56 protein-coding genes, 2 tRNA genes and 1 riboswitch (1 of these 59 only partly in view) are annotated in these 54,861 nt (G+C 62.5%); of the genes, 28 read left to right on the forward strand and 30 right to left on the reverse strand.

Going from position 1 to position 54,861, the window contains the following annotated elements:
• Nucleotides 1-70 precede the first annotated feature (70 nt).
• The 3 genes from ACBR42_RS07695 to ACBR42_RS07705 form a co-directional block, all read right to left on the reverse strand.
• Nucleotides 71-628, reverse strand: coding sequence for a CYTH domain-containing protein (locus ACBR42_RS07695; RefSeq protein ID WP_371207668.1), 558 nt, complete (start codon nucleotides 626-628; stop codon nucleotides 71-73).
• 246 nt (nucleotides 629-874) lie between these two features.
• A tRNA-Arg gene (locus ACBR42_RS07700) sits at nucleotides 875-951 on the reverse strand.
• 57 nt (nucleotides 952-1,008) lie between these two features.
• A complete protein-coding gene (locus ACBR42_RS07705; RefSeq protein WP_371207669.1) occupies nucleotides 1,009-2,106 on the reverse strand; it encodes an alpha/beta fold hydrolase in 1,098 nt (365 codons plus the stop codon).
• Between the two features lie 61 nt (nucleotides 2,107-2,167).
• Here ACBR42_RS07705 and ACBR42_RS07710 point away from each other — a divergent pair, with 61 nt between their 5' ends.
• From ACBR42_RS07710 to ACBR42_RS07725, 4 genes are read left to right on the forward strand one after another with little or no spacing between them, the layout of a single operon-like run.
• A complete protein-coding gene (locus ACBR42_RS07710) occupies nucleotides 2,168-2,383 on the forward strand; it encodes a zinc-finger domain-containing protein (protein WP_102325645.1) in 216 nt (71 codons plus the stop codon).
• 14 nt (nucleotides 2,384-2,397) lie between these two features.
• A complete protein-coding gene (gene polA, locus ACBR42_RS07715; RefSeq protein WP_371207670.1) occupies nucleotides 2,398-5,178 on the forward strand; it encodes a DNA polymerase I in 2,781 nt (926 codons plus the stop codon).
• The gene (locus ACBR42_RS07720; protein ID WP_102325327.1) at nucleotides 5,178-5,807 is read left to right on the forward strand and encodes an SCO family protein; all 630 of its coding nucleotides are present in this window, start codon (nucleotides 5,178-5,180) and stop codon (nucleotides 5,805-5,807) included. The genes polA and ACBR42_RS07720 overlap by 1 nt, the downstream gene beginning before the upstream one ends.
• Before the next feature lie 23 nt (nucleotides 5,808-5,830).
• Complete coding sequence (locus ACBR42_RS07725) at nucleotides 5,831-7,522, forward strand: ABC transporter substrate-binding protein (RefSeq protein WP_371207671.1); 1,692 nt, start codon at nucleotides 5,831-5,833, stop codon at nucleotides 7,520-7,522.
• Nucleotides 7,523-7,598: 76 nt separating this feature from the next.
• Here the strand turns inward: ACBR42_RS07725 and ACBR42_RS07730 are convergent, their stop codons facing one another.
• Nucleotides 7,599-8,045 carry a DUF2501 domain-containing protein gene (locus ACBR42_RS07730; protein ID WP_102325329.1) on the reverse strand — a complete coding sequence of 149 codons (447 nt, stop codon included), beginning with the start codon at nucleotides 8,043-8,045 and terminating at the stop codon, nucleotides 7,599-7,601.
• Nucleotides 8,046-8,430: 385 nt separating this feature from the next.
• Between ACBR42_RS07730 and ACBR42_RS07735 the strand changes: the two genes are divergently transcribed.
• Nucleotides 8,431-10,203, forward strand: a complete 1,773-nt coding sequence (locus tag ACBR42_RS07735; protein WP_371207672.1) for an ABC transporter ATP-binding protein/permease — start codon at nucleotides 8,431-8,433, stop codon at nucleotides 10,201-10,203.
• On the opposite strand, the gene ACBR42_RS07740 is transcribed toward ACBR42_RS07735, so the two are convergent.
• Genes ACBR42_RS07740 through ACBR42_RS07755 form a run of 4 tightly spaced genes read right to left on the reverse strand, consistent with a single transcriptional unit; the run spans nucleotide 10,175 to nucleotide 12,862 of the window.
• Complete coding sequence (locus tag ACBR42_RS07740; RefSeq protein WP_102325647.1) at nucleotides 10,175-11,065, reverse strand: metal ABC transporter solute-binding protein, Zn/Mn family; 891 nt, start codon at nucleotides 11,063-11,065, stop codon at nucleotides 10,175-10,177. The genes ACBR42_RS07735 and ACBR42_RS07740 overlap by 29 nt on opposite strands.
• 2 nt (nucleotides 11,066-11,067) lie before the next feature.
• On the reverse strand, nucleotides 11,068-11,940 hold the full coding sequence (locus ACBR42_RS07745; protein WP_110548196.1) for a metal ABC transporter permease: 873 nt from the start codon (nucleotides 11,938-11,940) through the stop codon (nucleotides 11,068-11,070).
• On the reverse strand, nucleotides 11,937-12,743 hold the full coding sequence (locus ACBR42_RS07750; RefSeq protein WP_371207673.1) for a metal ABC transporter ATP-binding protein: 807 nt from the start codon (nucleotides 12,741-12,743) through the stop codon (nucleotides 11,937-11,939). Before ACBR42_RS07750 ends, ACBR42_RS07745 begins: the two co-directional genes overlap by 4 nt.
• A complete protein-coding gene (locus ACBR42_RS07755; RefSeq protein ID WP_132305160.1) occupies nucleotides 12,662-12,862 on the reverse strand; it encodes a hypothetical protein in 201 nt (66 codons plus the stop codon). The genes ACBR42_RS07750 and ACBR42_RS07755 overlap by 82 nt, the downstream gene beginning before the upstream one ends.
• A 115-nt stretch (nucleotides 12,863-12,977) precedes the next feature.
• Here ACBR42_RS07755 and ACBR42_RS07760 point away from each other — a divergent pair, with 115 nt between their 5' ends.
• Nucleotides 12,978-13,607 (forward strand): LysE family translocator, encoded by a 630-nt coding sequence (locus ACBR42_RS07760; protein WP_132305158.1) that lies wholly within the window; start codon nucleotides 12,978-12,980, stop codon nucleotides 13,605-13,607.
• Nucleotides 13,608-13,715: 108 nt separating this feature from the next.
• Nucleotides 13,716-15,170 (forward strand): class II fumarate hydratase, encoded by a 1,455-nt coding sequence (gene fumC / locus ACBR42_RS07765; protein ID WP_132305156.1) that lies wholly within the window; start codon nucleotides 13,716-13,718, stop codon nucleotides 15,168-15,170.
• Between the two features lie 3 nt (nucleotides 15,171-15,173).
• Here fumC and ACBR42_RS07770 read toward each other — a convergent pair whose 3' ends face one another.
• From ACBR42_RS07770 to ACBR42_RS07780, 3 genes are all read right to left on the reverse strand, one after another.
• Entirely contained in the window at nucleotides 15,174-16,385 is a 1,212-nt protein-coding gene (locus tag ACBR42_RS07770) for an SMP-30/gluconolactonase/LRE family protein (RefSeq protein ID WP_371207674.1), read from the reverse strand.
• A 61-nt stretch (nucleotides 16,386-16,446) separates the two neighbouring features.
• Nucleotides 16,447-16,761 carry an antibiotic biosynthesis monooxygenase gene (locus tag ACBR42_RS07775; protein WP_102325333.1) on the reverse strand — a complete coding sequence of 105 codons (315 nt, stop codon included), beginning with the start codon at nucleotides 16,759-16,761 and terminating at the stop codon, nucleotides 16,447-16,449.
• A gap of 27 nt (nucleotides 16,762-16,788) precedes the next feature.
• On the reverse strand, nucleotides 16,789-17,544 hold the full coding sequence (locus ACBR42_RS07780) for an SDR family oxidoreductase (protein WP_132306202.1): 756 nt from the start codon (nucleotides 17,542-17,544) through the stop codon (nucleotides 16,789-16,791).
• A 302-nt stretch (nucleotides 17,545-17,846) separates the two neighbouring features.
• On the opposite strand from ACBR42_RS07780, the gene ACBR42_RS07785 reads away from it, so the two are divergent.
• Both ACBR42_RS07785 and ACBR42_RS07790 read left to right on the forward strand, forming a co-directional pair.
• Nucleotides 17,847-18,167 (forward strand): hypothetical protein, encoded by a 321-nt coding sequence (locus tag ACBR42_RS07785; RefSeq protein ID WP_371207675.1) that lies wholly within the window; start codon nucleotides 17,847-17,849, stop codon nucleotides 18,165-18,167.
• 574 nt (nucleotides 18,168-18,741) lie between these two features.
• On the forward strand, nucleotides 18,742-19,374 hold the full coding sequence (locus ACBR42_RS07790; RefSeq protein ID WP_110548199.1) for a hypothetical protein: 633 nt from the start codon (nucleotides 18,742-18,744) through the stop codon (nucleotides 19,372-19,374).
• Nucleotides 19,375-19,650: 276 nt separating this feature from the next.
• Here the strand turns inward: ACBR42_RS07790 and ACBR42_RS07795 are convergent, their stop codons facing one another.
• The 3 genes from ACBR42_RS07795 to ACBR42_RS07805 all read right to left on the reverse strand — a co-directional run bounded on the left by ACBR42_RS07795 (nucleotide 19,651) and on the right by ACBR42_RS07805 (nucleotide 20,809).
• Entirely contained in the window at nucleotides 19,651-19,866 is a 216-nt protein-coding gene (locus tag ACBR42_RS07795) for a hypothetical protein (protein ID WP_102325335.1), read from the reverse strand.
• Between the two features lie 102 nt (nucleotides 19,867-19,968).
• Entirely contained in the window at nucleotides 19,969-20,613 is a 645-nt protein-coding gene (gene grxB / locus ACBR42_RS07800; RefSeq protein ID WP_102325336.1) for a glutaredoxin 2, read from the reverse strand.
• A 7-nt stretch (nucleotides 20,614-20,620) separates the two neighbouring features.
• Nucleotides 20,621-20,809, reverse strand: coding sequence for a YqaE/Pmp3 family membrane protein (locus tag ACBR42_RS07805; RefSeq protein ID WP_102325337.1), 189 nt, complete (start codon nucleotides 20,807-20,809; stop codon nucleotides 20,621-20,623).
• Nucleotides 20,810-21,056: 247 nt separating this feature from the next.
• On the opposite strand from ACBR42_RS07805, the gene petA reads away from it, so the two are divergent.
• Entirely contained in the window at nucleotides 21,057-21,692 is a 636-nt protein-coding gene (gene petA, locus ACBR42_RS07810; RefSeq protein WP_102325338.1) for a ubiquinol-cytochrome c reductase iron-sulfur subunit, read from the forward strand.
• A gap of 21 nt (nucleotides 21,693-21,713) precedes the next feature.
• Here petA and ACBR42_RS07815 read toward each other — a convergent pair whose 3' ends face one another.
• The 3 genes from ACBR42_RS07815 to ACBR42_RS07825 form a co-directional block, all read right to left on the reverse strand.
• Nucleotides 21,714-22,835 (reverse strand): L-dopachrome tautomerase-related protein, encoded by a 1,122-nt coding sequence (locus tag ACBR42_RS07815; RefSeq protein ID WP_371207676.1) that lies wholly within the window; start codon nucleotides 22,833-22,835, stop codon nucleotides 21,714-21,716.
• A gap of 98 nt (nucleotides 22,836-22,933) precedes the next feature.
• The gene (locus tag ACBR42_RS07820) at nucleotides 22,934-23,464 is read right to left on the reverse strand and encodes a DUF1269 domain-containing protein (RefSeq protein WP_102325340.1); all 531 of its coding nucleotides are present in this window, start codon (nucleotides 23,462-23,464) and stop codon (nucleotides 22,934-22,936) included.
• Between the two features lie 131 nt (nucleotides 23,465-23,595).
• A complete protein-coding gene (locus tag ACBR42_RS07825; RefSeq protein WP_371207677.1) occupies nucleotides 23,596-24,303 on the reverse strand; it encodes a lytic transglycosylase domain-containing protein in 708 nt (235 codons plus the stop codon).
• Between the two features lie 152 nt (nucleotides 24,304-24,455).
• On the opposite strand from ACBR42_RS07825, the gene ACBR42_RS07830 reads away from it, so the two are divergent.
• From ACBR42_RS07830 to ACBR42_RS07845, 4 genes are all read left to right on the forward strand, one after another.
• Entirely contained in the window at nucleotides 24,456-24,686 is a 231-nt protein-coding gene (locus tag ACBR42_RS07830) for a hypothetical protein (protein ID WP_132305144.1), read from the forward strand.
• Nucleotides 24,683-25,600 (forward strand): TrbG/VirB9 family P-type conjugative transfer protein, encoded by a 918-nt coding sequence (locus ACBR42_RS07835; protein ID WP_282759002.1) that lies wholly within the window; start codon nucleotides 24,683-24,685, stop codon nucleotides 25,598-25,600. Before ACBR42_RS07830 ends, ACBR42_RS07835 begins: the two co-directional genes overlap by 4 nt.
• A complete protein-coding gene (locus tag ACBR42_RS07840) occupies nucleotides 25,600-26,577 on the forward strand; it encodes a TrbI/VirB10 family protein (RefSeq protein ID WP_371207678.1) in 978 nt (325 codons plus the stop codon). Before ACBR42_RS07835 ends, ACBR42_RS07840 begins: the two co-directional genes overlap by 1 nt.
• Nucleotides 26,578-26,802: 225 nt before the next feature.
• On the forward strand, nucleotides 26,803-27,141 hold the full coding sequence (locus ACBR42_RS07845; RefSeq protein WP_102325343.1) for a hypothetical protein: 339 nt from the start codon (nucleotides 26,803-26,805) through the stop codon (nucleotides 27,139-27,141).
• Between the two features lie 18 nt (nucleotides 27,142-27,159).
• Here ACBR42_RS07845 and ACBR42_RS07850 read toward each other — a convergent pair whose 3' ends face one another.
• Nucleotides 27,160-27,369 carry a hypothetical protein gene (locus ACBR42_RS07850; RefSeq protein ID WP_102325344.1) on the reverse strand — a complete coding sequence of 70 codons (210 nt, stop codon included), beginning with the start codon at nucleotides 27,367-27,369 and terminating at the stop codon, nucleotides 27,160-27,162.
• A gap of 165 nt (nucleotides 27,370-27,534) precedes the next feature.
• Here ACBR42_RS07850 and ACBR42_RS07855 point away from each other — a divergent pair, with 165 nt between their 5' ends.
• Nucleotides 27,535-28,380, forward strand: coding sequence for a phosphatase PAP2 family protein (locus ACBR42_RS07855; RefSeq protein WP_102325653.1), 846 nt, complete (start codon nucleotides 27,535-27,537; stop codon nucleotides 28,378-28,380).
• A gap of 89 nt (nucleotides 28,381-28,469) precedes the next feature.
• Here ACBR42_RS07855 and ACBR42_RS07860 read toward each other — a convergent pair whose 3' ends face one another.
• From ACBR42_RS07860 to ACBR42_RS07870, 3 genes are all read right to left on the reverse strand, one after another.
• Nucleotides 28,470-30,464: an AAA family ATPase gene (locus ACBR42_RS07860; RefSeq protein ID WP_102325654.1), complete on the reverse strand. Its 1,995-nt coding sequence runs from the start codon at nucleotides 30,462-30,464 to the stop codon at nucleotides 28,470-28,472.
• 188 nt (nucleotides 30,465-30,652) lie between these two features.
• Nucleotides 30,653-31,648, reverse strand: a complete 996-nt coding sequence (locus ACBR42_RS07865) for a hypothetical protein (RefSeq protein WP_102325345.1) — start codon at nucleotides 31,646-31,648, stop codon at nucleotides 30,653-30,655.
• Nucleotides 31,649-31,939: 291 nt separating this feature from the next.
• Nucleotides 31,940-32,866 carry a formyl transferase gene (locus ACBR42_RS07870; RefSeq protein WP_371207679.1) on the reverse strand — a complete coding sequence of 309 codons (927 nt, stop codon included), beginning with the start codon at nucleotides 32,864-32,866 and terminating at the stop codon, nucleotides 31,940-31,942.
• Between the two features lie 102 nt (nucleotides 32,867-32,968).
• Between ACBR42_RS07870 and panB the strand changes: the two genes are divergently transcribed.
• Nucleotides 32,969-33,799, forward strand: a complete 831-nt coding sequence (gene panB, locus ACBR42_RS07875) for a 3-methyl-2-oxobutanoate hydroxymethyltransferase (protein ID WP_371207680.1) — start codon at nucleotides 32,969-32,971, stop codon at nucleotides 33,797-33,799.
• 39 nt (nucleotides 33,800-33,838) lie between these two features.
• On the opposite strand, the gene ACBR42_RS07880 is transcribed toward panB, so the two are convergent.
• On the reverse strand, nucleotides 33,839-36,199 hold the full coding sequence (locus ACBR42_RS07880) for a TonB-dependent receptor (protein ID WP_132305140.1): 2,361 nt from the start codon (nucleotides 36,197-36,199) through the stop codon (nucleotides 33,839-33,841).
• Nucleotides 36,200-36,370: 171 nt separating this feature from the next.
• On the opposite strand from ACBR42_RS07880, the gene phoU reads away from it, so the two are divergent.
• Together phoU and ACBR42_RS07890 are read left to right on the forward strand one after the other, a co-directional pair.
• Nucleotides 36,371-37,090 (forward strand): phosphate signaling complex protein PhoU, encoded by a 720-nt coding sequence (gene phoU / locus ACBR42_RS07885; protein ID WP_102325349.1) that lies wholly within the window; start codon nucleotides 36,371-36,373, stop codon nucleotides 37,088-37,090.
• The gene (locus ACBR42_RS07890; protein WP_102325350.1) at nucleotides 37,080-37,808 is read left to right on the forward strand and encodes a response regulator; all 729 of its coding nucleotides are present in this window, start codon (nucleotides 37,080-37,082) and stop codon (nucleotides 37,806-37,808) included. The genes phoU and ACBR42_RS07890 overlap by 11 nt, the downstream gene beginning before the upstream one ends.
• Before the next feature lie 18 nt (nucleotides 37,809-37,826).
• On the opposite strand, the gene ACBR42_RS07895 is transcribed toward ACBR42_RS07890, so the two are convergent.
• The 4 genes from ACBR42_RS07895 to ACBR42_RS07910 all read right to left on the reverse strand — a co-directional run bounded on the left by ACBR42_RS07895 (nucleotide 37,827) and on the right by ACBR42_RS07910 (nucleotide 42,184).
• Nucleotides 37,827-38,321, reverse strand: coding sequence for a peptide deformylase (locus ACBR42_RS07895; RefSeq protein ID WP_110548208.1), 495 nt, complete (start codon nucleotides 38,319-38,321; stop codon nucleotides 37,827-37,829).
• Nucleotides 38,322-38,342: 21 nt separating this feature from the next.
• Nucleotides 38,343-38,975 carry a hypothetical protein gene (locus ACBR42_RS07900; protein ID WP_254057983.1) on the reverse strand — a complete coding sequence of 211 codons (633 nt, stop codon included), beginning with the start codon at nucleotides 38,973-38,975 and terminating at the stop codon, nucleotides 38,343-38,345.
• A 235-nt stretch (nucleotides 38,976-39,210) separates the two neighbouring features.
• A complete protein-coding gene (locus ACBR42_RS07905; RefSeq protein WP_371207731.1) occupies nucleotides 39,211-40,785 on the reverse strand; it encodes a carbohydrate porin in 1,575 nt (524 codons plus the stop codon).
• 199 nt (nucleotides 40,786-40,984) lie between these two features.
• A riboswitch (cobalamin riboswitch) is annotated at nucleotides 40,985-41,213 on the reverse strand.
• A gap of 29 nt (nucleotides 41,214-41,242) precedes the next feature.
• Nucleotides 41,243-42,184 (reverse strand): ribokinase, encoded by a 942-nt coding sequence (locus ACBR42_RS07910; RefSeq protein ID WP_102325352.1) that lies wholly within the window; start codon nucleotides 42,182-42,184, stop codon nucleotides 41,243-41,245.
• A 105-nt stretch (nucleotides 42,185-42,289) separates the two neighbouring features.
• Here ACBR42_RS07910 and ACBR42_RS07915 point away from each other — a divergent pair, with 105 nt between their 5' ends.
• Nucleotides 42,290-43,339 (forward strand): redoxin domain-containing protein, encoded by a 1,050-nt coding sequence (locus ACBR42_RS07915; RefSeq protein ID WP_371207681.1) that lies wholly within the window; start codon nucleotides 42,290-42,292, stop codon nucleotides 43,337-43,339.
• Here ACBR42_RS07915 and ACBR42_RS07920 read toward each other — a convergent pair.
• The 3 genes from ACBR42_RS07920 to ACBR42_RS07930 all read right to left on the reverse strand — a co-directional run bounded on the left by ACBR42_RS07920 (nucleotide 43,329) and on the right by ACBR42_RS07930 (nucleotide 47,153).
• Nucleotides 43,329-45,818 carry an EAL domain-containing protein gene (locus ACBR42_RS07920; RefSeq protein WP_371207682.1) on the reverse strand — a complete coding sequence of 830 codons (2,490 nt, stop codon included), beginning with the start codon at nucleotides 45,816-45,818 and terminating at the stop codon, nucleotides 43,329-43,331. The genes ACBR42_RS07915 and ACBR42_RS07920 overlap by 11 nt on opposite strands.
• A gap of 229 nt (nucleotides 45,819-46,047) precedes the next feature.
• Complete coding sequence (locus ACBR42_RS07925) at nucleotides 46,048-46,497, reverse strand: cupin domain-containing protein (RefSeq protein WP_102325355.1); 450 nt, start codon at nucleotides 46,495-46,497, stop codon at nucleotides 46,048-46,050.
• Nucleotides 46,498-47,067: 570 nt separating this feature from the next.
• Nucleotides 47,068-47,153: transfer RNA gene (locus tag ACBR42_RS07930), tRNA-Tyr, on the reverse strand.
• Nucleotides 47,154-47,269: 116 nt separating this feature from the next.
• Between ACBR42_RS07930 and rlmB the strand changes: the two genes are divergently transcribed.
• The 9 genes from rlmB to ACBR42_RS07975 all read left to right on the forward strand — a co-directional run bounded on the left by rlmB (nucleotide 47,270) and on the right by ACBR42_RS07975 (nucleotide 54,424).
• A complete protein-coding gene (rlmB, locus tag ACBR42_RS07935; protein ID WP_102325356.1) occupies nucleotides 47,270-48,097 on the forward strand; it encodes a 23S rRNA (guanosine(2251)-2'-O)-methyltransferase RlmB in 828 nt (275 codons plus the stop codon).
• A gap of 170 nt (nucleotides 48,098-48,267) precedes the next feature.
• Nucleotides 48,268-48,618 (forward strand): RidA family protein, encoded by a 351-nt coding sequence (locus ACBR42_RS07940; RefSeq protein WP_371207683.1) that lies wholly within the window; start codon nucleotides 48,268-48,270, stop codon nucleotides 48,616-48,618.
• A gap of 107 nt (nucleotides 48,619-48,725) precedes the next feature.
• Nucleotides 48,726-49,730, forward strand: coding sequence for an SDR family oxidoreductase (locus ACBR42_RS07945; protein WP_371207684.1), 1,005 nt, complete (start codon nucleotides 48,726-48,728; stop codon nucleotides 49,728-49,730).
• Nucleotides 49,731-49,776: 46 nt separating this feature from the next.
• The gene (locus ACBR42_RS07950; protein WP_257997648.1) at nucleotides 49,777-49,899 is read left to right on the forward strand and encodes a hypothetical protein; all 123 of its coding nucleotides are present in this window, start codon (nucleotides 49,777-49,779) and stop codon (nucleotides 49,897-49,899) included.
• 307 nt (nucleotides 49,900-50,206) lie between these two features.
• On the forward strand, nucleotides 50,207-50,644 hold the full coding sequence (locus ACBR42_RS07955; RefSeq protein ID WP_118962713.1) for a CHRD domain-containing protein: 438 nt from the start codon (nucleotides 50,207-50,209) through the stop codon (nucleotides 50,642-50,644).
• A gap of 130 nt (nucleotides 50,645-50,774) precedes the next feature.
• Complete coding sequence (locus tag ACBR42_RS07960) at nucleotides 50,775-51,296, forward strand: hypothetical protein (RefSeq protein WP_371207685.1); 522 nt, start codon at nucleotides 50,775-50,777, stop codon at nucleotides 51,294-51,296.
• A 58-nt stretch (nucleotides 51,297-51,354) separates the two neighbouring features.
• Complete coding sequence (locus ACBR42_RS07965; RefSeq protein WP_371207686.1) at nucleotides 51,355-52,224, forward strand: aldose 1-epimerase family protein; 870 nt, start codon at nucleotides 51,355-51,357, stop codon at nucleotides 52,222-52,224.
• A gap of 583 nt (nucleotides 52,225-52,807) precedes the next feature.
• Nucleotides 52,808-53,449 (forward strand): 5,6-dimethylbenzimidazole synthase, encoded by a 642-nt coding sequence (gene bluB / locus ACBR42_RS07970; RefSeq protein ID WP_174234092.1) that lies wholly within the window; start codon nucleotides 52,808-52,810, stop codon nucleotides 53,447-53,449.
• A gap of 387 nt (nucleotides 53,450-53,836) precedes the next feature.
• Entirely contained in the window at nucleotides 53,837-54,424 is a 588-nt protein-coding gene (locus ACBR42_RS07975; protein WP_102325360.1) for a DedA family protein, read from the forward strand.
• A 36-nt stretch (nucleotides 54,425-54,460) separates the two neighbouring features.
• Here the strand turns inward: ACBR42_RS07975 and ACBR42_RS07980 are convergent, their stop codons facing one another.
• Nucleotides 54,461-54,861: the 3' portion of a TIGR00645 family protein gene (locus ACBR42_RS07980; protein ID WP_102325660.1), read on the reverse strand. 196 nt of this gene lie beyond the right edge of the window; 401 of the gene's 597 nt are visible here — the last part of the coding sequence; its start codon lies beyond the right edge, outside the window; it ends in the stop codon at nucleotides 54,461-54,463.

The raw sequence follows: 54,861 nt of genomic DNA on the forward strand, positions 1-54,861 counted from the left end.
GCCTCTCTGCGGTACTACCTGCGACACTCGCAGGTAGTACCGCGTCCCTATCTCTTAAATCGTTCATGCTTCATAGCTGAACCAGGCCAGAAGTATTCAGCAAGGCGTCAGTCGCCGGGAGCTTACGTTCCAGTTCTACTTCATGAACCTGTTCCTCTGTTTTGCCTGCGCGGACAGAACCCTCATCAATGGCAATTTCAATGACCGCATCTTCACATTTCATCATGTGGATGGCGCGCTGGATGTTGGAACGGAAAATCGGCACCAGCTTTCCGTCCAGCATCGGTTTCAGTATGGCCGCCGGGGTGACGTCCAGAAGGGTGATGTCCGGTCTGGTTGTCCTGACGGGCCATTCCCATTCATTACGATGGGTTGCCAGGGCGTTATCGCCGCCGGATTTCAGTGTCTGGACATGATGCCTGCCGGAACGTCGCACCCGCAGGGACAGGCCGCTTCTGCTCAGGGTCAGATCCGGCGTGTCATAATAGATCGTAACCAGATGGGTATGGACGACCGGGGCCACATTCTCCAGCAGGGTAACATGCTGCGCGACCAGAGCGTGCGCCTCAGCAGGGAAGTCGAGCTTGAGCTCGATCTCCTGTGGCGTGGAAAGGTGCTGGTCGGTCATGATTTCTCGTTCCCCGGATGAAAGCCGGCCAGGCGCGTTGTTGCCTGCTGGCATGGCAGGAAAACAACTGTCTGAAGCTGGTCCGGGTTCCTGTCAGGCCTGACAGGCGCGTGCGATATCGGGGAAGAAGGAGCGCTCTGTCAGTGCGGTCGAGCAGACCTGCTGGAGGGGGACGCGCGCCGCCGCCTTGAGCAGATTGGCAGACTGTCTGAATGGTCTGCAGTATCTCGTAATTTTTATGGAGAATGGCGGACTCGAAAGGATTCGAACCTTCGACCTTCGCCTTCGGAGGGCGACGCTCTATCCAGCTGAGCTACGAGTCCACTCTCGTCTGCATACATCGGGACCGCGTCGAATGCCACCCCTGAAATCAGTAAAAATCATTGCGGCGCAATCCAGTCCATATACCCCGGCAGTAGCGGCAAGGGTGCCGCACGGCCTTTCTGGTCCGCCATCCATGCCGCCGCCGCCATGTCCCCGCCCGAAGGCAGGAAATCATCGGGATGTCGTATCCAGCCTGTTATGTCAGCCGTTACCTGTTCGGCAGTCCGGCTGCGCAGCAGCAGGTGGTAGCCGCCTGCAATGTAATCGCGCCGGGCGCCAGTTGGCAGATGCCGCCATGCGGCCGCCATGGCGGGGGCGGGGATGATCTGGTCATGGCCGCCATAAATGACCAGAACGGGACCGCGCATGTGGGGCACGGCACGGGCGGCTTCGTGCATGAGGCCGGTGAGGCCGGCCAGCGCGACCGTGCCGGTATCGCGGAGCGTCAGTGGGTCATAATACAGCCGGGCCAGCGCCAGAATGTCATCGGCGGCGGTGACATGGACCGGCAGTTCGCGCCCGCTCAGCCGCCCGTGTGGGGCAAGCGCCGCCATCAGCCGCGTGACGGTGCGGGCCCCGCCATCCATGTCCCACAGCGCCGGGGCCAGCAGGATATAGCCCGCCACCGGCGGCGCATCGGATCGTGCGGCCAGCACGGTGGCGATGGCCCCACCCATGCTTTCCCCCATTACATATAGCGGCACACCGGGATGTTCATGTCCGATGGTGACGACAAGGTCTGCGGCGCTGCGGACCAGTACATCCGTGCCAGCCCACCCGCCGCGCTGTGCCGTCTGGCCAAAACCGGGCAGGTCGGGTGCGATCACGCTCATGCCCGCGGCATTCAGGATGGGGGCCGGGCGTTCCCATGCGTCCCGGCTGTCATTGAAGCCATGCAGGGCCACGATCACGGCACGTTCCGTGCCCTGTGCAGGCCAGATACGCAGGGGCAGTGTGGGACCGCCAGCAATGGCGAACATGCGATCGGCGGGCACAAGGCGGCTCAATGCCGGGTGGTGGGCCGGTGGGGCGGGGGGCGGAGCTTCCCGCGTGGTGCAGGCTGCCAGTAACGCAAAAAGCACTGGATAAAGCAGGCGTGACAGGTGAAAGTTTGAAAGCACGGCAATCCTGCGTATCATCATCAACAAGCGCATGTTCCGCTTCCGGGCGGAAACATGCAAATCCAAGCCGGACAACAGCCCGAGGCCCGCCAGAATGCAAGCCCAGCCCCATGATCCCGTTCCGCACCCCCGTCTGGGTACGGTTGAAACCATTGTTGTCGATTCGCGCACCCTGTCGTGCGATGGGGGACTGGGTGCGCTTGGCCACCCGCGCGTTTTCCTGCGCATTGGTCACCACCAGACATTCTGCCCCTACTGCTCGCGGCTGTTTGTCCTCAATCCCGATGCACCCGCAGGCGCCGAACACTGATCGCATTCTGATACATGTCCAGCGACAAGCAGGTTCACCTGATCCTGGTGGATGGTTCGGGCTTCATTTTCCGCGCCTTCCACGCCCTGCCCCCCATGACCAGCCCGGACGGCACGCCCGTCAATGCGGTGTATGGTTTCACCAACATGCTCTCACGCCTGCTGCGCGAACATGCAGGCACCCATCTGGCGGTCATATTCGATGCGGGACGCCATACGTTCCGCAATGATCTCTATAGTGAATACAAGGCCCACCGCCCCGAACCGCCGGAGGAACTGCGCCCCCAGTTCGCCCTCGTGCGCGCGGCCACGGCGGCCTTCGGCGTCCCCGCCATCGAGGAAGCCGGATGGGAAGCCGATGACCTGATCGCCGCCTACGCCCGCAAGGCGACCGATGAGGGCGGGCAGTGCACCATCTATTCCTCCGACAAGGACCTGATGCAGCTCATCCGCCCCGGCGTGATGATGATGGACCCCATCAAGCAGAAGCCGATCGGGGAAAAGGAAGTGCTGGCCAAGTTTGGCGTCACCCCTGACCGGGTGGCCGAAGTGCAGGCGCTGATTGGCGATCCGGTGGATAACGTCCCTGGCGTGCCCGGCATCGGCCCCAAGACCGCATCGGCCCTGATGGCGGAATATGGCTCGCTCGACGCCATCCTGCTGGGGGCGGAAGGCATGAAGGCGTCCAAGCGACGCGATAACCTGCTGGCCCATGCCGATATGGCCCGCCTGTCGCGTGAGCTTGTCACCCTGCGCGAAGATGCGCCCTGTCCCGAACCGATTTCCGCCCTGACCTGCTGCGATGTGGACATGGAGCGGCTGGGTGCATGGCTGTCCGAAATGGGGTTTTCATCCCTGCTGCAGCGCATGGGGATGAAAGCGCGCCCGCGCGCCCGCCATCCCGCAGCGCAGGGGGCCAGCCCTGTTGCATCCGTGCAGCCGGAAGCAGAACTTCCCCCTGTGCCTGCTGCGGAATACGGCCCGTACGTCACGGTGACGGACCCTGAAATCCTGCGTGAGTGGGTTGAGCAGGCCCGTGCGCATGGTGTCTGCGCGGTGGATACGGAAACCGATGGGCTGGACCCGCTTGTGGCCCGTCTGGTGGGGATATCGCTGGCCGTCCGGCCGGGGCAGGCGTGTTATGTTCCGCTTGGCCATGAAGGCGACCTGATGGACGCGCTGTGCGCAGCGCAGATGCCAGTCGCGCTGGCGCTTGAAATTCTCGCGCCGCTTTTTGCGGATACATCCGTCCTCAAGATCTTCCAGAACGCCAAATTCGACCTGCTGGTGCTGACGCAGGCGGGCAGTGTCCAGCCTGCGCCGGTTGATGACACCATGCTGATTTCCTACGCGCAGTCGGCGGGAAAACATGGGCAGGGGATGGATGAACTCTCCCGCCTCACACTCGATCACACGCCCATCCCGTATGATGAAGTCACGGGTACGGGCCGCAACCGGGTTGTGTTTTCCAAGGTGGATATCGCCCTCGCCACGCCATATGCGGCAGAGGACGCGGATGTGACCCTGCGCCTGTGGCAGGTGCTGCGTCCCCGGCTTCGTCCCGGTCACGCGCTGGCGCTGTATGAGGAAGTGGAGCGTCCTCTCGTGCCGATCCTCGCGGACATGGAACGCGCGGGCGTTGCGGTGGACGCGGATGACCTGCGCGCCATGTCGGTCGAATTCGCCCAGCGCATGGGCGTGATCGAGGCCGAGATCCATACCCTGGCCGGGCGCAGCTTCAATGTCGGCTCCCCCAAGCAGCTTGGGGAAATCCTGTTCGATGAAATGGGGCTGAGTGGCGGCAAGCGCATGAAATCCGGCGCGTGGGGCACCGATTCATCGGTGTTGCAGGATCTGGCGGATCAGGGCCATGACCTGCCCGCGCGGATTCTGGCGTGGCGGCAGCTTGCCAAGCTGAAAAGCACCTATGCCGACGCGCTCCTCAACCAGATCAACCCGGCGACGGGACGGGTGCATACATCCTTCCAGATGGCGGTCACGACAACGGGCCGCCTGTCATCCAACGACCCCAACCTGCAGAACATTCCCATCCGCACGGAAGAAGGGGGGCGCATCCGCCGCGCCTTTGTCGCGGCACCGGGGCATGTGCTGGTATCGGCCGACTATTCCCAGATCGAACTGCGGCTTCTGGCGGACGTGGCCAATATTCCCGCCCTGCGGGAAGCCTTCGCGCTGGGGCAGGACATTCATGCCCGCACGGCATCGGAGGTGTTCGGCATCCCGCTGGAAGGCATGGACCCGCTGACGCGGCGGCGCGCCAAGGCCATCAATTTCGGAATCATCTACGGCATCAGCGCCTTCGGCCTTGGCCGTCAGCTTGGCATTTCGCCGGGGGAGGCACGCGGCTATATCGACGCCTATTTCGCCCGTTATCCCGGCATCCGCGATTACATGGAACGCATGCGGGAGGAAGCGCGGGCGAAGGGATACGTGACGACCCCGTTCGGGCGGCGCTGCTGGGTGCCGGGCATTGCCGATCGCAACGCCGCACGGCGCAACTATGCCGAGCGGCAGGCCATCAACGCCCCGCTGCAGGGGGGGGCTGCGGACATCATCAAGCGGGCCATGGTGCGAATTCCCGACGCCCTTGCCGATACAGGGCTTGACGGACGCATGCTCCTTCAGGTCCATGACGAACTTCTGTTCGAGGTGCGGGCAGAAGACGCCGATCGTCTGTCCGCCCTTGTCAAGCAGGTCATGGAATCCGCAGCGGCCCTGTCTGTACCGCTGGTGGTGGAAACCGGGACCGGAACGAATTGGGCGGATGCACACTGATGATGCGAAATGAACGGGACCGGTTTTTCCTTCTGCTGACACTGGCGATCGTGGCGGTATCCTCGGTCTGCGGGTATGTGGGGTACCGGCTTTTTGACCGCGCGCCGGTGCCGCTCGTCACCTACGGCAATCCGGTTGGCGGCTCGTTCCGGCTGGTCAACGGGGCGGATGGATCGGTGCTGGATACCGATTTCCGTGGCCGGTGGATGCTGGTCTATTTCGGGTACACCCGCTGCCCCGATACGGTCTGCGGCGTCACGGTCAAGGCGATGACCCAGGGGGTCGAGGCGCTGGGGCGTGAGCGCGCACGGCTTGTCGCGCCGATCTTCATCACGCTCGATCCCATGCGCGATACATCCGATGTGCTGCGGACCTACGCGCTGCGTTTCGGTTTCCATCTGACGGTCATGACGGGTTCGCCCAAGATGATCGAGGCGGTGGCCCGCGAATATCACGCCCCCTATGTCCGCCATCCGGGTGAAAACGGGGATTACACCATGGATACCGCAAGCCAGATCGTCATCATGTCCCCCACCGGGCGATATGCGGGCAGCCTGCCCGCAACCGCCACGGCGGAGGAGGTTACCACGCGGATGACCGCGCTTCTGGACGGCAGGGATACTCCCTGAAGCAGTCGGAAACGGGTCAGCGGATGACGGGGACATGGCGGGCCATCGGTCCTGCGATGGTCCTCGGCTTCGGGGTGGTGCTGGCGACCACGCCCGCATGGGCGGGGGATGAGGGCACGCGCGGCAGTCCGCATCGTGGCGGCACACTGCGGCTGACGGCCGTTTCTTCTGCCGGAACGCTGGACCCGCAGATCAATTATTCCAGCCAGTACATGCAGGTGATGAGCGTCGTCTATGACGGTCTGCTGACTTATCCCAAGGTGGAAGGCCCGGCTGGTGGCCAGGCGGTGGCCGACCTTGCGCAATCCCTGCCCGAGCGGCTGGATGGCGGGCGCACATGGGTGTTCACCCTGCGCGATGGCATCCGGTTTTCCGATGGAACCCCGCTTGCGGTGGACGATGTCGCGGCGTCCCTGCGGCGCATCTTCCGCGTGGGTTCGCCCACGGCGGGATCATATTACGGTGGTATCGTAGGCGCGGATGCCTGCCTGCGTGATCCCGCTCACTGCACGCTTGCCGGCGGTGTCGTGACGGATGCCGCAACACGGCGCATTACCATTCACCTGACCGCGCCCGATTCCGAATTCCCGCAGAAGATGGCGTTCGGTCACGCGGTGATCCTGCCCGCCAGCATGCCCCCCCACGATATGGGCAATACCGCGCCGCCGGGCACGGGGCCGTACCGGATCGTCTTCTCCAGCCCCGACCGGGGCATGCGGCTGGAACGTAACCCCTTCTTCCATGAATGGAGCGAGACGGCCCAGCCCGATGGTTACGTGGATGCCATAGCATATGATTACGGCCTGTCGGATGAGGATGCGCTGACCGCCGTCGAGCGGGGGCAGTATGACTGGATGGCGGGTCTCAAGCCGCTGGACCGGCTGGGGGAAATGGGCAGCCGCCATATCGCGCAGGTCCATGTCTATCCGCTATACGGGCTGGTGTTCCTGCCGATGAACGTCAATATCGCGCCTTTTGACAGCATCAAGGCGCGGCAGGCGGTCAATTACGCGCTGGACCGGCGGGCAATGATGATCCTGTATGGCGGTTCGGGCATCGCGGCCCCGCTATGCCGCATGGTGCCACCCGGCCTGTTGCCCGGCGATGGCATGTGCGCGTGGACACGCGGCGCGGACCCCGATCATCCCGCCAGCCAGTGGATGGGACCGGATGTGGAACGCGCCCGCCAGCTTGTGCGCGAAAGCGGGACGCAGGGGCAGGATGTCACCCTGATCGTTCCCGCCACGGCGATGTATATCAGCATGGGCACCTATCTGCGCGACATGCTGCAGGCCATCGGCTACCACGCGCGGCTGCACCCGCTTTCAGCAGCCATGGAATCGGCATATGTGCAGAATACCAGCAACCATGTGCAGATCAGCCTCATGGGGTGGTATGCCGATTATGCCTCTCCCTCCAATTTTCTGGACACGTTATTTGGCTGCGAGAATTTCCATGCGGGTTCGGACAGCTCCATCAACATGTCCGGCCTGTGTGATTCCGGGGTGCAGACGGTGCTGGAACGTATTCGCACCACCCCCGATCAGGCCACGACACAGCAGTTGTGGCAGGAAGTCGATGATCGGATCACCCGGCTTGCGCCCGCCGCACCTATGATCAGCATAAGTTATGTGGATCTCGTATCACCCCGGCTGGGCAATTATTTCTCGACCAGTCTGTATCACATGGCGTTTTCGCGCGTGTGGGTACAGTAAAGACCGGCATGTGCCGAAAATAAAAAACCCTGCCGGCGGACCGGCAGGGCTTGCATTACACTGATACGCGAACGGATCAGAGCATGGACTTGGCGCGGGCTTCCACCTTCGCGCAGGCCTGCTGGCGGATCGTGGTCGATGCGTCCTCAAGCGAGATCGGCTCCGCGCCGCCAACCTTCAGCAGGCCCGTGGACCCATCGGCATAGGACATGTTGCCCTTGCTGTTGGACGGCACGTCGTTCGTCTTTTTGTTGAGTGCCGCCAGCACCGGCCATGCTTCGGCCGAGCTGAGATAGTTGGACTGGATGCAGTAGTTCAGGATACCGCCAAGGTCCGCGGGCTTGGCCGAAGCCACTGCCGAGAACACGGTATCGGCCGACAGGGAGCCGGGCTTGATCTGTTCGACCTGATTGGCGACACCGGCGCCGGTCGGGGGAGAAGTTTCGGCGTTGGCCGCAAGCGGCGCTGCCGCCAGAAGGGTGGCGAAGGCGCCAGCGGACAGGAAGCGGCTGAATGACGTCATGTTCATTCTCCCTAACATTGGGTTTCGTGGCGGAAGGGCGCGCCATTCCGCCATCGGTGAAGCGATATGTCCGGCATACCACGATGCGCCCGTCCCGGCCCCGTGTGGCTGTTATGACAGACATTCGGCTATTCGATATATCCAGCCCCGTACCACCCCGCGCCGGGGGATCATAAACCCCTGTTGCCAGCGGGTAAGTGGCGGCTTTTCCCCATATGGGCAGCAGGCCGGCGCGGGCGGCATGTCCCGTCAACAAGTCGTGATGGACAGATGCGCGCACGAGCAGCAGGCGCAAACCGTCACGGCGGCAAATGGGATTGAGTCCGTCCGTACTTCGTGGGAATGCTGGTATGACTCACGGCCTCACCCACTGCACGGGATCAACATGCAGCATCTGCGCCTTCTCCTGAAAGACGTCTGGTATCTTACCCGTCCCTATTTCGTGTCCGAAGACCGGAAATGGGCCTGGGGCCTGCTGGCGGCGGTACTGACCCTTACCTTTTCCATGGTGGGACTGGACGTGCTCCAGTCCTTTTCGCGCAATGTCTATTATACGGCCCTGCAGCAGCACGATGCGAAAACCTTCCTGCGTGGACTGTTCTGGTATGTCCATAACGAGGAAGGCTTCGTTCTGGGCTTTTTCATCATTACCATTCCGTTGATCCTGTGCAGTATTTACACCACCTACCTTCAGCAGATGCTGGGCCTGCGCTGGCGGCGGTGGCTGACCATGCGCATGACGCGGCAGTGGATGGAAAACCAGACCTATTTCCGCATCGCCATCACCACATCCGGTCTTGAAGCCGGGGCCGACAACCCCGACCAGCGCATACAGGAAGACCTGAACAGCTTCGTCACCGATACGCTTACGCAGTTCATCAGCCTGCTGTCCAATATCGTCACGCTGTTCAGTTACGTGGGGCTGCTGTGGGCGCTGTCGGGTCCGCTGGAACTGTGGGGCATGTCCATACCGGGATATTTCTTCTGGGCGGCGCTGATCTATTCGGTGGTGGCGACGTGGGTTACCCATCTGGCCGGGCACAGGCTGGCGGGGCTGCAGTTCTTCCAGCAGCGCGCGGAAGCCGATTTCCGCTACAGCCTCGTTCATGTTCGCAACAATACCGAAGGGATCGCGCTGTATCGGGGCGAGGCCGAGGAACAGGCCGGGCTGGATCGCTCCTTTTCATCGGTTTACACGAATTTCCTTTCCATCATGCGCCGGACCAAGTGGCTTGGCCTGCTGACGACGGGGCTGGATGTCGTATCGGGCAACTTTGCCCTGCTGATCGGTTCCATCCGCTATTTCGCGGGGAAGATGAGCTTCGGCACGCTCATGCAGCTTGTCATGGCGTTTTCACGCGTGCAGGGCGCGCTGGGCTGGCTGGCCAATTCCTATGCCGCCCTGACGACATGGCATGCGGAGGTCGCCCGTCTGGCCACGTTCCAGCGTGTCATGGACCGGGCGCAGGCCATGCGCAATGACGTGCGCGTGCATCCGGCCCCCGCCGGTGGCGATATGGCGGTTAGCGGACTGGACGTGTTCCGCCCCGATGGCGTGGCGTTGCTGCAGGATGTGAACTTTACGCTGGCCCATGGCCAGATGACGGTGGTGACCGGCCCGTCAGGCACCGGCAAATCGACGCTGTTCCGCGTGCTGGCGGGGATCTGGCCTTTCGCCCGTGGTGATGTCACGCGGCCCGATACGCCCATGATGTTCGTGCCGCAGCGGCCTTACGTGCCAACCGGCACGCTGCACCGCGCCGTGACATACCCTGCCGGGGTGGAAAACCATCCCGTGGCCGATGTGATCGAGGCCCTGCAACTGGTCGGTCTGGGCGCGCTGGTCCCCCGCATGGAAATGGAGGAGGCCTGGGGCCAGACCCTGTCCCCCGGTGAACTCCAGCGCCTTGCCTTCGCGCGGATCCTGCTGGCGCGACCGGGCTGGGTGTTCCTTGATGAATCGACTTCCAACCTCGATAGCGTGGCGGAAGGCGAACTTTATGGCCTGCTGCGACAGGTCTGCCCCGACATGACGGTCATTTCCATCACGCACCGGCAGTCGGTGGTGGACATGCATGTCCATACCATCGACCTGTCGCCCTTCGCGATTCAGCCGCCGGCGGAAGGGATCAGCGCGGACGCATCGCCGCAACCATGAGATCGGTATTGTGGCGCATCATGGTGATGTAGTCAGGTGCCGGGCCACCGGGCGGGGACAGGGCTTCCGCATACAGTTCGCCGCCCGGCTGCGCGCCGGTTGCCCGCGCCACCTGCTGCACAAGGCGGGGGTCGGTGGCGTTTTCCATGAAATAGGTGGTGATACCTGTCTGGTGGATCTGGCGGATCAGTGTGGCGACATCCCCGGCGGAGGCTTCGGTCTCGGTCGAGAGGCCCTGCGGGGCCATGAAGGTGACGCCATAGGCGCGCCCGTAATAGCCAAAGGCGTCATGGCTGGTCAGGACACGCCGGCGGTCCGCGGGTATGGCGGATATCCGGCTGCGGATATCCTGATCCAGCGCCTGTAACTGCGTGACATAGGCGCTGGCCGATGCGCGGAAACTGTCCGCGTCCTCCGGGTCCGCCGCGATCAGGGCGTCACGGATGGTGTTGGTCCAGATCACCACGTTGGGCACACTGTTCCATACATGCGGATCGGTTTCAGCCTGCTGTGCGCCGGGGGGCGTATAGGCCTGTATGGCGCTGGATACGATGACGGGCTGGCCATGATAACTGGCCGCATGCGCCAGTCGTCCGAACCAGCTTTCCAGTCCTTCGCCGCTCATGAACACGATATCGGCCTGTCGCAACTGCCGTGCATCATCGGGGGAAGGTTCGAATTCGTGGGGGTCGCCATCGGGCGGCACCAGCGACGTGACGGTGACATGCGTGCCACCGACATGGGCGACCACATCGGCCAGCACCGTAAAGCTGGCGACGGCGCGCAGGGTACGCGCCTGCGCATGAACGGGGGCGACGGATAGCAGCCCGCAAAGGCCAAGCAGGGAAAACAGGCGATGCACGATCATGAACCTTGCCAGGAGGATGCGCCCCGCCCGGCCCGTAGTCCGGTGGGGGATGCAAGAAGGGAGACGACATACAGGATGCTGCATGTCAGGATGATGGATGGCCCCGCCGCCAGGCTGAAATGGTAGGATACCAGCAGCCCGGTCAGCCCCGCCGCCATGCCCACGCCCGCCGATAGCGCCATCATGGGCAGAAGGCGGCGCGTCCACAGCCGCGCGGTCGCCGCGGGCACCATCATCATGCCAACGGACATGAGGGTGCCCAGCGCCTCGAACCCCGCCACGAGGTTGATGACGACCAGAAACAGGAACACCATGTGGTAGACGCCACCCCGGCTTCCGGTCATGCGCATGAAACCGGGATCGACGCATTCCATGACCAGTGGACGCCAGATGATGGAAAGCAGGCACAGGCTGAGTGTCGTGATGCCGCCCATCAGGTACAGCGCCGGTCCATCAATGGCCAGTATGGTCCCGAACAGGACATGCAGCAGGTCGATATTCGACCCCCGCGCCGATACGATCAGCACGCCGAGCGCAAGCGAAGTCAGGTAGAAACTGGCGAAGCTGGCATCTTCCGCCAGATGGGTGCGGCGGCTGACCAGTCCCGCCAGCAGGGCGACCCCCAGCCCCGCCACGATGCCGCCCAGCCCCATCGCCGTCAGCGACAGCCCGCCCGCGAGCAGGAAGCCCACGGCGGCACCGGGCAGGATGGCATGGCTCATCGCGTCGCCAATCAGGCTCATGCGCCGTAGCTGCAACATGACCCCGACCGGCCCGGCCCCCATGCCAAGGGTGATGGAAGCGACCAGCGCGCGGCGCATGAAACCAAAACTGGCGAAGGGGTCCCACAGGGCGGAAAGCAGGCTCATGGCGGTGCATTTCCCCAGTCGCCCGGCGTGCTGTCATAAGCGCGCTGCAGGGTGCCGGGGGTAAGGATGCGCGCCGTCTCCCCCCATATGGCCTGCCCGGACGAGAGCAGGACGACATGGGGAAAGCAGGTGCGGATCTGGTGAATGTCGTGCAGCACGGCGATGATGGTGCGGCCCTGCCGGTGCCATTCGCCCACCAGTTCCAGCAGGTCCTGCGTGGTGGGGGCGTCAAGTGCCGTAAAGGGTTCATCAAGCATGATGACACGGGCATCGGACATGAGCAGCCGGGCAAACATCAGCCGCTGGAACTGCCCGGCGGACAGCGCGTCGATCATGCGGCCCGCCTGCTGGTCCAGATTGACGCGGCGCAGCGCGTTGGCCGCGCGCCGGCGTATCTGTCTGTCCGCCGCGCCAAAGGCCCCGGTCTGGTGCCACGCGCCCCCCAGAATCATGTCGGTTACGCTGATGGGAAAGCCACGGTCGATAATGCGGGCCTGCGGCAGGTAGCCGAAATCGCGCTGATGCAGGCCGTCGCGCGTGATCGTGCCGCATGAAAGCGGCACTTCGCCCAGTATGGCGCGCAGCAGGGTGGACTTGCCCGCGCCATTGGCCCCCGCGATGGCCGTCATGCTGCCGGGGGTGAAACAGCCGGTCACATGCTGCCAGACCGGCGTGCCATTCATTACCACACCGGCATCATCCAGCCGGATTGTCCCATCGGTCATGGCTGGGCCACGGCCCAGGCGATCAGCCCCCACAGAACCGCGCACGGCCCGGCCATGCACACCAGCCGCTGCCACCACGCGCGGCCCATCCATGTAAGGGGAAGGGGGGCGGGTGCGGCATCGGGAACCATGCGCGGCATCGGGGTCTGCGTACCCTGCACCGGTGATGGGGCGGGTGTATGTGTGGAAAGCGACATGGTGCGCCTGAACGTTATAATATAACATATGCTCTACCGCAGGGACTTGCCCGCCGTCAAGGGAACGCGGCATTGTACGGGACATGACACATACGGACCGGACAGGGCGGAACAGGTGACTTTTCATACATGGCTGCTGTTTGCCGCTACCGCTTTCCTGCTTTCCGCCATGCCGGGACCGAACATGATGCATGTCATGTCGATCAGCGTGCGTTATGGCCTGCTGCGCAGTGTCGCGGTCATGGCGGGGTGCATGACGGCCATCGTGCTGGTGGTGACCGCATCGCTTGCGGGCATGGCGGGTGTGCTGGCGGCATCCCCCCGGCTGTTTGCCGTATTGCGGGTTATCGGGGCGGCCTATCTGGTGTTTCTGGGCGTGCGTGTCTGGATGGCGCGCGATTCGGTGGAGGAAGACGGCGGGGATACGCCGTCCACGCCGGTCATCGGAGTACAACAGTTGTTGCGCGATGGTTTCCTGACCGGGATCAGCAATCCCAAGCTGCTGCTGTTCGCGGCGGCGTTCCTGCCGCAGTTCGTCAATCCGGCTGTGCCGCACATGCCGCAATATGTGCTGCTGATCGTGACCTTCGCGGTGGTGGAGGCGTTCTGGTACCTCGTCTACGCGGGCGGTGGGCGTATCCTGTCGTCATGGCTCAGGACGCCTGTGGTGCGGCGCGTTTTCGGCATTGTGACCGGAACCGTTTTCATGGGATTTGGCGCCATGCTGCTGCTGGCGCGGGTATAGGAAGGGGGGCGGGAAATCGCGCGCACCCCCTTGTGATGCCGGGCAGGGGCGCGAAAGTGGTCGGGTGCGCCCATATTTCCTTCAACCATAAAGGGAAGGAACGCCACCATGACCGAACCCACCACCCCCACGCTGAAAGACTGTCCCATCGGGATTGATGCCACCGGCACCCGGCGGGAGAAGGACTCGATGGGGGAAATCGATGTGCCCGCCAGTCATTACTGGGGTGCGCAGACACAGCGCAGCCTTGTGCATTTTTCGATCGGGCGCGACCATATGCCCATCGAGGTGTGTCACGCTTACGGTATCGTCAAGAAGGCGGCAGCACAGGTCAACGCAGCGGATGGCCGCATGCCGCAATGGAAAGCCGATGCGATAGGCCACGTGGCGGATGAGGTCATCGCGGGCAGGCTTGATTCCGAATTCCCGCTTTTTGTGTGGCAGACCGGTTCGGGCACGCAGACGAACATGAACGTGAACGAGGTCATCGCCAACCGCGCCATCCAGCTTCTGGGCGGCGTCATCGGTTCCAAAAGCCCGGTCCATCCCAATGACGATGTGAACATGGGCCAGTCGAGCAATGATTCCTTTCCCACCGCCATGCATGTGGCCACCTTGCTGGAAATAGACGGCAGGCTGCTGCCGCGTGTGCGTGAACTGATCGCGGCCCTGCGCGCCAAGGCGCAGGAATGGATGGATGTGGTCAAGATCGGTCGCACGCATCTGCAGGATGCCGTGCCGCTTACGGTGGGACAGGAATGGTCCGGCTGGGCGCAGCAGCTTGAAGATGCGCTGGAAGCGGTGGAAGCCGCACGTCCCGGCCTGCTGCAACTGGCGGCGGGTGGTACGGCGGTCGGGACCGGCCTGAACGCGCCGCCGGGGTTCAGTCAGGCCATCGCCGCACGGATCGCCGCGCTGACGGACCGGCCCTTTGTGACCGCGCCCAACAAATTCGCGGCCCTTGGCGGGCTGGATGCCATGGTCCGGGCATCCGCCGGGTTGCGGGGGGTGGCGGTCAGCCTGCTCAAGATCGCCAATGACATGCGCCTGCTGGGTTCGGGGCCGCGCTGCGGCCTGGGGGAACTGCACCTGCCCGAAAATGAACCCGGTTCGTCCATCATGCCCGGCAAGGTCAATCCGACCCAGTGCGAGGCCATGGTGATGATCTGTACCCAGGTACTGGGCAATGACACGACGGTTGCGCTGGCGGGCAGTCAGGGACAACTGGACCTGAACGTGATGCGTCCGGTCATCGTGGCCAATGTGCTGCACGCCATCCGTATCCTGGCCGATGGCTGTCACAATTTCCGTGTCTTTTCGGTGGAGGGCACGCAGCTCAACCGTAAGCGGATTGATGCCTATGTGGCAGGCTCCGTGATGCTGGTGACGGCGCTCAGCCCGGAAATCGGCTATGACCGGGCTTCCGCCATCGCCCATCAGGCGATGGAGAAGGATATCAGCCTGCGTGAAGCGGCCCTTGCATCGGGTTTTGTGGATGCGGCCATGTTCGACCGCCTTGTCCGGCCGCTGGATATGGTGGGCAGCGGCGTGGGGGGCGCCTGACGCTTACGACGGCGCGGCCCCCTGCGTATTGACCTGCAAGGTGAACAGCGCATCGGCCGCGCACATGTAAAGGACATCGCGTTTCGGGCCGCCGAAGGTCAGGTTCGATACCCCGCGCGGCAGGCGCAGCCGTCCGATCATGCGGCCGTGCGGGTTGTACACCACCACCCCGCACAGGCCGAGCGGCCCGTTCGCCCCGCACCACAGATTGCCGAAAATATCGGTGCGCATGCCATCCGGTCCCATCTGCTGACCGTTCAGCATCATGTCCGCAAACGGGCGGAGGTTGCGCACCGTGCCATTATCCACATCCCCGGCATGGATATGCAGGTCCCCGCCCTGTCCGTTCTGCCCCGGTCCGGGACCGGACGAAATGACATAGACGGTTTTGCCATCGGGTGAGAAAGCCAGCCCGTTCGGGTCTTTAAGCTGCTGCTGGGTCAGCACGGCTTCGACCTTCCCGCTGACCGGGTCGATACGGAAGACATGGTCTTCCTGCCGCCTGTCGCCACCAGACTGGCTTACGACCTCCCCATCCAGCGTCCAGCGTTCGATTCCGCCGCGATTGGCGGGACCGCCCGGCGCATCGGGATGACCTTCGACAATGGTGTCGCCATAGCCGGGATCGGTGAACCAGATGCTGCCATCGGGATGCACCGCCACATCGTTGGGTGAATTCAGGGGCGCGTCATTATAGCGGTCGGCCAGCACATGGCACGACCCGTCATGCTCCCAGCGTATGACGCGGCGCATGCCATGTTCGCAGCTTACCAGCCGCCCCTGCCTGTCGAATATGTTGCCATTGCTGTTGTAGGAATAGGGACGAAAGATCGAAACCGCGTCATTTTCCCACAGGTAGCGGTACTGCACGGCTTTGATCGTATCGCTCAGCAGCAGGAAGCGCCCTTCGCTGTTCCATGCCGGACCTTCCAGCCAGCTACCACCACGCCATGCCAGCCGCAGGTTGGCGTTACCATAGACCAGATCCCTGAAAGATGGATCAAGCGGCAGTATGTCCGGGTCGGGCAGCAGGCCCGGCGGGGCATCCGCCCCCCATTGCCGGGGTGGGCTGGAGATCACGCTGGGCGGCTGGGGCAGGGTTTCGGGTATGGCGGCGCGCGCACCCATGCGACCTGCCCATAACCCACCCATCGCCAGTCCCCCGGCAAGAACGGTCCGACGACCGGTATGGAATGGGGGCGTGGCCTGCCGCATGGGTTTTCCCTTCTGGTCCGGGTGAAATGGCGCACCGGCTTCGCACGGAAGCCGGGTGGGTTCAGTTCTCGATATTCTGCAGGACCTCGAAGCCTTCGAATACCGGCGGTCCGGCCATAAGGGGCTTGCGGTTGCCTGCATGGGCATGGGCGGCGCGGAACTGTTCCGACTGCGTCCAGCCCAGAAAGGCTTCATGGGATTCCCAGACCGTGTGCGAGGCGTAGAGAATATGATCCTCATGCTCCGGCCCGCGGAGGAACTGGAAGCTGACAAATCCCGGCACCGTGCGCAGGTGCACCTCGCGGCCCAGCCAGCGCTCACGGAATTCCTGTTCGTTTTCAGGCGGGATACGGAAACGGTTCATGGCGATGTACATGGTCGGTTTCTCCTGTTGGGGGTCAGTCTAGCGACCGCCGGACACGGTCATCACGCTTCCTGTCATATACGATGATGCGGGAGAGAGGAGAAAGGCCACAGCCTGCGCGATCTCGTCCACGTGACCCACGCGGCCCATGGGCACCACGGTTTCGGCCAGTTTCTCGATTTCCGGCGGCACCATGTCGGTCGCGGTCAGTCCGGGGGCCACGGCGTTGACGCGTATGCCCTCGCGCGCGACCTCGTTGGCGAGTCCCCGCGTAAAGGCTTCGACCGCCGCCTTGGTGGCCGCGTAGGGGACGAGGCCGGGCAATCCCCCCAGCCTCGCCGCGACGGAGGACAGGTTCACGATGGCCCCGCCGCTGCCGCCATGGCGGGTGGACATCCGGCGCACGGCCTCGCCTGCCGCCAGAACGGTGGCGCGGATGTTGATGTTGAACAGGGTGTCGAGCATTTCAGCACTCTGTTCATCAATGCGTACCTTCGTGCCGGTAATGCCTGCATTGTTGACCAGCCCCGCAAGCGGACCGAGTTCCGCCGCGCGGGTGAACAGCGTGCCGATTTCCTCGGGTTTCGAGATATCGGCCCGCACGGCCAGCGCGCGGCCACCCCGCGCGATAAGGGCATGGGCCAGTTCCTCCGCCGGGGCGGCGTTGCTGGCGTAATTGATGACGACCGCATGCCCCTGCTGTCCCAGCAGGGTGCTGATGGCGTGCCCGATGCCCCGGCTGCCGCCCGTTACGATCACGACACCGGATGATCCGGGGGTATTGGCGCTGTTCATGAACCCGTCCTGCTTGCTGTCAGATCATGCGATCATAGGCGGCCTGTTGTTCCTGCAAACCATAAAACGTACCCATCCCCGTGACCGTATCCGTATGGCAGCCATCCGGTCGGGGCAGGGCCGTCATTCATCACGTATTCCTGAAGTCCATTTGTGTTTTTTGCTGGAATTTTCAGGAAATAACCGATCTGACCCGTCCGATGGCAGGTCTGCGTGGATGTGGCTTGACTTGCACGGCAATCTGCAATGCGCTGGACATGATATAACAAAATCCCTGTATGAAGTCTGAAGGAGATCGTCGGATGCGACGTATTCCCGTCATTCCGCGTTACAGCGCTGGCGTGCTGATCCGGGCAGTCAATCTTGTCCTTGCCGTAACGGTCGTTACCGGCACGGCGCGGGCCGCCGACCGCAATAACCAGTCTCATCCATGCAAGAACGATGTATTCCGGCTGTGTTTTCTTGACATTCCGAATGAAAAACTGATGACGGAATGCCTGGAAAGCAAGCTTGACCAGCTTTCCCCCAGATGTCGCGCCGTGTTTGAAGACGATACGCCACAGGACACGGCCCATCCGCCCGCCCAGACCCCGGCGAAGTCCGCACCAGCCACCCCACACTGACCATACGGACCGGATGCGGGCGGGGATTGTTGTTAAATGGTCCGCATGGGGCGGGGCGGGCGGATCGCTTATGGCGGCATGGCCATTTTATTTGTGTATGCACATGATGCGATCAGACAGGCTGGTGCAGATATGGTGCCGGATGAAACATCTGACAGGGCAGAGGATATACGGGCGATCTCCCGATGATGAACCCGTAATGATCTGAATGTCATATGTAACGTATTGTTAAGGGACGGACTTCTGGCCAAAGCTTTTGCGCCCCAGTTTTTATGCCGTGGGCAACCGGGGCGCTGTCATTGCGTGGGTCATACGTCCAAGTGGACAGGATCACTATGTGGTGTTAAAAAAGACCGTGCATTAACCTTGATAAATATCATATGAGCTTATCGTATGTTGGAATAGAAAATACTAATTATAAACTATTTCTACTAAATTCAGGAATATTGCCAAGAAATTATTCTGCCCCTTGCGGGCAATAATTTTATTTACCGATTCCATGCAGGGATAGCGGTAATTTTAATCATGTCCGCTGCCATGGCGACATGCGGGGACGTTCAGGAGAGAGCAGTTCATGGGCAGGAGGGACGGTTCAGCGGCAGCGATTTCGTGTAGTGACGGGCGGCTTTCCCTTGCTGCCGGTTATTTCGATATGGGTATGATTAAAAAGGCCATTGCGGAATACTTCACGGACGTTGCAGCAGGTTCGTCCCATCACCTGCACCCGGTGGTGGTCAGTGCCGGGGCATGGCTGAGTACGAAACTGCACGAACTGCATGAATGGAACCGGGGCCTGCTGACCCTTAATGGCGGGACCATCATCATCAACCATTCCTATTCCAGCACGGTAACGATGCTGTCGGTCGATGTGCTGGGTGGCGGCAGCGTGATCTTCAGTGCGCAGGAAAAGCCCGGCGGCACCCTGCTGCTGCACCTGACGCGCAAGGGGGTGGCAAGGCGCGGTCTGCAACTGGTCTTTCAGGGATGTGAGAAACAGTTCGCCTGTTACGACCCCATGGCGGACATGACCCTTGTTGGCCTCATGCCCGATGGGGAGACACCGCATGGCTGGGCGGCACTGCGGCTGGATGGCAACCCGTGGAATATTACCCATCCCACCTATGTCGCGAAGGACTGGCCCTACGGGCTGCGGCGGGAATGGCGGGCGGACGGGCATGACAGCGTGATGCTTGAACTGTCGTGCTGAAAGCCGGACAGGAACAGATCACGAAAAGGGGAAAACCCTGCCTTCATATGCTGAGTCTCCCAAAAAACCAACAGACTTATCCACAGGATGATCTGTGTGATTTTAGACGTTAGAATCTATTTTCCTGTTGCTGCAAAGAGACAATAAACGGCTATTTTCAGCCATAATCAGGAATCCCTTGCGTTCTGTCATGGGTGGACAGGAAGCCTGTCATATGGAATCGGGACGAGTCTGGCAAAAAAAATCCACACCTGAATGGTCCGTTCAGGCAGGGCGTCAGCTATCCATGCCACGGGGTTTACATGGGGGCGACCGGGCGGAGGGACATAGCGCCTCGCTGGTCATCTCAAACTGGGTCAGGATTTCCATGGGCATGCTTTCGGCACATACCATGTCGAATCTTGCGTGCAGGGATCTTCTTACCCATACCTCGAATGGCGTGGCGCCACGCCGCCCTGCGCCTGGCGGCGGATTTTCATGTGATTGTGACATGGGGGCATCTCCCGTCGTGTCGAAACTGTCCTGGGGGAAACGGCCTGCCTACCCTGACAGTTTCCACCCCTCTCCGGACGTGCCCTTCCGTACCCCGATGCTTCAGCCTGCCATGCCGTCCAGCAGCGGTATGCCAGTGGCCTGTGACATGTGCTGGCAATAGGCACGTACAGCCTGCGGCCAGTCGAGTCCCGCCACGATGGTCAGGCTGCGCAGATGGGCGAACAGATGGATATCATCGGTGGACAGGGTGCCGTTAACCGCGGCGGGACTTTCGATCAGTCCGGCCAGACGGGCCAGTCCGGCATTGGTGCTGGCGCGCAGCCTGTCGCTTTCGGCCAGACGCTGGGCAAACGGCCCCACCGTTTCTTCCTTGTTGCGCATGAAATACAGACGCGCGGCGGTGGTGGCGAATTCCGGCAGCGGAGACGCCGCGAAGCGGGGCAGGATCAGGTCGATGTAGACCGGCTGTTCCGCCGCCATCCATCGGCTGATTTCCGGGCGTGTCGGCCCGGTCAGGACCGGTCTGCCGTCCATGGCGTCGATATGGGTTACGATGTCCATGCTTTCGGGCATGAACTGCCCGTCGTGCTCTAAAATGGGCACCAGCTTGCGTCCGACCATGCGGGTCGGGGTTTCAACATCATCATTCAGCAGGATGATTTCGGTGACCGGAATCTGTTTCAGGCCAAAAATCATCCGCGCTTTTACGCAGAACGGACAGTGATCGTAGATGTAGAGCTTCATGCAGGCCTCAGGTGCGGGTCATGCGGGAAATCTTGCGATCGGTCTCATACTGGCTCAGCGCATAGACGGACCAGATCGCGGCTGGCAGCCAGCCAATCAGGGTGAATTGCAGGACCAGACAGACCAGCCCGGCGAAGGGGCGGCCAATTGTAAAAAATTGCAACCACGGCAAAAGCAGTGCGAGGACAAGGCGCATGACGGACCTCTCTGTAACGGCGTAACCGGCTGGTCGGGTGATCCTGACGGATAACGTTCCGGCAGCGATGCCGAATCCATGGGTCAGGAAACTGCAAACGGAATTGGGGGCGCGCAGATATACACATATCGGGTGACGCCGCCAGCCTGTCTGGCACGGTTTGTCAGCCAGCCACTTACGCGCATGACCGGGGCGGGGTTGCCCTAAACCCTTCCTTTCAGGCCGCGACCACGATAAAAATGCGACGATGGAAAACCCGCCCGATACACAGTCCACGCCCGCGGGGCGTCGGAATTTCCTTGGGCTTGTTACCGCCACCACCGCAGCAGCGGGTGTCGGTGCATGCCTGTGGCCCTTTCTGCAAAGCCTCGCCCCGCGCGATGGCGCGGCGGCACACCTGCCGGTGGATGTGGACGTATCCGCCCTGCCGCCGGGGCAGCAGATCGTGGTGACATGGCAGGGCAGGCCGGTTTTCATTACCCACCGCACGCCTGAAGCCCTGAGCGCACTGCAGGATGCAGCCCTGACCGGTCGCCTGCGAGATGGGCAGTCACAGGCCGGGCAGCAGCCACCCTATGCCGCGAACTGGCACCGTTCGCTTGATCCGCGTTATGGCGTCGTTGTGGGAATCTGCACCCATCTGGGCTGTGTGCCGACCTACCGCCCGCTGCCCGAAGGGCAGGGGGAGGGAAACTGGCCGGGAGGATATGCCTGCCCCTGCCATGGTTCGCGTTTCGATCTGGCCGGGCGTGTATTCCGTGGCGCGCCCGCGCCCTATAACCTGCCCGTCCCGCCTTACAGCATGCCCTCGCCCACCCTTATCCGGCTGGGTGAAAACCCGGCGGGGCAGGATTTCGACTTCTCCTCCATCCTCCAGCTCTGATGCGCTGAAGGGGCGCGTACGTCAGCGCACGGGTTTGAGGTGCAGGTCCATGGTATACATCGCAACCGGCAGATGCAGGCGGCTGACCCCATCGGGCTGGAATGTCGCGGTGCGGTTCAGTTGCACGGCGGGTATCCATAACGTGCCGTGACTGTCGATCCACATGGCATCGGCCCAGACAAGACGCCTGTCACGCACCAGCGTCGTGGCCTTGCCCTGTGGCGTGATGCGCAGGATACGCAGCGTATTCACATCCGATACATACAGGTTGCCATCCCCATCAATGGCTGAACCGCCGGTGGTGGGGGTGTCATAAAACTGGCTTACGGCATGGGACAGGTCGGCAGCGGACAGGGCAGGGTTTTCCAGTGCCGCCGTGGGGGCGACCCACATGGGGCCGGAACTGGGCTGGAAATAGAGTTTCTGCCCGTCTGGCGAGACCTCAAGCTGGTCGGCATGGACGCGCACCGGCCTGCCATGCGTGGTCAGCAGCCTGCCTTCGGCATACATGGGCCGTTCATCCGTGGTGGAGCGGTCATGCGCCAGAATGCGCCGCTGCTGTCCCGTGCGCAGGTTTACCACAACCAGCGCCGGATCACCCGCATCGGTTACGAAAATCATGTCGTTATGGAAGCGCATGTCATCCATGTAGCTATGCGCGGTGCTGGCGGCGCGTAGCGTGATGACATGTTTCACACTGCCCGTTTCAATATCAAACGCCAGCAGTCGCGCGGGCGCGCCATCAGGCGGGTTGGGTGGTCCACCTACATTCGCATCGCCTGAATCAACGACCCACAGCAGTCCGTCCGGCCCGATCCGGATGGCATTGACGCGTACGAAGGGCTGAAGATCCCCCCTGCTGCCATCGGGGCGGTTCCAGTGTGCATCGGGAAAAGGATGGGGCTGACCATTACGGTCGATTTCGGCCACCGTCGGTCCGTCGCCCCCGCCGCCCCAATAGGGGAAGGAGACGAACATCCGGCCGTTATCGGCCACGGCGACCGCATTGAACACCCGTGGGGAGGTCCACGCCGTATGCAGCGCCTCATCCGCCAGCGCGGCGGGCGCAAAAGGGACCGCAGCCAGCATCAGGGCCGCAAGGACTGTATCGCGCAGACGCCTGCGGGGACGGATCGTGTGCATGGGCCGAGCATATCATCCGTATGGATGCGGTGCCATCACGCCTGCGTGTGGGATCAGGTGCTGGTCCCGCCGGGTCTGGATACCCGGCGGGGGTATAGTCAGGCGGCGGGTGCGGCCATCTGGCCCAGTGCCGCGCGCAGCTTGCCTTCATCCGCAGGCGAGAGCGAGGTCTGCAGCACGCGGGCATGACCCTTGAACTGCGCCAGATCGGTCAGCACCTTGTCGGGCTGCGACTTGCGCACCAGCACGAACAGCGCGGATGTATTGGGCGGGATGGTGCCGCCAAGGGATTTGATGAAATTGTCATCAATCCCGTAATCGGACATCTTGCCCGCAATGGCGCCAGCACCCGCGCCGACAATGCTGCCCGCGACAAAACCGGCCAGCGGGTTCAGACACAGCAGCCCGACCAGCGCGCCCCAGAACCCGCCGGAGAACAGTCCGTAGGATGCACCGACCTTTTCCAGGTTGACGCTCTGCTGCAGGTGCAGCTTGCCATCCGGTCCGCGGACCACGACGACTGCGTCCTCCAGGTCCAGAAGGTATTCCTTTTCCAGTTTCTTGCATTCGGTCAGCGCGGCCGTGGCTTCATCCGGGCGGTCAAAACCGACAACGATCAGATCGGACATGGGTTACTCCATTTCATAACAGTCTCCCCGAATGGCGGGGACTGACAGCAGGCATGATATTACATGCACAGCTCCCTGATCCCGTGGCGGTTTTTAGGCATGGATGCCCCCGGTGCGGCGCAGGTCTGCCCCTATTGCGCAGGGGCCGGAGGGTGCGGTGGGGGCGTGAAGACGTCTTCCGGGGCCTGGGTAAAGGCGTCGCGTCCGCGCGGGCTGTCCTGTGGGCCATTGGTAGTGGGTGGCGCGATGGATGTGGGCCGGGTCCTGCCGCCATCGGCAGGGGGCGGGGCCTCAAGGGCCGGGATCATCAGTGTTTCAGGGGTACTGTCATGCTGTGCCGCAAGCGCCAGCAGTCCGGCGACATACCCGTTACGCAGGCCACGGACGGGGCTGCCCGTATTGTAGCAGCTCAGCGCATGGCGAAGCCTGTCCTGCGCCGTGCCGGAAGGGGGCTGTGCGCTGTAGCAGTCATGCAGGACGTGGCTTGCCACATGCAGGTTCCGGCACGGTTCCAGTACCGCTGCGGGGGACAGGCCAAGCCGGGTTATGGTGCGGCTGTTGACCTGTAGCAGCCCGATATCGAAATCATGGCCGTGATCCGCAAGCCAGCGCACGGTCGCTGCCGCTTCCGCCATGCTGGCCGGTGCGCGGGGCAGGCGATAGCGACCGTTGACGTGGACCGCCCATGGCACGCCCGCTGATTCCTGCCGGATCATGAGGGCAAGCGTGCGCGGTGACAGATCCGGCGCGCAGCGGCGACCCAGTGCTTCGACAGGGCTCATCGTCTCCACAGCCGGGATGGTCGTGGCCCATGTCGGGGCTGCTGATGCGCAGAGCATGACCAGTCCCATCCGCCAGCAGGATTGCGCTTTTTCTGTCCCAGACTTGCAAAGCATGAGGGGCTTTTTTATCCTTTTGCCATGTGCGGGTTATCAAAACATGGTGTTGAGCAGTCAGCGGTCATTCCGGTTATAGCCGGATGTCCCTGCCTGTGAGAGCGGAATCAGGGTTTTTCAGTCGTCATCCCGCCAGCGTCCGGGTCAGTATGATGGTGGCGACGGGCATGCTGCTGGCCGCCTGTGCTGCGCGCCCCGGTCACGTCACCCAGCCCAATATGCTGTATCTGGTGCCGGTCAACCATGGCATGCCGCCGGAACTGTCCGGTCACGCGGACGCGGTTGCCCCCGCTGTCCCGCCTGCGGCACAGGCGGGTGGGGCATGATGCGGCAACTGTATCTGCCCGGCCTGCGGGCGCTGATGGCCGGTAGTTTCATGGCCGGGTTCGCGGCTGTCTGCCTGTATCCCGATGGCGCACGGGCGACAGGTAGCAAAAGTGTTTCCCCCTACGATTATCGTATCAAGTCGGTTGTCTATAACCCGCGTGACACGGTGGAGATTGATGGCGTCGTCGGGATTGCGACCGACATCACCCTCTCCCCGGAGGAGCATTACGTCACCCATGCCTTTGGCGAGGAAGGCGGCTGGTCCTTCGCCTGCCGGGAAAACCACTGCTTCATCCGCCCCCGTGAGCAGGAGAGTGACACCAACCTGACCATCGTGACCGACCGCCATGTCTACCATATCCTGCTGCATTACGTGGGCGGGCGGCAGGAAAAGGGACCGGATGGACATGTCCGCACCGTATTCGCCCCCACCCCGTGGGCTGTGGAACAGGCGACCGTTGAGCTGACCTATCTCTACCCCGACGAGGAAAACAGCCGGAAAGCCGCCGCCGATCGCGCCAGCCACATTCAGGCGGAACTGGCCGATGTGTATGGCGACGGACCGCACAATACCGCCTATCGCCGTTCCGACGGGACAAGGGACCGGGCCATCGCGCCGCTGAATGTATGGGATGATTACCGCTTCACCTATTTCCGCTTTCCCGAAAACGGCGTCCTGCCCGCATTATACGTCATGAATGAAAGCGGTCAGGAAACGATAGTGAATGCGGTCGTGCTGGGGCGTGACCATAATATCCTTGCCGCCCAGATGACGGCGCGGCAGTGGCGCATCCGTTACGGAAGTCTGGTCATTGGCGTTGTGAATGACGGGTATAATCCTTCGCTCGGCAGTGCGGAAAATGGCACCATCTCGCCTGTTGTCCGGCGTGTCGCGCGCGATGGGGCATCGTGATGCGCGTGCGCCTTCCGCTGCCTCTTGCGCTGGCTTCCCTGATGATGCTTGCCCTGACCGGGCGCGGGGCACGGGCGGATGATCCGGCCCGCATCACGCTGAAATGCCCCGGTGGCACGGTTGTCGTGGATGGTCAGGGACAGGCGGGCTGTCTGGCAACGCCCGTGGCGGCACCCACCCCGCCCGCGCCCGCTGTCGAAAGCGTGGAAGACGCCGCCATGAAGCGCAGGCTCGGCCATGATTTCGTGTTTGCCACGCCCGTAGCCGATACCGCTGCCGCATCGTCCGCCACGTCGGCCGCCGCTCCCGCCAAGACTGATAACGTGCTGCTGACCCGCCTTCAGCCTGACAGCATGACCCCTGCTGTCGCCACGGTCATGCATAACCAGAACCTGACAGTCGGCAAGGGCACGCTGATACCGTGCGGCATGATAAACGAAATCAACACCACCCTGCCGGGCATGGTGACGTGCCGCGTCAGCCACGATGTCTATTCCATCAATGGCAAGGTCCGGCTGATCGACAAGGGCGCGGTGGCGGAAGGCGAAGTGACATCCGCCCTGCAATATGGCCAGAAACGGATTTTCGTGAACTGGCTGCGCCTGCGCAATCCGGAAGGGGTCACGATCGACCTGCTCAGCCCCGGCACCACGCCCCTTGGCGGCAGCGGGGTCAAGGGCAAGGTCAATACCCATTTCTGGGCCCGTTTTGGCGATGCGATCATGGTGTCGATCATTACCAATGTCGGGCAGATGATGGTGCAGGCGATTACCAACCTTGCGTCCAAACCCGGCACGACCAGTATTTCCACCAGCAGCGATGACACCAATTCCGTCGTGGGGCAGGTGGAAAAGATCATCCTTGCCCAGACCAGCAACGTGCCCCCCAGCCTGTATGTGCAGCAGGGCGACATGGTGCAGATCTATGTGGCGCGGGATCTGGATTTCAGCAGCGTTTACACGCTGACGGACCGGTAGGACTGTTGCCCGGATTTCTTTTCTGATGATGTGCAGTCAGTTTCGATGATGACTGCCGCATGCCGTGTGTACATTGAGTAATTTTCAAGAACAATTCTCGTTATCTTAAAGTAATAAGTTTACGGATGGAGGAATTTATTTTCCTGTTGAACTGTATCCCGGTTTGGCGCGATGATTGGCAGCAGGTAATCCGTTGCTTACCAACCGTCAGGAAAGGGAATACAGATGCCCCGTTTCATGAATGATGATGACCGCCCCGATGATGCGGGCGAAGGCAAGCATGGCACCGCGCGCCGACTGGCGGAGGCCGGGCTGCGCGCTGAACGCGCAGGCGATCAGGCCCGGGCCGACGAACTGTTTGACGAAGCCGAACGCACCGACCCCGAAGCACTGGAAAACGTGCTGATGGAAAATCCCGTCCCGCGCCGCCGGGTATCGGGTCAGGGCTTTGGTGATGACAGGGGTGTGGAACGCATGAGCCGTACCGTGCAGCCGGGGTCCGACGCCCCCTCCCGCGCGGGGATCACGGATGAAGGCAGCGGCGCGGATTCCGAACGCCGCTGAACCCGTTCCAGGCGGGTTCTACAGTGATGGGCCCCACATCCCCGCCAGAAACAGGATCATCCCCAGTGTCAGCATGGCAATGTGGAACATGACCTGACCGGGCATGGCATCGGGACTGATATGCAGTCCGTACATGAACTGGACCACCACCAGCGTCATTCCGATCACGCACAGCGCGATGCGCACCGGGCTGATCGATGTGGGCCATATCTGGTTTCTGCGGTTCATTGCTGCGTGCCTCCGGGCTGTGGCGTCAGTCTGCCATAAAACAGGGTCGGGCAGAAGGCGCATCGCCGCCATCGGGGATTTGCCACGTCCCGCGCGCATGCTATGCGCGGGGAAAGGTCATATGCGCCCATGACCTGCGGCGACCGGTGTACTGACAGGAACATGATGCGTCTCGAACGTTTTGCCACTTCGTATGGACTGGCCGCCTGCGTCGTGCTGCCCCTGCTGGGGACACCCCTGCGCGCGGGGGCGCATCCGCATCATCATCATCCTGCTACGGCCGCCCACGATCAGGCCGCGCAGGCGGAGGTGCCCGCAGGTCCACCCCTGCCCGACGGGCAGGTATTCCTGCCGCCCCCACCCGGCCCGGATACTGCCCAGCGTGCGGCTGATGCCAGCATCTATGGCGCGACCCGCGTGCTGGAAAACACGCCGCGATGGAAACTAGCGCAGGCGGACAACCGCGATACGCCCGCGCATATGGTCTCGGCCTTTTCCTGTGCCGTGGGGTTTACACTGCCGCCTGAACGCCTGCCCGAACTGGTGGGGCTGTTTACCCGGCTCGAACACCGGCTGACCCCTGCGGTACAGGCGGAGAAGAAACTGTGGAATCGTCCCCGCCCGTTTACCGAAGCCGAACTGCCGCGGTGCATTCCGCTGCGGGCGCAGTTGCGGCAGGACCCGTCCTATCCTTCGCTCCATGCGACGCTGGGTTGGGTTGCGGGCCTGATTCTGGCGGATATCCTGCCCGAACGCACGGCATGGATCATGCAGCGCGCGCGGGTTTTTGGTGAAAGCCGGGTTGTCTGTGGCGTGCAGTGGCAGAGCGATGTCGCCGCAGGCTGGATGAATGGCGGCGTGCTGTATTCCGCCATGGAACAGGACGAGGGCTTCCGGCAGGAAATGGACAAAGCGCGGGCGGAGGTCACGGCCCTGCGCACCACCATGGCCGCCCCGCCAGCCGCCGAATGCGCGGTGGAGGCGGATGCCGCAGCCCATCCACCGCAATAGGACTGCGTACGGGGCCATATGCGCGAAAGGCCGGGACGCCCGGCCTTTCGGTTATCTGCCTTATGAATGCACTCGTGTCCGTCCGGTGATCAGGACAGGAACCCGATCCGCCGGTTGCCGTCACGCCCCGCTATTTCGGCCCGCAGCCGTTCAAGCAGTTCATCTGGCGTGGGGTTTTCGTCCAGAAGCCGCGCCCGGCGTAGTACCAGCGCGAAGTCGGACGGGACCAGCGTGCTGACATGGCGCAGCGCGGCGGGTGGTTCCTGATCGAAGAAACGGCGGAAGGCATGGGCTGCCTGTTCAGGCTTCAGATAGCCGAAGCGGGCGCGGAACAGGAAACGCCGCATGCTGGCGGGGTCCAGCTTTTCGACAAGGTTGGTGGTGCAGGCAAAGGGCAGGGGATGCTGTTCCATCCATGTCAGCATTTCATTGACCTGACTGATCTCCCATGACCGTTCGGCCCCACGGCGATCGCCCAGCAGGCTGTCGGCTTCGTCAATGATCAGGAAGGACCCGCTGTCGCATGCCTCGGCAAAGGCGGCGGCAATCTGCTGTTCGCTCTGGCCCACATATTTGTCCAGCAGGTCGGATGCACGCTTCTGCAGTACCGGCATGTCCATCTGGCTGGCCAGATGGCGGGCATATGCACTCTTGCCCGAACCCGGCGGGCCGGACAGCAGTAGCGAGACCGCACGGGGTGCGCCGGGGCGCGCCAGCCGCCGGGTCAGGGCCTGCAGGTCACAATCCGCATTGATCAGCGTTTCGTCGTAATCGGCGACCTCGGGCTGTGACGGCATGGGCATCTGCCCGCCCGCCGCCGCGCGCGCGATGCCGGTCGCGATCATGCTGGCCATGGCCGAATCGCCACCCGCCAGATGGGTGGACCGCAGCGCATTGCGGAAGATGGCGGGGGCGGCGGGAATGGCGCGCGCAAGGTCCGCCGCATCCTCGGGCGCCAGGGCCACCTTTTCCTCCCGCGCCATGTCCTGCCACAGGCGCGTGCGCACGCCGATGCCGGGCTGGCGTACCTCGATGCACAGCGCCATGCGCCGCGCGATGGCGGGGCCAAGCGTATTGAGGTCGTTTGCCGTCCAGATCACGGGGGTTCCACCCTGTTCGAGCAGACGGTGAAAAAACACCCGGCTGTAGGACTGCGGCGGATCGAACAGGCTGGCGGTGAACAGGTCCTCCGCCTCGTCGAACAGCAGGATCGAATCCGTGTTGCGCAGCAGGCGCGTGCTGCACCGCAGGTCGGCCAGCCGTTCATGGCGCGAGGGCTCATCGCCCGCGCTGTCGGCCTCGCCTACCGGATACAGGATCGCGCCGATATGCTGCGCCAGCGTGGCGGCAAATTCGGTCTTGCCGGTGCCGGGGGGGCCATAGAGAAGGATATTGATGCCGGTCGCATGCGTCCGTACCGCCGCTTCCAGCAGTTTTGCGGCAATTTCCGCCTGCTGGCCCAGATGGGAAAAGGCGTCCCATGGCAGGGTCGCGGTGCGGGGCTGGCCCAGCAGCAGGGAACGGATGTCGCCCACCACGCTGGCACGCCGGTTCATGAGCGCCATGAGCCGGGGCAGCAGGGTGATGTCGCCGTCCTCGTCCACGGTCATGAGGCCGCTCATGCGCAACTGCCCGTCGGGGGCGAGAGCGGTGGCGATCGCGTCCTCCTCCTGCCCCAGCAGCAGGTGCAGCAGGGGAATGTCCTCGCACAGGAAGGGACCGCGCGAACGGTTTTCGCACAGGTCATCCCATAGCTGCTCGAAATGGCCGTTCAGGCGGTAGCACATGGCAAGGCCAAGGATCTCGCTGGCGACCCGGCCCAGCCCGGTGGCCTGTGTCAGTTCCTCAAGCCACGTATCCACGTAGCCCCGTTCGCCCGCATGCTGCTGGCGCGCTTCCTCCAGCGCGTGACCCAGGTGTTTCCACTCGGTCGCGGTCGGCGGGGTTTCGCCATCGTGGCGGGGGGCGGCGGGCAGGACCTTGTCGGGCAGGCCAAGTTCGGGTTGGGCCTGCACCACGCAGCGGACCAGGGCACCCGCATCGCGCGCGCCACGATGGATCGACCCATGCAGCATACACAGCATTTCCAGCAGCCGACGCGTTTCACCACGTACGCGCGGCGAACGTGTTGGGACTGGCCTGCGGCGGGGTGCCGGTATTCTGCTTTTGGCTAGCGCCATAAATGGGGTCTCCTGCTACTCCGGTATGAATATAGGTCTTGCAGGGCCGGATGTCGTGGGGGGAGAGAAATTGTTTTCTCTCCCCCCATCCTTCAGCTCCGGTCGGAGAGTGCAAAACCGGTTTCAACCTGTTTCAGCAGGCCATCAAGTTCAGTGCGCCGCAGCGGGTCGGTGCCGGTGGAGACATGGGCGCGGGCGCGTTTTTTCAGGCTGCCCGCAATACGGGGGTTGATGGGACGCTGCGCGCCGTTGCGCAGCAGGTCGGCAATGCTGGCCCCCTGCGCGTGGGCGGCATGCACCACGGAAAACGCCATGTGGTTGACGATGTTCTCGAACTCGAAACGTCCGAAACGGGAATGGCAGCGGCTGAGTTGGTCCAGTGCCGCGGCGTAACGCTCCACCGGGTTGGCCTGTCCCGGCGTGCGGAAATGCTGGGTATGATAGACCGAAGCCTGCCCGTGTTCCTCCCGCGCCAGATCCCATTCGCCAATGGCGGTGCATTCCGTCTCGATCAGGCAGTGCAGCGCACGCGCGTTCAGGCAGGCCGAGATGAAGTCCGTATGGGTCAGGTCATTCCACGCCAGCGCCTGTCCCGCGCGCTGCATGGCGAAACGGAAGCCCCGGCGGCCATCGATGCCGTACAGGATGGTGGTGGTGCCCCGGCACAGCGGATCGGTTCCCGTCACCATGATGTGACTGGCGTCGGTGCGGTGCATGTAATGCTGCCACGTCATGACATCCAGCAGGGTTTCATCTTCCACCATGCGATCCGTGTGGCGACGTACATGGGCCATGAAACTGGTGGCCGCCAGTCCCGTCACAGCGCGCGGGGAAAAGTCGACCTGCCACCATACGCAGGCCTTGAGCAGGTGGAATGCAAGGCTGTCGCACAGCGCCGCCAGACGGGCATCTTCCGCCATGGCGGTATCCGCCTGTCCGTCACACAGGGCGCGTATGGCGCGGAACCGGTTGGAAAGAAGGTCAAGCTGCCGCGCAACCGGCTGCCAGGGGTCGAAATAGTTTACCAGCCGCTCGGGGCGGGAATGCTGCATATGCCAGGTAGCCAGGGCGGAGCGTGTTTCACGCATCGGACGGTCCTTGAAGTATCTGGGGCCATGGGGGCAGATGTTGCGTAACGGTTATTGTTATTGCCGCAGGCATTGCCTGCGTCCTGCACGGCCATGCGTTCAACGCGATGGAAACAGGTCACACAGGATACGGCGCCTGTCGGGGCGACAGGCTGGGGGCGGCGGAATATCTATCGCCAATACGCCATATCCATTCGCATTATAGGCACGAATGTATGATAATCGTTATTAATATCACATTAAATCCGGGACAGGTTCCCCCGCCCGGTAACGCGCATTACCTCGGCCGCGTCAGTAACGCCGCGACCGCTGCATCAGTTCGCGCGTCATGCGTCCGATATCCACCCCGGCCCGCCTGATGACGGACCGGCTGGTATGCTTCGCGTCCACCAGTGTCACCGGCCCGGCGGCGGACAGGGTATGCAGCCCGTCGGTGGCCGGTCGCCACGCGGGGGGAGCTGTCAGGGCCGCAAGGGGGTGGGCGGCAAAGGTACTGGTGGTCAGGGTGGTGATGGCCAGCGGGGTGATGGCGCCCCCATAGGTCCGGGCACAGTCCTGCGTGGGCAGGATGATGGTGCCATCTTCCATCACGACCGGCGTGCCGCCGGGGCGGGCACTGTGTATGTCGCGCCGCACGGGATTGCCCGGATGCGGATGCCACGGCCCGCTTATGCGGTCGGCCCATGCAACGTGCAGGGTATCGATCCGTGGGCGTGCCGCCTCATCCCAGGGGGTATAGAACAGCCACCATCTGCCATCGTGGAACAGGGGGGAGGCATCGATCAGCGCACCGGGAAAGACGCAGTTTTCCACCGCTTTCCAGTGAAAGGGGAAATCCGTTGCCCGGTACAGGCGCTGCGTGCCGCTGGCCCCCGATTCCGGCATCATCAGGAAACTGCCGTCCGTATCACGCATGATGACGGGATAGGACAGGTGCCACGGCTCCACCAGAACGGGGCGGTGCGACAGGATGCGCAGGGTGCGGTCCAGCACGAATACGTCGATGCGTCCCACCTTCACGCGGTAATCATAGGCTTCGGCAAACAGATACAGACGGTCTTCATGCCAGATGCCGAACGGGTCGGCCAGAAAGCGGAAGGAACCGGGGTCCGGCAGCCATGTAACCGGTATGGAATCCAGCGTACCGGCGCGGATGATATCAGGCAGCGGACGGTTTATGATGCCCGTCTGCCATATGTCGGTACGGCCAAGTCCCATGACGCTATCCCGCTCCTGTCCGGGTTGGATTTGCAAACACAGGGGTGCTGCAATATGCCAGATGCCATCTGTACCAGATGGAATATCAGGGGAATAGCAAGCATGGCCAATGTGGAACAGCCCCGGCGGCGGACCATTCGTGACGTTCGCAAGGGGGACGTGCCCGGTGTATGGCTGACAGCCTATACCGCACCCATGGCACGCCTGCTGGACGGGCACGTGGATGTCATGCTGGTGGGGGATTCGCTGGGCATGGTGGTCTATGGCATGCCCGATACGCTTGGCGTGAGCATGGATATGATGATCGCCCATGGCGCGGCCGTTGTCCGCGCATCGCGGCAGGCGCTGGTGGTGGTGGACATGCCGTTTGGTTCCTATCAGGAATCACCGGCGCAGGCTTTCCGCAATGCGGCCCGCATCATGGCGGAAACCGGCTGCGGCGCGGTCAAGCTGGAAGGCGGGACCGAAATGGCCGCGACCGTCAGTTTCCTCGTCCAGCGCGGCATACCGGTATGCGGCCATGTCGGACTTATGCCGCAGGCCGTCAACACCACCGGGGGCTTCCGCACGCAGGGCCGCGATGAACAGCAGGCCCGCAAGGTGCATGACGACGCCCACGCCATTGCCGCCGCCGGGGCCTTCGCCGTGGTGCTGGAAGGCACCATAGAGCCTCTGGCGCGTGAAATCGCAACCAGTGTTCCGGTGCCGGTTATCGGCATCGGGGCATCGCCTGCCTGTGACGGGCAGGTGCTGGTGGTCGATGACATGCTGGGCGTGTTCGGCACGTTTACGCCGCGTTTTGTCCGCCGCTATGCCGATGTGGGGAATGTGATTGAAGATGCCGCCGCCCGTTACGCCGATGACGTGCGTGCGCGCCGTTTTCCCGGACCGGAGGAATGTTTTGGCGTGCGCCGTCAGGTTACGCCGGGCTGATCCCCTTGCCCGCGCCGCATCGGCGCGGGCATGCGGCCTTCAGAAGCCTGATGCTGCCGTAAACAGCACCGCCAGCCCGCCGCCCACGTAATATTGCGGCCCGTCGGCTGCGGTCAGGGTAGGGGTCGCAACGCCGGACAGGTAATGCTGGTTGGTGATGTTGACGAAGTTCATCCGGAATTCGGGATGTGACAGAAAGGCGTGGTCGTCCATGCGGTAGCCGATGGCAAGATTGCCCGTGGTGTGGTCGGGCATGCGTTCGTCATTCATGAAGGTGGAATACTGCCGGCCCGTGTAATGGACCGACGCGATACCGAAGAAGTGGCCGTCATCATAACTCAGTCCGGCGGAAGCCTGCAGCGTCGGGCTTTCCACCGCTGTCTTGCCCCGCGTGGCCAGCATGCCGCTGGTGGAGGGGATGTCACTGTCAATGGTCGCGTGCAGGTATTCCCCCGACAGATAGGGTGCGAAGTGATGCCATGGCTTCAGCCCGATTTCCACATCGACCCCGCGTGATGTCTGGCCCCCGCCATTGATGGTGGAATCAACCTGCGCGCCGTTCACGTTCAGCAGCGTCTGGATTTCGCGGTTGGTGAAATCATAGTTGAACAGCGTAAGGCTGCCGATAATCAGGTTGCCGCTGTAGCGGTAGCCCAGTTCTTCCGATACGGAATATTCGTTCTTGAGCTGGGTTGTGATCCCGCTGGCCGTCACTCCGCCAAACAGCGCGCTTTCATCCGGTGTGCGGAAATTGGTGGTGGTGTTGAAGAATACCATATGCCGGGGCGTGATGCGGTAGCGGATGGCGATGCGCGGCAGCGGCGTAGCGGCATTGCTGCCCGCAGCCGTCTGCACGCCAGCCGAAGTGGTGGTGCCATGGCGGTCCAGCATTACTTCCTTGAAGCCGACATCAACCATAAGCCTGTGGTTGAGGAAGTGCATCCGGTCGCCCACATACAGCGCATTGGTCTGGGAAATCATATGGTAGCTGCCTGCATCAAGCTGCTGGCCATCGGGCAGCAGCACGGTGCGGCTGATCCGGTCCACCCATATGTCCGGCGCGTAACCGCTGCCGTTTACGGCGGTAAAGGGCTGGTGTTCGCTATCGTCGGAATAGTCGTACCAGTAGCCGAACACCAGATCATGGTTGGCTACCTGCCAGTCCAGGGCGGCATTGAAGCCGGAACGGTAACTGGTCTGGGTCCAGTTGGCGCGCACGACGGCATCCGCATCGGGCACCCCGGCGGGGCTTGCCCCGCTGAACATTCCGGTTTCCCCCATCGTCGTGCCGCCGGGATCGTTGCCGTAGCTCCATTGGGCATAGGGCGTGAGCTTGAGGTGCAGCCGGTCCGCCAGCGTCAGCCGCGCCGGTGCCGCGACGTAGAAGATACGTTCGGGCTGGCGGTACAGCGCCCAGTAATCGGTGCCCCCCGCGGCATCGTTCGGGTTGTAGGTGGCGGCAAGGTTGTTTGCCGCCCCATGCGGTCCTTCGGCCTGCCAGTCCGCCTTGTCCACGGGGGGATAGTAGCTGGCGACCATCGTATTCCACGTGCCCAGCACCGAAACGCGGTTGCCCGCCCCCCATTCGCGCAGGAACTTGAAATCGATATGCTGGCGTTCATCATGGCCGGGACCGCGCCAGTTATCGGTATAACCATGGGAATACGACACGAAGCCCCGTATGCCGGTATGCCCGATCTGCCCCGTTTCCAGCCGCAGGAACTGCCGGTTGGTGTTGTACGAACCATAGGACACATCCGCATACCCACCCGCGCGGGTGGATGGATCGCGGAAGGACAGGTTCATGAGGCCACCCGCCGCGTTCAGCACGGGGGAATCAAGATCCGCCGATCCCTGTTCGAGCGAGACGCTCTGGTAATTCTCGGTATCGGCGAACTGACCCGGATAACCGTTATAATAGGCGATGTCGTTAAGCGGCATGCCTTCAAGCACGTAACCCAGCGAATCCCCGCCCAGCCCGCGTACGCTGATATTGGTCTGGGGTGAAAATCCCAGCGGATCGGATGAGGATACATTGGCGCCCGGCAGCAGGCTGACCATGTCGAACGCGGTAGCACTTGGCGCCTGCTTGCGCATGAAATCCGTGCCGATGGTGCTGACGGATTTTGCCGCGTCCTCCTCCCGGATCAGGCCGCCGCCGGGCTGGGTGCCGACCACGTGCTGGCTGGTCACGGTCATCCGCTCCACCTTGGGGGCGGCTGGCTGGCTGGTGGTATGGGACGTGGCCGGGGCGGCGGTGGATGTGGCGGGGACGTTGTCGTTACCCGCGGCCATGCCCGGCCCCATGCCCAGCGCCATGCCAAGGGCCGCCGTAAGCATCTGACGGCATGAGAGAATACCGGCATCGGGCACAACAGGGGGGCGGGGTGTGCGCGGCATTTCGTATTCCTGAAAAAATCTTTTTATTTCATTATTTTGTCCCACCCCGCTGGGGTATGACATCGTCTTGAACAAATTCGGGACCGATATAATATACTCAAATAGCGTATCGTAAGCCCCGTTTTCGGGCACATCCCGTATAATTGTGCGGGCAGGCAGGAAGGTTCGCAGGTGGGACAGGAATCGGCACATATCGTACGCAGTTATGAACAGGAGCTGGAGCATCTGCGCTCCATGATGGCACGCATGGGCGGGCTGGTGGAGCGACAGACATCGCAGGCCATCGCCGCCATCGCCGACCGTGACGAAAGCGCCGCCGGGATCGCATCCGACCTCGATCCGCAGGTCGATACGCTGGAACGCGATGTGGAAGCCATGGTCATCCGCATCCTCGCCCTGCGTTCGCCGGTGGCGGGCGACCTGCGTGAAGTGGTGTCGGCGCTGAAGATCACGGGGGACATGGAACGCATCGGCGACTGCGCCGCTTCCATCGCGCGGCGGTCGCTGCGGGCGGAACTGGTGGCGTCGCGCGTCTCGCTCAGCGGGCTGCGCGGCATGGGCCGCCTTGTGCAGGACAACCTGCGCCGCGCCATTGACGCGATGAGCCAGCGCAACGCCACGCTTGCGCGGGAAGTCTGGCAGTCCGATACGGCGGTGGACGAACTGTACAACGCCATGTTCCGTGAACTGGTTACCTACATGATGGAAGACCCGCGCAACATCGGCGCCTGCACGCATCTGCTGTTCATCGCCAAGAACCTTGAACGCATAGGCGATCACGCCACCAACATCGCCGAACGGGTCTATTACACCGCCACGGGCGAAATCCTGCCTGTCGTGCGCCCGCGTGGCGGCTTCTCCGGGCAGGGAGGGCGGGACGGTGCAGCCTGACCGACCGCTTCGCATCCTTGTTGCGGAAGATGATGCCGCCCTGTCCGTCATGCTGTCCTACAATCTGGAGGCTGCGGGCCACACCGTCATGCCGGTGGATAACGGTCTGGACGCCCTGCGCGAAGTAACCGAGTGGAAGCCCGACCTCGTGCTGCTGGACTGGATGATGCCGGGCCTGTCAGGGGTGGACCTGTGCCGAAGGCTGCGCATGGCCACCGCCACGCGCTACCTGCCCGTCATCATGCTGACCGCGCGCGGGGAAGAACGCGATTCCGTCCATGCACTCGATCTGGGTGCGGATGACTATCTGGTCAAGCCGTGCGGGATGGACGTGCTGCATGCGCGTGTGCGCGCCGTCATGCGGCGCAGCATGGGCCGGGCGGCGGGGGCTTCCGCCCTGCCGGTGGAAGACGTGCTGAACTTTGCCGATGTCACGCTGGACCACGGCGCGCGCCGGGTTACGCGTGGGGGGGCAGCCATTGCCCTTGGTCCCACGGAATACCGTATCCTGCTGCACCTCATGCGCCATCCCCGCCGGGTCTTTTCACGCGCCGAGATACTGGCATCGGCGTGGGATGACGGCATCCATGTGGAGGAACGCACCGTGGACGTGCATATCCGCAGGCTGCGTCTGGCGCTCAACGCATCCGGCGGGGCGGACCTGATCCGTACGGTCCGTTCCAGTGGCTATATGCTTGATGACGGGAAGGTGGACTGAACCCGGTCCACCCATCCATTACCGTTCCAGCCTGGCGAACCGTTTGACCGCCCGTTCCCGGCGCAGGCGGGACAGGCGGCGTATCCAGAAAATGCCGTTGATCTGGTCGATTTCATGCTGGAGGCACACGGCCATGAGGCCATCCGCCTCCTCCTCGGCCTGTGTGCCATCGGGGCGGGTATAGCGCACCCGCACGCGCGCCGGGCGCGTGATCGGGCCATGGATGCCGGGCATAGACACGCTGCCCTCCTCACGGGTTACGCTTTCATCGGACTGCCAGACGATTTCCGGGTTGGCATAGACATGCGGCCCGTCACCGTCCGGCAGGTCAATGACGACAAGCCGCTGGCTGATGCCTGCATGGCAGGCGGTAATGCCGATGCCGGGTGCCGCATGCATGGTTTCCAGCAGGTCGGCGGCCAGTTGCCGCGTAGCCGCCGATGAGGCGTCCACCGGGTCTGCGACCTGTTCCAGGCAGGGATGTGGAAAGCGGATGATGGGCAGAATGGCCATGACAGGTGTCCGGGTCCCCGGTCAGTAAAGGAAAGGACCGTTATCGTCCGCGTTCAGGTTGGTGTAGTAGGGAATATAGAAATTCATGCCAAACGGGCTGTAGGTATGGTCAATGCCCGATACGGGCCGCATGGGTTTGACATCGTGTTCGGCAAGGCAGTCGTACAGCGTCTCGCGCAGGGTGCTGTTTTCCTTATCGGACTTCGGGGTGCCGTAAAACAGTTCATGCGCGTAGGGTTTGCACGCCTGCGGCGTATGGTCGTAATAGCGGGCGTACTGTTCCTGCCGGTTTTTGATGATATCCGCATCGGGTATCCACTGATGCGTGGCGACTGATGTATGCCAGATCTGCTTCCATCCGGTGTGCATGTGGGGCAGGCGGGCAATGGCGACGCCATCCTGCCGTGTGCCATCCTTGCGCACCACCGTGCCGTGACAGGCCAGAACCTGCATATGGTCGTCATAGACGGCGCTCTTGATCGTGCCATCTTCAAAACGGATTGCGGGGGAAGCCTGCGGCGCACCCTGATTGGCAGTTGCCACCACGGCGGACGTCACGGCTGGCTGTCTGCAGTAATTCACCAGTGGACGCGGTGCATGCTGCGCGCAGGCGGCCATGCTGAGCGGGAGACATAAAGCAACAAGACGGCGCAACGGATTCTTCCTTTACAGTTAGGGTGCGTGACATGGTCATCCGCCCTGTCCCTTCACGGGTATAGAAGGGCTGGCGGCCTCACAATAATGTAAATTTCAATGCCGGTCTGTGCTTTTGTTCCCGCATGACCTGCCGGGACCGCCAGTATGTGCTGGCAGTCCCCTTGTGGTGTGAAAACATTTCCATTTGACCCCGTGCATCACGACGGTAATGCGGGGGGCGAACGGGACGCTTTCAGAAGGTCAGGCTACTGTGCAGGCCGAAAACGGCCTCGTTGCCCACGCGGCGGTTTCCGGTCCAGTCCGCCACCCCGCCGGAGGGGTTCCAGACGTACTGGAAATCAGGCTGCATCACCATCCACGGCGTGACCTGCGCCTGATAGGTCAGTTCCAGATGGTTTTCGTTGCCCTGCACGATCGATCCGCTGTCGCGGTCGAACTGGCGCTGGCCTGAACTGGCCCGGCCGATGCCCCAGCCCAGCCCGATCGTGTCGTTGTCACGCCCCCTGAACGGCGCCTTCAGGTTCACGCCCGCATCGATGGCGAAGCTGATCAGGTTGCGGTCGCCACCATTGCCGGTCGCACGCAGGAACACGCCCACCGACCGTGCGGATTGCAGCGAAGGCCGCCAGATCATCTGGTCGATGATGCCATACACCATCCAGTTGCCCCGGTCCCAGCGCGGGGTCAGGTCGGACTGCGTGCTGTTCACGTTCAGCGTCGCCGCCCCCAGCGAACCGCCATTGCGGTTATACCGGTAATCGGCGAATTTCGCCGTGTCGTAATACCCGCCCAGCTTGTAGATGCCCGGCAGGCCGGGGTCTTTCGTCACATGGGACATGTCGGCGGGCTGCGGGTTCAGCGCGTATTGCAGTTCGGTTATCAGCAGCGCGCCGGTGCCCATGTTGAAGTTGGTGCCATTGGCGCCGTCATAGGTCTGGCTGGTGGGATCGGAATTGTAACCGCTGATGGACCCGGTAGCCTGCTGGATGGGAAGCGAGTTGTAGCGGTTGCCCGGCGGGTTGTCGTCGGCGGCGGCGAACATGAAGGTGAACTTCTCGCTGGGGCGGTAGCGGACGCGGATGGCGGGCGAGGACAGCGGCCATGACGGGCCGCCGCCATACAGGTTGACCGACGGGGCCATGGGCCAGCCGAAATTGGCGTTGAGGTAAAGCGATGCGTAATCGCTGATGAGGAATTCGGTATCGAGATCCTGCTGCCCGATCTTCACGTCCAGCTTTCCGTTAAGGAAGGTCTGCTGGTACCACAGTTCGAACAGGCGGGTGGAGCGGTCGGCCTCGAACCCGCTGACGGGGTTGAAGTTGGCCAGATGATCCTGCGAGATCGAACGCCCGCGCGTCTGCAGCGCGCTGATCTGGAACAGGCCGCCCTTCAGGCCAAACAGCTTTTCGGTATCGACGGTCAGCGTCGGCATGGTCACGCCGTCATAGGACGGGCCGGTGCCCGAACCGGCTGCCCCGTCATTGCCCGAGGCCGAACCGCCGGTGCCGTTGCCCCAGAGTTCATCGACTTCCTGAATGTCGAAGGTGATGCCGTGTTTGTACAGCCATGGCCGCGCACCCCACATATTGCCCAGCAGGTTGCCGCTGGTATCGAGCCTGTCACCATCGCCCGCGGCCTTTTCCTCCGCATCGGCCTGCGCGCGTTCTGAATCGCGCACCGTCGCAGGGTCGATCTGCTGGACCAGCGGGGTGGAATTGCCAAGGCGGGCGCGGTCCTGCGCAAGCTGGGTGAGGGGTGTCTGGGCGTGGGCCTCGGGACTGCCGGCAGTGCAGCAGCCCAGTAACATGATGCGGGGCAGGTACCTGCGCACCCGCAGGGAATGAAAGAATTTCATCTACAAAAACATCCCGTCAGGATGGGTCTGGTCATAACCGGCCACCACGCGGCGTTAACCGGGTGTCTGGTCGGTGCGGAACTGGCAATACGGGATGTTAACTGGTCGGATACATTCTTTTATGCCCATCTCCGGGAATACCCGCCCGGCGATATGGTAGGGGGACAACGGCAGGTCTCCTGGCTTGCGGGTCATTGCATTTCATCTACCTTCCCGGCCGGAGCCAGTGGTTGCCGCCTGATGGCGACGCCAGATGAAATACTCTCCGCCTACAGTTGCGGGTACAGCTACCGACTGCAACCCCGGGCATTGCACCCTGCCGGGTCTACGGCATTCCCTCTTTTACCCGCTTGCACGGGACCGTTGACTGATGGGGCGGACTATAATGCCTGCCGTCCTGCATGCAAGCTCAGCCCGGTGTCCGGTCAAGCAGGCATGCGACTTCATCGGCGGTCGGTGCCGCTTCGGCCGCACCCGCTCGGGTGGTGGCCAGCGCCCCGCAGGCAGCCGCATAGCGCACGGCCTCGCCCAGCGTCGCCCCACGCGCCAGCGCAGTCGCCAGTCCGGCGTTGAAACAGTCCCCGGCCGCGACCGTATCAATCGCCCTGACCGCGAAAGGTGGTACGAAACCCCGTGTCGTGGCGGTGGAATATACCACGCCCCGGTGCCCCAGCTTGATGATGGCCGTGTGCGTGCCGCGTTCATGCAGGATCCGGGCGGCGTGCAGGGCGGTAGCTTCATCGACGGGCAGGATACCGGTCAGTTCGCGCGTTTCGTTTTCATTGGGGGTCAGGATATCCGCCAGGGCGAATAAGGCGTCGGGCAGACCGGTTGCAGGCACCGGGGCCGGGTCCAGCACGACCGGTATGTTCCGGTCACGGGCCTGTCGTGCAACGGCCTGCACCAGCTCCGCATCCATTTCCATCTGCATCATGACTACTGCCGCATTGTCCAGCACCGGGGCCAGATGGGAACAGGCTTCGGCCCCATGGGCCATGTTGGCGCCGCCATCCACCAGAATCTGGTTTTCCCCCGCATGGTTGATGGTAATGAAGGCCCGGCCCGTGCCCGCCTGCGGATCGGCCAGAAGCCAGCGCGCGTTCACCCCGGCATCGTGCAGGGTGGTGCGCGCCATCTCGGCCAGCATGTCGGTTCCGGTCCAGCCAGCCAGTGCCACGTCCTGTCCCAGCCGCGCCACCGCAACCGCCTGATTTGCGCCCTTGCCCCCCAGCCCGGTCGTGGAGGAATGGACATGCAGCGTTTCACCGGGATGCGGGAAACGCTCGACATGCGTGACAAAATCAATGTTCGTGCTGCCGATCACGGCAATATGGGCGGGGGACGTGGACATGGCGGACCTGACATGATGCAACGGATGACAACAGTCATATCAGCACGTCGCCAGACAGAAAAATATATGGTGCTGGCATGATGCCGCCATGGGGGATGGGAAATCATGAACGTATTGCCGGTTGCAGCGGGCGATCCGGCCCCACGGTTTGTGCAGCGCTGTACAACGCGGTGGGGTCATTACAGCTTTGACATGGCGGCGGGCCGATACAGCATTCTGTTCTTTTTTCCCTCCACCCTTGATCCGTGCGCGGCTCGCGCCCTGTCGGTCATGCGGGCGCGGGCCGCGCAGCAGGCGGACGGTGCGGTCGGTTTTTTTGGCGTCAGCGCGGACAGTGCGGATGAAACCCGTATCCCGGTTGTAACAGGCGGGGAATCCATCCGGTTTTTCCGGGATGCCGACCGCAGGGTGCATGACCTGTACGGGATCGGGGTGGGGCAATGCTTCTGGGTCGTGGTCGATCCCATGCTGCGTGTATGTCTCAGCATGCCCGATGCGTCGGGTGTGGCGGCGCGCGTGCTCGATCATGTCATGCGCCTGCCGCCCGTGCAGGATGGGCCGGTTCCCGCACTCATGCTGCCTGCCGTGCTGGAACCGGCGTTCTGTCAGGTGCTGATGGATTATTACCACACGCACGAATCCCGTCCGTCTGCCGTGCTGACGCGCGGGGCGGATGGAAAGCCGGTCAATATAATTGATTCTGGGTTCAAGAGCCGACGTGACTGCCTGTTACGCGACGGTGATCTTGTCCGGCAGTTACAGGCGCGCATCATCCGGCGTGTGGTGCCCGAAATTACCCGTGTGTTCCAGTGCACCGTGACCCGCATGGACCGCATGGTGCTGGGCCGGTACGATGCGGCGGAGGGTGGATGCTTCGGTCCGCATCGTGACAATACGGTGCCGGGCGCGGCCCACAGACTGTTCGCCATCTCGATCACGCTGAACGATGATTATGGGGGCGGGGAACTCACCTTCCCCGAATTTTCGTCGCGCGGCCTGCGGCCGCCTGCTGGTGGCGCGGTGGTGTTTTCGTGTGCGCTGCTGCATGCGGTCCGCCCGGTAACGCAGGGGGTGCGGTATGCGTGCCTGCCCTTTGCGTTCAACGAGGCGTCCATGGCGGCGGCACGGGAAGCCAGCGCTCCGCTTACGGGTTGAGGGCGGACTGGAACCTGCGTTCGCGTATCCATGTATCGAGTGATTCAGCATCCATTGGATGGGCGAAATAGTATCCCTGGATCACGTCACAGCCGATGGCGCGTAGCTGGATACACTGTTCGGCTTCTTCCACGCCTTCGGCAATTACGGTCATGCCCAGCGTATGGCCAATGCGGATGATGGCGGTCACCACCTGCCGTACATTGCCGGTGCTGCCGAAGCCCTTCATGAAACTGCGGTCGATCTTGACCTCGTTTATGGGCAGGCTGGCAAGGTTGGCCAGACTGGAATAACCGGTTCCGAAATCGTCCATGGACAGGCCGATCCCCAGATTGCGGATCGCGACCGCCGTGGTCATGGTCTGCTCGAAATTCTCGATCATGGTGGTTTCGGTCAGTTCCACGATCAGCCGTTCCGGCGGGACGTTGGTCTGGTGCAGCACGGTGGCAAGCTGGGAAACCAGTTCGGGGTCCTGAAACTGTATGGCGGACAGGTTGACCGACACGGTCGGCACCGCCACGCCGCGTGCAATCCATTCGGCCATCTGTTCACATGCCACCCGTAACGACCATGCACCCAGCGCGCGGATCTGGCCGGTTTCTTCCGCCACGGGAATGAACCGCCCCGGCGGGATAGTGCCCAGCACCGGGTCGGTCCAGCGTGACAGGGCTTCCACCCCGTGCAGCCTGCCGGTCAGCACGTTCACCTGCGGCTGGTAGACAAGGTTCAGCCGTCTGTCGGCAATCGCTTCACGCAGGCTGGACGCCAGTATGACATGGTCATCGGCCTGCCGGGTCATGGACGGATGGAAGAAACGGTAGCAGCCGCGGCCCGCCTTCTTGGCCTGTGCCAGCGCGGTATAGGCCTGACGGAGGGTTTCCTCCATGTCCTGATCATCGATATGGGTGCAGATGCCGATACTGCCCGAAATGCTGACCGGGATGCCATCCACGGTAAACGGTTCTTCAAGGTTATGGATGATGCGTTCGGCCAGAAGGGTAACGTCGGGCGCGTTTTCTTCGGTAATGATGACGAACTCGTCCCCTTCCGTGCGGATCAGGACATCGCGCCCGGCAATGCCGTGGCGCAGGCGGCGGGAGAGTTCCAGAAGTAGCTGGTCGGCCCGGCCCTGTCCCAGTGCCTCCACAATCTTGCGGAAGCGGTCGAGGTCGATGATCATGAGGCTGATCGGGGCGGCGGGCTGGCGGTTATCAAGTTCCTGCATGCGGCGGTTGAGCCACATGCGGTTGGGCAGGCTGGTCAGCCGGTCCGTATAGGACAGGCGTATGATGGATTCACGGCTGCGCTGCTGTTCGATGGCCAGCATGGCCAGATGCACGCAGGCGCTGACGATGCGGCGGTGCCAGACATCAGGTGCGCCGGGATTGCGGAAATACAGTGAAAAACTGCCCGCCACATCGCCGTTGCGCAGGATGATGGGCACGGCCCATTCCGCTGCAATCCCATGCGCGCGCATGGTGGCGCGCAGTTCGGGCCAGCGGGTTTCGGTGGCGAAATCCGCCACGACCACTTCTTCCGCCGTGGCCATGGCCGTGCCACAGGCCCCGCCTGTCGTGCTGGCCTCCAGCCCTTCAAGAGCGTGGAGCATGGGCAGCGGAATATTGCCATGGCCGCCCGGACGCACCGTCGGGCCACTGCCCAGCATGGCCACGGCCATGCAGTCGGGCGCGATCAGTTCGATCCGGCGGCACATGAAGTCCAGCATGACATCCAGCGGGAACTGGTCCGTCAGGGCTTCCACCACATCGCGTTGCAGTTCGCGTAACTGCTGGTCATGGGTGATGTCGTGCAGGACGACGATAATATCGCTTAACGTTTCATTCGTCGCGTAATGGGGGGTGACCGCGCAACGCAGCCGCAGTTCCCTGCCCTGCGGGGTGCGCGTGCGCATATCCAGTTCGAAGCCGGTGCGGTGCGAGAGGTGCTGCTGGAACTGGCGCAGGGTTTCGATATCGCCCTGCGTGTCGGACAGCAGGGAACTGAAGGCCATGCCGTGCAGCACATCCGCTTCCGTGCCAAGCAGGGCGAGAATGGCGCGGTTGGCATGGGTGATGCGGTATTGCGGGTCAAGAACCAGAATGCCCCGGTCGGTCGCATGGACGATCAGCTTGCTGATCTCCACTTCCTCGCGGTTGCGTTCTTCCTCCGTCCGGTCGTGCAGGCAGAGCAGTTCGTAGGGATGGCCGTTCCAGTTTATGCCCTCACGGCACAGATGCACCGGCACGCCCAGCCCGTCCCGGCGGCGCAGGGTGGTGTGGCATTTGCGCGCCCCCTCCACCGGCATGGGTTCGCAGGCGTGGGACAGGTCGGGAAACAGCCGGCCCAGCCGCGTGTCGGCCATTTCGGCCTCATTATGGCCGGTCATCTCGCGGGCCGGGGAATTGCTGTAGACGATACGACCCGACCCGTCCGCTATCATCACGGCAAGCGACAGCTTCTCCAGCAAGGGTGAAGACATCTGTGAGATGTCCGACATGGTCGCCTCTTTCACTATGTGTCGTCTCACTTCACCAGGGGTAGCGGATGGGGTCGTCACGGCATGAAGGGCAGGAGTGTGGAACGGCGCAGGCTGTCAGGCAACAGCGATCACCAAAATATATTTCCTGTTGCCCTCACGGAATCGTTTTCGTGTACCTTGTTGTTTTTTAAACACAAATAACGTTATTGCGATTTCGCAACAGTCCGTATCAGTATTCCGGTTTTTCTCCTTTTGCGGGAACGGAGGTCGGTGTGCCCGGTGTGCCGGCATAGGTCAGCAGCAGGACGGTCCGTGTTTCCCCCGTTTCGCCGCGATGGGTATCGTTGACTGATTCGGCAAAGGCCTGCCCCTGATGGAAGGTCTGCGTTTTGCCCGTTTCCCGGTCATGGATTGTCAACTGCCCTTCCAGCACATACCCCGCGTTCGGTACCGGATGGGTGTGCCATGGCAGGGCGGTATGCGCGGGAATGGTCAGCCGGATCATGGTCAGTTCCGGTTGTGTGGTGGGGTATTTTTCATACGCCATGCCATTCCATGCGTGATCGGCCTGAAGCAGGATATCCCGATGACCGGACGCAACCGACTGCGCATGTCCCGCCGTGCTGGCGGTAACGGCAATTGACAGACAGGCGGCAAGAATGGGGATTGACCGTAGCATCTGTATCTTTCCATTTGGTTGTCGTTCTGAAATATAGCGCACGGTATGGTCAGGCGTTGCCATAATAATAGGAAAATGGTCGGCCCTATCGGATATTATCGACCAAATACTTAAAATATCATTATCTTACAATATGTTACAAACAATATAGAAATAATTATTCGTAGAGTAAAATAATGGTTCATTCTGTACGGAAAAATAATCGACAATATTAAGTAAATATCAATCAATGCAGAAGCGAAGTTATGGGAATAATTTTCATCAGTTCATTCGGAATGGAAGGCATCTGATGGGATATATCGTTTTCATTATGTCAAAAAAATGAAAACGAAGGAAAAATTCATAATCTGACAGTAATGAACGGCGCACGGGGTGTATCCTGCGCCTGCGCAGGGTGCATGACCGAAGTCGTCCTGCCCGTCAGACATGGATTCCGTGCGGGCCGTCCATACCCCACGTGCGTTGCCGCCACGGAACGGTCCTGCGCATGGATTGCTGCCAGACCGTTACCGGCACAGGTGAGCGACCGCGTGTAGCGGTAAGACCTGATATTATATTGAGAAAGGAGAATGGTGGAGGGAGTTGGATTCGAACCAACGTAGGCGTACACCAGCGGATTTACAGTCCGCCCCCTTTAGCCACTCGGGCATCCCTCCGGGTTGGCGGGGTAATTAAGGGGTATGGCGGGGGGTGTCAATAGGTTTGGCGAAAAACTTCGCCCGCGTGCATTTCGGGGAATGACGCAGCCCGTCGTTAGGCTTAAAGAACGGGCATGAACATGCGCGCTCCCCGTCGTCGCGGCCATTCGCCTGCGGCCCCTTCCGCTTCGTCTTCCCGATCCGGACCTGACCGGGGTGGTCGGGGGGGGCGTGGGGCGGCCTCAGCCCCGCGTGGCACCTGCTGGCTGTATGGGCTGCATGCCGTACAGGCGGCGCTGGAAAACCCGGATCGCAAGCTGCGCCAGCTTCTGGTGACAGCCGAAGCCGAGGAAACGCTGGCCGAAAAGCTGGAAGGCGGTTTCCCCATCCAGCCCGTGCGGACCGAACGCGCGCGGCTGGACATGCTGTGTGGCGCCGATGCTGTTCATCAGGGCATGGCCCTGCTGGCCGATGCCCTGACCGCGCCTGATCTTGATACCGTGCTGGAACAGCCCGGACCGGTTCTGGTGCTCGATCAGGTGACCGACCCGCGCAATGTGGGGGCCATCCTGCGTTCGGCGGCGGCGTTTGGTGCGGTGGCTGTTGTCATGCAGGACCGTAACGCGCCGGAAGAAACCGGCACACTTGCGCGCGCGGCATCCGGTGCGCTGGAAATCGTGCCGCTGATCCGTGTGGTCAACCTGTCGCGCGTGCTGGACGCGCTCAAGACCCGTGGGCTGTGGGTCGTGGGGCTGGATGCGGGCGGTGGCGTACTGGATGGCGCATCCTTCCACCAGCGTCGCGTCGCACTGGTGCTGGGGGCCGAAGGGGCCGGACTGCGACGGCTGACGCGCGAGCATTGTGACGAGATTGCCGGTCTGGCCATGAGCAGCCAGATGGAAAGCCTGAATGTATCCAATGCGGCGGCGGTCGCGTTGTACGAGATGTTCCGCCACCGCTGATTCCCGCCCGCGCAACTGTCACGTGGTTTCGCTTGCGCATCGGGTGGGCAGGGATGCCAGGCGGGCGACGCACCAATTCATATCGTTTCCATCCACGCCATGATCGGTTAGGCCAGCAGGGGCAGCCATGCCCGCGAGCATAACGAATACCAGCACGGAAGGACCTTCATATGACCATTACACGCCTGCAACCCGAAGAAAGGCTGACCGGCGCCGTCGTGCATGGTGGCGTGGTCTATCTGGCCGGACAGGTGGCCGACAATCCCGACCTGGATGCACAGGGCCAGACGGCGGACATCCTGCGCCAGATTGACGCCCTGCTGGTGGAAGCGGGCACAAGCAGTGCGCGCCTGCTGTCAGTCCAGATTTTCCTGAGCGACATGAACGATATGGCGGCCATGAACCGTGCATGGGATGCGTGGCTTGATCCTGCGTGCAAGCCCGCGCGCGCCACGGTGGAAGCCCGCCTGGCCGATCCGCGCTGGAAGGTCGAGATCACCGGAATCGCAGCCCTGCCCTGATCCGCACGCAGGCAGAAAACGCGCCCGGCAGGCAACCCTGCGGCGGCGAAGGGTGTTCTGGTCTGTAAACAGGGTGTCAGCACCCCACAGACAGGGAGCATTCCATCATGCCTGATGACATGCATCATTCTTCATCCCGCCGGACGGTCCTGACGGGTGTGGCGGCCGGTCTTGTCACGGCCGCCGCCGCGTCGGGCCGGGCGCAGGGCGCGGAAATGACTGCCCCGCACCCCGCGCTGGTCGATCCGGAAAACGCCTATCCCCGCCCCCCGTTTCCCGAACAGTCACAGCCATGGCCCGGCCTTGCGGGCAAGATGACGCCACGGCCCGACCATGGGGAAACCAGCTATCGCGGGTCCGGTCGGCTGGCGGGTCGCAAGGCGCTGATTACGGGCGGGGATTCCGGCATCGGTCGTGCTGCGGCCATCGCCTATGCGCGGGAGGGGGCGGATGTCGCCATCGCCTACCTGCCACAGGAAGAACCCGATGCGCGCGAGGTTGTCGCCCTGATCCGGGAAGCCGGACGGAAAGCGGTGGCACTCCCCGGCGACCTGCGGGACAGGAAATACTGTACCTCGCTGGTTGAACGGGCGCATAGCGAACTGGGCGGGCTGGATATACTGGTCAGCAATGCGGGCCGCCAGCGTCATCAGGATTCCATCCTTGATATCAGCGACGAACAGTTTGACGAAACCTTCCGCACCAATATCTATTCGCTGTTTTACCTCAGCAAGGCGGCGATCCCGCTTATGCCGCGTGGCGGCGCGATTATTGCCACGGCTTCGGTCAACGCGTTCAATCCGTCCGAAATCCTGCTGGATTATTCCGCGACCAAGGGGGCCATTGTCGCCTTTGTCAAATCACTGGCCAAGCAGATGGTACAGCGCGGCATAAGGGTCAATGCCGTCGCCCCCGGCCCGTTCTGGACCGCACTGCAGATCAGTGGTGGCCAGACGGAGGAGAACATCCACAATTTTGGTGGCAATACCCCCATGGGCCGTGCCGGGCAGCCTGCGGAACTGGCCCCGGTCTATGTGCTGCTGGCATCGGCCGAGGCCAGCTACATTACCGGTCAGGTCTACGGGGCAGCGGGCGGTACGGGCGTGGGTTGACGGCAGGTGGCCACCGCGTCTTGTCGCCTTACGGGATCGGTGGCACATGGCATGGATGCGTGTGATCCTGTCCTGCCTGCTGATGCTGCTGGGTATCGTGGTGTGCTACTTTGCCATGGGCATGGTGGTGGATACCGGGCGTTTCATATCAGACGCGCACCCTTGGTAACGGGTGCCGTCCTGCCCTTGCGGAGGGTGTGATGCACTGTCAGTGGATGAATACGCATGGCCTCGCCAGCCTGTTATGGCCCCGTCGACGTGGGTGCTATCAGCGGGTTTCGCTATGGTTCCGGCCGGATATGGCATGGATGGAACGCCCGCGCCCGCTGGATATATAAGGGGCCTGCGTACCGGGTCTGATAATGATTTGTATTGCATGCCCGGTACGTTCATGCATCACATAAACATTCACTGCGTAAACATTACATCAACAATAAAGTATTGCGTGAAGGCAGTATTCTGTAGTGGAGGTTGATATGGTCCGTTTTTTCGCCCTGCCCGCCCTTCTTGCGGCGAGCATCGCGGTCGCTTCTCCCGTTATGGCGGCAACCGTGCGGCTGGAAGGTCATTTCCAGCCCGAACATGCAACGACCTCCCACCCCGAAGGTACGGTCCGGGCCACGCTCGATACCCACAGCAATCTGGTCAAATATACGCTGACATGGACCGGGCTGAGCGGGCCGGTCGTCGCCGCCCATTTCCATGGCCCCGCTTCGGCCAGTGAGGAAGCAGGCGTGCTCGTGCCCATTCCCGCCCCCTACAAATCCGGCCAGCACGGCTCCGTCCTGCTTTCATCCGAACAGGCGCAGGCCCTTCAGAACGGACAGGTTTACGTGAACCTGCACACAGCGGCCCTGCCCAATGGGGAAGCGCGCGCGCAACTGGCCCCGGTCACGCCCGGCGGGGCGAAATAAACTGAAGCTGAAGCGGTACATGTCCATGATATAATTTGCATGGCTGGTATTTGTGCGGCACTCTCAACGTGTGACATGGAAACCATGTCGGCCATGTAAGGATATGGGGCGACACCGTTCGCCGGAAGTCATGGAGTCTGCTTTGCGCCTTGCATCTCTGGCCGCCGCGGCGGTCGTTATGTCCGTGTCCTCTATCGGCCCTGTCACGTATGCTCATGCAGCCGATGCGCTGGGTGATCACACGGGAACCATTGCCTTTACCCTGTCGGCGGCGGATCTGGGGGCGGGTGTTTCGTGGGGCAAGGGTATCCTGACGTTTGAAGGGCACGACTATCCCTTCCGTATTCATGGTGGCTCCGGTGCCGCCATCGGGTTTTCCAGAACACGGGCTACGGGCACCGTCTATAACCTGTACCGCCTGCAGGATATCGAAGGGACATACTGGTCCGTTCAGGGCGAAGCGACGGTGGGCGCGGGCAAGGGCGGCGCCGTCATGGAAAACAATAACGGCATATACATCAAGTTTACATCCAGCAGCAGCGGGGCGCGGCTGGCCTTTTCAGTGGAACGCCTGACCCTGAAACTCAGACCTGCCAATGGGGACAAAGGCGCGCCTGCTCCGCTCACATCTGCTTCAACCGCGCATCAGTAGGCAGGGACCACCCGGATCGTGCATGGTGGCCCATCATGAAATGGATGGAGCCACCGGCATGACTGACGATACCCACACATTCGGCGATGGTGTTCTGGGCGCAACCGTAAGCGCCCACGGGGCGGAACTTCGTGCCCTGCGCGCCGGTGGCCGCGACCTGCTGTGGAGCGGGCAGGAACCGTGGCGGCGGCATTCCCCCGTGCTGTTTCCCATTGTGGGGCGGCTGGTGGATGATACCGCGTGGATCGACGGGCGCGGGTATCACATGACCCAGCACGGTTTCGCACGCGACAGTGCCTTTCGCTGGCTGGAGCGTGATGAAACCGGTTGCCGTCTGGAACTGGTTGATACGGCGCAGACGCGCGAAGTCTTTCCTTTTGCCTTCAGTCTCGTCATTGAATACCGCATCACGCAGGGCAGGCTGTCCGTGGGGTATTGCGTCACCAACCCTGATGTGCAGCGCGTCCTGTCCGCATCGCTGGGGGCGCATCCGGCCTTTATCTGGCCGCTGGCGCCCGATGTGCCCAAGGATCGCCATGTCATCGAATTCGATCAGCCCGAACCTGAAGACGTACGCAGGCTGGACGGGGGGCTGCTGCTGCCCGATCCACTTCCCACCCCGGTACGGGGGCGTATGCTCCATCTGGATGAGGCGCTGTTCACGCATGATGCCCTGATTATGGACTGCCCCGCCAGCCGGGGCCTGACATACCGCATTCCCGATGGTCCCGGCCTGCGGCTGACATGGGAAGGGTTTGCGCAACTGGGCATATGGATGAAGCCGGGGGCCGATTTCCTGTGCATCGAACCGTGGTACGGGCTAGCCAGTCCTGTCGGATTCAAGGGTGAATTTTCCACCCGTCCCGCAGTGTTCCATCTACAGCCGGGGCAGGAATGGCGGGCTTCGTGGCAGATTGGCTGTATCTGAGGAAACGGACGTTCCGGCAGGTGCATTTTTCATGCAACACCTGCCGGAAAAAGCCCTGCGAAAAAAGCATGGATCGGCCCGGAAATCTGCGAAAATATTATATTTGCAAGCATCGGGTTGCGGCGTAGCGTGCGCGGCAGGAGCAGCATGCGGCAAGCGCGCCCGCTAGGCTCACGGGAAACGCCTCGATGCGTAGTTTTTCTCCTGTCCCTACCATGGGATTTTCCCCGTCTCCCGCTTTCCTTTCCATCCGTACCAGGGCCCGGCGCGTCGTCGCGTGGGTTGGTGCCGCGTATCGGAAACAGGGAATGATGCTGCTGGCCACGCTGCCCAGTATCGCCGTGCCGTCCGGTTGCCATGCCGGGATTGAAGGAGCGCCTTCCCTGCTGGCCCTGCGGGGTTGGGACCGGAACTGACCTGCGGCGGCGGTCAGTCCTGCCGGATATATCCTGATATGGCGGCGCATTCCGGTGCGCCGCCATATTCATATCTGCACGGTGGCATCCCCATAAGGCAGGCGTGCCGTGGCCACCCAGGGATTGGGGACGTGACAGACGGGCCGCAATGAACGAAAGAGAAGGGCATGACGACCATGCCCGAATTCTCTCCCGTCTTCATGGACCAGTTGGACGACCTGTTTCGCTGGCGGCGGGATGTACGGCACTTCCGCCGCGAACCCGTGCCCGAACCGGTTCTGGATGAATTGCTGCGTATTGCCTGCCTCGCGCCATCGGTCGGGCTGAGCGAGCCATGGCGTTTCGTCCGCGTGGACGACCCGCAGCGGCGTCAGGCCGTGCGGCAGGACTTCATGCGCTGCAATGCCGAAGCGCTGGCCGACCGCACCGGGCCGGATGCGCAGCATTACGCACGCCTGAAACTGGCGGGTCTGGACGATGCCCCGCACCATATTGCCGTGCTGTCCCATCCCGAACCGGCGCAGGGACGCGGGCTGGGGCGCGGCACCATGCCGCAGACGACAACATGGTCCACCGTCATGGCCATCCATACGTTCTGGCTGGCGGCGACGGCAAAGGGAATCGGGGTCGGATGGGTGTCGATCATCGACCCGGACCAGATCATGCGCGTACTGGATGTGGAACCGACGCTGGAACTGGTGGCGTATCTATGTGTCGGCTACCCGGCGGAACCGGCCAGCACGCCGGAACTGGAACGCCGGGGGTGGGAGCGCCGCGCACCCGAACGGCGGGAATGGATACAGCGGTAAGTGATGCGGCAGGGTGGCTGTGCCGTTTTCTGAAACTTTTTGAAAAAAGCTTCACCAAAAACGTCTTTATGATTTGTGGCATGGCCCCTGTTGCGCTGGCGCGGTTCGGTGCGATCCAGAAAACGGGGGGCAGATATTCACTAAATCCGGTTTTGCTCCGGGGCCGTTTCACCCATTGTGCCAGCCGGATTTCAGTCGGGTAATCGACATGCGCAGTTCCGGTGACCGCATGCCGGGCGGGGTTCAGGTCCGGCGCGCAATTCCTGCTCCGGCGGGGCTGGCATATGAAGCCGTGCATGATTTTCCCGAACGGAGGAGCGGACACTGCTGCATCATTTTGAATATCTGTTCCAGCACTACGGTTACGGGGTCATTACCCTGATCGTGATGCTTGAAAGCATGGGGCTTCCGCTACCGGCCGAGACCCTGATCATTTCAGCCTCCATCTACTGTGCCGCCACGCAGCGGCTAGATATCCAGTGGGTCGCGCTGGCGGCGGTGACGGGTGCCGTGATCGGGGACAATATCGGCTATCTCATCGGGCGGAAGGTCGGCCTGCCCCTGTTGCAGAAATACGGCCCGCGCATCCGCCTTACGCCGGACCGGCTTCTGCTGGGCCGTTTCCTGTTTCGCCATCATGGCAGCGCCATCGTATTCTTCGGTCGGTTCATTGCCCTTCTGCGCGTTTTCGTGGCGCTGCTGGCGGGGGCCAACCATATGCCGTGGCCGCGTTTCATGCTGTTCAATGCGCTGGGCGGGCTGTGCTGGGCCGGCGGGTATGCCACGGGCGCCTATTATCTGGGCCGCAAGGTAACGCAGGTTTCCGGCCCGGCCAGTATCGCAATGGGTATCGCGGTGGCGGTAGGGCTGATCGCCAGCGCGCTGTTCCTGCGCCGTAACGAAGAACGCCTGACGCAGCAGGCCCTGCGGGAAGCCCGCATGGACGATGCAGCGAAGGGGGCTGACGCGGCGTAATCGGGCGCGGGGCGGGAACGGATCAGGTAATCCGTTTCAGTGCGCGTCCGGTTTCACGCTTTCATGCCGCGCCGGTGCGCCGGGCGCTTCCATCATGCGGTCCATCATCGCCAGCATGAGACCCGATACGACGAAAGCCAGATGGATGCCGACGCTCCATGCCAGTGTCCGGCTTGGGATCGTGTCCACCCGGATGAAATCCGCCAGAACATGAATGGCGGACATGGCCACGATGGAGGCCATGAGCTTGATCTTGATGTCCCCGAACGTGACATGGCCGATCCAGTCCGGAAAGTCTCGGTGGTTGCGCACATCCAGCTTGGAGACGAAATTCTCGTACCCCGCGAACATCACGATCAGCAGCAGGTTGGCCAGCAGCACAAGGTCGATCATGTCGAGGATGCCGACGAATACATCGTCGAATTGCAGCGTGTAGC

Source organism: Komagataeibacter sp. SM21, from assembly GCF_041402665.1.
GTDB classification, from domain to species: domain Bacteria; phylum Pseudomonadota; class Alphaproteobacteria; order Acetobacterales; family Acetobacteraceae; genus Komagataeibacter; species Komagataeibacter saccharivorans.

What these genes read in the sequence shown, in the direction of transcription:
- ACBR42_RS07695 (WP_371207668.1), bottom strand. Translation starts at nt 628, where the DNA reads ATGACCGACCAGCACCTTTCCACGCCACAGGAGATCGAGCTCAAGCTC.
- ACBR42_RS07705 (WP_371207669.1), bottom strand. Translation starts at nt 2,106, where the DNA reads ATGCGCTTGTTGATGATGATACGCAGGATTGCCGTGCTTTCAAACTTT.
- ACBR42_RS07710 (WP_102325645.1), top strand. Translation starts at nt 2,168, where the DNA reads ATGCAAGCCCAGCCCCATGATCCCGTTCCGCACCCCCGTCTGGGTACG.
- polA (WP_371207670.1), top strand. Translation starts at nt 2,398, where the DNA reads ATGTCCAGCGACAAGCAGGTTCACCTGATCCTGGTGGATGGTTCGGGC.
- ACBR42_RS07720 (WP_102325327.1), top strand. Translation starts at nt 5,178, where the DNA reads ATGATGCGAAATGAACGGGACCGGTTTTTCCTTCTGCTGACACTGGCG.
- ACBR42_RS07725 (WP_371207671.1), top strand. Translation starts at nt 5,831, where the DNA reads ATGACGGGGACATGGCGGGCCATCGGTCCTGCGATGGTCCTCGGCTTC.
- ACBR42_RS07730 (WP_102325329.1), bottom strand. Translation starts at nt 8,045, where the DNA reads ATGACGTCATTCAGCCGCTTCCTGTCCGCTGGCGCCTTCGCCACCCTT.
- ACBR42_RS07735 (WP_371207672.1), top strand. Translation starts at nt 8,431, where the DNA reads ATGCAGCATCTGCGCCTTCTCCTGAAAGACGTCTGGTATCTTACCCGT.
- ACBR42_RS07745 (WP_110548196.1), bottom strand. Translation starts at nt 11,940, where the DNA reads ATGAGCCTGCTTTCCGCCCTGTGGGACCCCTTCGCCAGTTTTGGTTTC.
- ACBR42_RS07755 (WP_132305160.1), bottom strand. Translation starts at nt 12,862, where the DNA reads ATGTCGCTTTCCACACATACACCCGCCCCATCACCGGTGCAGGGTACG.
- fumC (WP_132305156.1), top strand. Translation starts at nt 13,716, where the DNA reads ATGACCGAACCCACCACCCCCACGCTGAAAGACTGTCCCATCGGGATT.
- ACBR42_RS07770 (WP_371207674.1), bottom strand. Translation starts at nt 16,385, where the DNA reads ATGCGGCAGGCCACGCCCCCATTCCATACCGGTCGTCGGACCGTTCTT.
- ACBR42_RS07775 (WP_102325333.1), bottom strand. Translation starts at nt 16,761, where the DNA reads ATGTACATCGCCATGAACCGTTTCCGTATCCCGCCTGAAAACGAACAG.
- ACBR42_RS07780 (WP_132306202.1), bottom strand. Translation starts at nt 17,544, where the DNA reads ATGAACAGCGCCAATACCCCCGGATCATCCGGTGTCGTGATCGTAACG.
- ACBR42_RS07785 (WP_371207675.1), top strand. Translation starts at nt 17,847, where the DNA reads ATGCGACGTATTCCCGTCATTCCGCGTTACAGCGCTGGCGTGCTGATC.
- ACBR42_RS07790 (WP_110548199.1), top strand. Translation starts at nt 18,742, where the DNA reads ATGGGCAGGAGGGACGGTTCAGCGGCAGCGATTTCGTGTAGTGACGGG.
- ACBR42_RS07795 (WP_102325335.1), bottom strand. Translation starts at nt 19,866, where the DNA reads ATGTCACAATCACATGAAAATCCGCCGCCAGGCGCAGGGCGGCGTGGC.
- grxB (WP_102325336.1), bottom strand. Translation starts at nt 20,613, where the DNA reads ATGAAGCTCTACATCTACGATCACTGTCCGTTCTGCGTAAAAGCGCGG.
- ACBR42_RS07805 (WP_102325337.1), bottom strand. Translation starts at nt 20,809, where the DNA reads ATGCGCCTTGTCCTCGCACTGCTTTTGCCGTGGTTGCAATTTTTTACA.
- petA (WP_102325338.1), top strand. Translation starts at nt 21,057, where the DNA reads ATGGAAAACCCGCCCGATACACAGTCCACGCCCGCGGGGCGTCGGAAT.
- ACBR42_RS07815 (WP_371207676.1), bottom strand. Translation starts at nt 22,835, where the DNA reads ATGCACACGATCCGTCCCCGCAGGCGTCTGCGCGATACAGTCCTTGCG.
- ACBR42_RS07820 (WP_102325340.1), bottom strand. Translation starts at nt 23,464, where the DNA reads ATGTCCGATCTGATCGTTGTCGGTTTTGACCGCCCGGATGAAGCCACG.
- ACBR42_RS07825 (WP_371207677.1), bottom strand. Translation starts at nt 24,303, where the DNA reads ATGCTCTGCGCATCAGCAGCCCCGACATGGGCCACGACCATCCCGGCT.
- ACBR42_RS07835 (WP_282759002.1), top strand. Translation starts at nt 24,683, where the DNA reads ATGATGCGGCAACTGTATCTGCCCGGCCTGCGGGCGCTGATGGCCGGT.
- ACBR42_RS07840 (WP_371207678.1), top strand. Translation starts at nt 25,600, where the DNA reads ATGCGCGTGCGCCTTCCGCTGCCTCTTGCGCTGGCTTCCCTGATGATG.
- ACBR42_RS07845 (WP_102325343.1), top strand. Translation starts at nt 26,803, where the DNA reads ATGCCCCGTTTCATGAATGATGATGACCGCCCCGATGATGCGGGCGAA.
- ACBR42_RS07850 (WP_102325344.1), bottom strand. Translation starts at nt 27,369, where the DNA reads ATGAACCGCAGAAACCAGATATGGCCCACATCGATCAGCCCGGTGCGC.
- ACBR42_RS07855 (WP_102325653.1), top strand. Translation starts at nt 27,535, where the DNA reads ATGCGTCTCGAACGTTTTGCCACTTCGTATGGACTGGCCGCCTGCGTC.
- ACBR42_RS07860 (WP_102325654.1), bottom strand. Translation starts at nt 30,464, where the DNA reads ATGCTGTGTATGCTGCATGGGTCGATCCATCGTGGCGCGCGCGATGCG.
- ACBR42_RS07865 (WP_102325345.1), bottom strand. Translation starts at nt 31,648, where the DNA reads ATGCGTGAAACACGCTCCGCCCTGGCTACCTGGCATATGCAGCATTCC.
- ACBR42_RS07870 (WP_371207679.1), bottom strand. Translation starts at nt 32,866, where the DNA reads ATGGGACTTGGCCGTACCGACATATGGCAGACGGGCATCATAAACCGT.
- panB (WP_371207680.1), top strand. Translation starts at nt 32,969, where the DNA reads ATGGCCAATGTGGAACAGCCCCGGCGGCGGACCATTCGTGACGTTCGC.
- ACBR42_RS07880 (WP_132305140.1), bottom strand. Translation starts at nt 36,199, where the DNA reads ATGCCGCGCACACCCCGCCCCCCTGTTGTGCCCGATGCCGGTATTCTC.
- ACBR42_RS07895 (WP_110548208.1), bottom strand. Translation starts at nt 38,321, where the DNA reads ATGGCCATTCTGCCCATCATCCGCTTTCCACATCCCTGCCTGGAACAG.
- ACBR42_RS07905 (WP_371207731.1), bottom strand. Translation starts at nt 40,785, where the DNA reads ATGTTACTGGGCTGCTGCACTGCCGGCAGTCCCGAGGCCCACGCCCAG.
- ACBR42_RS07910 (WP_102325352.1), bottom strand. Translation starts at nt 42,184, where the DNA reads ATGTCCACGTCCCCCGCCCATATTGCCGTGATCGGCAGCACGAACATT.
- ACBR42_RS07915 (WP_371207681.1), top strand. Translation starts at nt 42,290, where the DNA reads ATGAACGTATTGCCGGTTGCAGCGGGCGATCCGGCCCCACGGTTTGTG.
- ACBR42_RS07920 (WP_371207682.1), bottom strand. Translation starts at nt 45,818, where the DNA reads ATGTCTTCACCCTTGCTGGAGAAGCTGTCGCTTGCCGTGATGATAGCG.
- ACBR42_RS07925 (WP_102325355.1), bottom strand. Translation starts at nt 46,497, where the DNA reads ATGCTACGGTCAATCCCCATTCTTGCCGCCTGTCTGTCAATTGCCGTT.
- rlmB (WP_102325356.1), top strand. Translation starts at nt 47,270, where the DNA reads ATGAACATGCGCGCTCCCCGTCGTCGCGGCCATTCGCCTGCGGCCCCT.
- ACBR42_RS07940 (WP_371207683.1), top strand. Translation starts at nt 48,268, where the DNA reads ATGACCATTACACGCCTGCAACCCGAAGAAAGGCTGACCGGCGCCGTC.
- ACBR42_RS07945 (WP_371207684.1), top strand. Translation starts at nt 48,726, where the DNA reads ATGCCTGATGACATGCATCATTCTTCATCCCGCCGGACGGTCCTGACG.
- ACBR42_RS07950 (WP_257997648.1), top strand. Translation starts at nt 49,777, where the DNA reads ATGGCATGGATGCGTGTGATCCTGTCCTGCCTGCTGATGCTGCTGGGT.
- ACBR42_RS07955 (WP_118962713.1), top strand. Translation starts at nt 50,207, where the DNA reads ATGGTCCGTTTTTTCGCCCTGCCCGCCCTTCTTGCGGCGAGCATCGCG.
- ACBR42_RS07960 (WP_371207685.1), top strand. Translation starts at nt 50,775, where the DNA reads ATGGAGTCTGCTTTGCGCCTTGCATCTCTGGCCGCCGCGGCGGTCGTT.
- ACBR42_RS07965 (WP_371207686.1), top strand. Translation starts at nt 51,355, where the DNA reads ATGACTGACGATACCCACACATTCGGCGATGGTGTTCTGGGCGCAACC.
- bluB (WP_174234092.1), top strand. Translation starts at nt 52,808, where the DNA reads ATGACGACCATGCCCGAATTCTCTCCCGTCTTCATGGACCAGTTGGAC.
- ACBR42_RS07975 (WP_102325360.1), top strand. Translation starts at nt 53,837, where the DNA reads ATGCTTGAAAGCATGGGGCTTCCGCTACCGGCCGAGACCCTGATCATT.